This window comes from Streptomyces sp. NPDC048106 (assembly GCF_040706415.1).
In the GTDB taxonomy this organism is placed as follows: domain Bacteria; phylum Actinomycetota; class Actinomycetes; order Streptomycetales; family Streptomycetaceae; genus Streptomyces.
In genome coordinates this window covers 1-44,845 of sequence record NZ_JBEZND010000058.1, presented here as the reverse complement: position 1 = coordinate 44,845, position 44,845 = coordinate 1, and the positions used below count along the sequence as shown (strand labels likewise).

Genomic DNA, 44,845 nt, shown 5'->3' with positions numbered 1-44,845 from the left:
GGCATCTCCCGCCTGCACAACCTCGTCCTTGCCGGGTGACGCAGAAACCACCAGGTCACCCGGCACATCAAAGATCATTTACGGGACAGCCCTTAAGTTGGGGGGACTCTCGACTGGCCCTGCTGGACTAAGGGCAGGATCTGATGGCCTCGCAGATGCGGGAGGACAGGACGTGGCGGCTCCGACGGGACCTACGGTCAGGCGTGTCCAACTCGGTAAGGATCTGGAGCGGCTGCGTGAACAGGCCGGCTTCAGCAGCACCGCCAAGGCGGTCAAGCACATGCCCGGCATCAGCGACACGCAGTTGTACCGGGTCGAGCGAGGAACCTCGGCTTTCCGGCGCGCCACCGACCTCGAAGCGGTGCTGAAGGTCTACGGCGTCGAGAACCAGGACGACATCGACTTCCTTGTCGGCATCCACAAGGACAGTCTCAACAGGGGGTGGTGGTCTACCTACTCTCGCGTCATGCCGTCCGGGATGGCGATGTACATCGGCTTGGAGGACGGCGCCAAGGCGATAAAGGCATGGCAGCCCGATGTCGTATTCGGCCTCTTCCAGACCGAGGCGTACGCGCGAGCTGTCTTCGAGTCCAGCAAGCTGGTGGAGGAACGTACGACCGACTTCGTGGAGAAGGGCATCCGTCTCCGCATGGAGCGACAGGAGATCCTGACCAGGGAGAACCCGGTGGAGATCCGGGCCATCCTTGACGAGGCGGCTCTGCGTCGGAAGACGGGCAGCCAGAAGATCATGCGGGAGCAGATTGAGCGGCTGCTCGACCTCGCGGCGATGGACAACGTGACCATCCAGATCCTGCCGCTCGACACTGCAACCTACCGTGCCAACTTCGACTTCACCCTGATGGAGTTCGATGGCGGCATCCCCAACTTCGTCCAGATGGACACGTTCGACGGCGCGTCTACCATCAGCGACAAAGACACTGAAGTCTGGCTGTTCACCCGAAGGTTCGATGCCCTGCGGGACGGCTCCCTGCCGGTCGGACAGACGCCGAAGATTCTGCACCAACTATCCCGAGAGATTTGAGACATGGCCCTCACTGCCTTGGACCTTGCCCCCGAGGGGGACTACTCCGTGTCCTCGTACAGCGGCAACGGCAACAACTGCGTCAAGGTCGCTAACCCCTCCCCCAGTCGCTCGTACGTCGCCGTCTGTGACTCCAAGCACGACAACGGCCCGGCGTTCGCCGTGAGCCCGGAGACGTGGGCTCAGTTCGTCGCCTTCGCTTCGTGATCCAACCCACTGATGTCTTAGGCCACGCACACAGCCACGTGCGTGGCCTCAGACATGAGCGATCTCTGCCGCAGGACCAACCCCGGCCAGCGCTTGCACATCCTGCAATCGGTGGACACGCGGCGCCCACGAGGTCCTACGGTGGGTGGGCAAACGTGTAGCGTCGCTCGCGCGGGAGATGCCGGATGAACGCGGGTCGTCTCTGGATGTCGGAACTTGCCCGCGGCTTAGTGGAGAAGCGGGATCCTGGCGGGCTCATCCGTCTCGGTCGTACGGGGACTTGGCTGGCGGCTGGAGGATCTCGGAGGCCGGCTCAGGTGCTCAGCCGCTACGGTCTCCCGGCTGGAGAGGGCCGGCCGGAAGGCCGACCTCGATCTGCTTAAGGCCGCCGCCGAAGCCGTCGGTATGCCGACACCCTTGCTAGTTGCGTCTCTCGGGTTAACCAGCGCCCCAGCCGTTAGAGTCGTGCCGGATGGGCCATGCTGTGCCGAGGAGGACCCGATGCGTCGCCGCACGCTGCTCGCCGCCGCCGGTCTGGCGGCCCCCGTTTCGCTCCTGGCCGGGGTGAGCAACGCGCTCGCCAGCATGCCGGACCCCACAGGGTCCCCGGTTCCGCTGGACTCTCGCCTTGCCGCTGCCCGCAAACTGTTCGACGCTGGCCAGAACTCCAGGCTGCTGAAGAACCTTCCCGGCCTCATCGCCGATGCGGACCATGCTGCCCGGGGGCACGAGGAGGTCGCGCTCGCTCGCCTGTCGACCGCATACAGCCTGGCTAGCACAGTTTTGACGAAGGTCGGCCACTACGACGGCTCCCGGCTCGCCGCGGACCGGGCCATGCTCTACGCGGAATGGTCCGGATCCCCACTCGCGGCCGCGGCCGCGGCCCGGGAACTGAGTATCGTGCTCCGGCACCAGGACCAGCCGGCTGCCGCCGAGCGTCACATCCTCGACGCGGTCGCCAAGGTCGAGAACACCGGGCTGCGGACCGACGCGCAGGCATCGGCGTACGCACAGATGCTCTGCACCACCTCCTACACCGCAGCCCGCGCCAACGACCGCGATCAAGCACTCACGATGATCCGGGAGGCCGCTCGTGCGGCCCGCGATCTTCCGGCCGAACCACCCGAGGGGCGACTGTTCCCTGTCACTCCGGCCGCTGTCGGTCTGTACACCGTGGGCGTCCACTGGGCCCTTGGGGATGCCGGTGCCGCGATCGATGCCGGCCGGGGGCTACGCGAGGGCCAATTCGCAACACCCGAGCGCAAGGGCCGCATGCACACCGACCTCGGGCGAGCGTGGTGGCAGTGGGGTAAAGCGGAGCAGACCGCCAGCGAGTTGCTGGCAGCCGTACGAGTTTCCCCCAGCGAGGTCCGCGACCGGCCCGCGATCTGGGGGATCGTCGAAGAACTGCGGTCCCGGCACCCGAAGGTGCCGGGCGTACGCGAGCTCGTAGCTGCCGCGGGTGTGACGGCCTGATCTCCCGGATACGCCTGGGCTCGTGGGACGCTTGGTCTCGGCGTGCTGGTTGCCCTGATGGAGTCGTCGTGGTGGTGCGACAATCAAGCAGTTTTGGCGCCCCGGTAGCCTCTTGGTGGGGCCGCTGACCATCAAGTGCCGGGACATCCAGTCACGTTGAGCCTCATGGGAGGCCAGCTATCGGCTCCTGCTGGAGCTTCAGCGGGTAATGCGCCTGTCATCAGGGGATGGCGGCCCAGGTGAGGTGACGGTGTGTCCGCCCGATGCCGCATTTCCGGGCAAGTTCGATCAGGTTCTGCCGCATCTCGACGAGCGTCGCCGTCGGCTCTACCTGGCCAGCGAGGTGGCGGCCATCGGCCACGGTGGGATAACGCTGATGGCTGCGGCTTCCGGAGCCAATACCGCCACCGTCACTGGGGACGTCACCGAACTGGCCGGAGACCCCGGTGCTGGCCAGGAGGGTCTGGGCTCCGAGAGCCGGTCCGGTGACCCACTGAACGCCCCCGCGTCGGCGGGGAGGACTGGTCGTACATGAGGCGCGATCGACCACGCTTCGGAACACCCCCGCGTCGGCGGGGAGGACTCGAGGCCGGTGGCGCCCTCGATCTCGGTGCGCGGAACACCCCCGCGTCGGCGGGGAGGACTTCCGGACGCGGGGTGGCCGATGACGGACACGCGGAACACCCCCGCGTCGGCGGGGAGGACCGCTCACCGGAGACGAGGACGTAGTCGACGTCCGGAACACCCCCGCGTCGGCGGGGAGGACCCGCTACCCGCAGGCTCTCGTGTGCACGACGTCGGAACACCCCCGCGTCGGCGGGGAGGACATCGGCGCCTTCGGTGCGGCCATCGCCGCCCTCGGAACACCCCCGCGTCGGCGGGGAGGACTGGTAGTGGCGGCACAGGTCCGTCAGCGTCCGCGGAACACCCCCGCGTCGGCGGGGAGGACCCGGTGGCCTCCAGCCAGGGGCGGTCCCAGTGCGGAACACCCCCGCGTCGGCGGGAAGGACTTCCCCGTCGGCGGCACGACCTCCTGGTGGAACGGAACACCCCCGCGTCGGCGGGGAGGACGGGCGCGCCTTCTGATGAAGAAGAGGGCCGTGCGGAACACCCCCGCGTCGGCGGGAAGGACGTCGGTCCGCCGAACCGCGCCGGCACCGTCGAGGGAACACCCCCGCGTCGGCGGGGAGGACCAGGAGCCCAAGTCCGTCCCTCAAAGGGGTCTCGGAACACCCCCGCGTCGGCGGGGAGGACGGGGCCGAACCCGAGGGGGTGGTGGGCGAAGACGGAACACCCCCGCGTCGGCGGGGAGGACGGGGTCGGGTTCGACCAGCAGCAGGCCGAGGGCGGAACACCCCCGCGTCGGCGGGGAGGACGTTGCGGTCCTCCCCGAGCTCCTCGGCCGCGGCGGAACACCCCCGCGTCGGCGGGGAGGACTCCCGGGCCGCTGCCTCGCGGCTCGTCTCTCGCGGAACACCCCCGCGTCGGCGGGGAGGACACTTCCTGACCTGCACATCAGGAAGGGCTTTGCACTTCTTTTGCCTTTGGTGCGGCCCTCATCCGTATCAGGGTAAGCCCGTCAAAGTCCTCGGGTGCGCGGCGCCGTGTTCCGGCGGTACGGATCGAGTAGCCTTGCTCGGTTGGTGCGGGGTGGACGAGGACGGCGGCTCCGTCACCCACGGTTTCGGTGACGGCTTGCCAAAGTTGGTCACGGACGCGGGCGGAGACGCTGCCGACGAAGATGCCGGTGACGACTTCGCTGGTCCAGCGGCTGAGGGCGCCACGGAGATGGTCGGGAACGGCGGTGGTGGCGATGACGACCATGGAGGGCATCAGCTGTTTCCTCCGGCGTAGTTGACGCCTGCCGGGAGAATGCCGGCCTTGGGGTCCCAGAGGTGGACCATCTGGACGTCGTGTTTCTCCTGCGGCCCGTCGTCGTCTGCGTGGACGTCGATGTTGTTTGCGTCGCGTGGTGTCAGAAGAGTTTGGACGTCACGGACGATACGGGGCAGGAGTTTCAGGAGACGGAGGTCTTCGCGGAAACGGCGGCGTGCGTCCTGTTCGGGGTTGTCGGAGTTATGGAGGGCGAAGGCCAGCGGCAGGGTCGTCTCCGCCTTGTAGAGATCGGCGACGTCGTAGACGAATGCGTGCTGGGTACCGGCGTGGACGAAGCCGAGAGCCGGGGAGAGGCCGAGCGCGAGAAGGGCCGCGTGGACGATGCCGTAGAGGCAGGTGTTGGCGGCTGACAGGGCCAGGTTGACCGGATCCTGGGCGTCCGTCCCATTGGTCAGGGCGGTAGTTGCGGCGGAAGCGGCCGATGCCGTGCTGTTGGGCGAGGATCTTGTAGAAGGCTTTCATGCGCTGGCCTTCGAGGCCGCGCAGTTGCTCGAGGGTGACGGTGTCGGGGAGGTCGGCGTCCTTGAAGCGCATGCCGTACATGCGTACGGCAACGTCAAGGCGTCGTTCCGGGTCGGACCAGTGGGTGACCTGCTGTTCGAGCCAGTGGGTGGTGAGGGAGTCGGGGAGGATGCCTGCGTAGGCCCGGACTCCTCCTGCGCCAACGCTTACGACGCTGGTGCCGTGGCGGGCCAGTGTGTTCAGGGCGGGGGTGGTGATGGAGACGCCTGGGCCAAGGAGGAGACAGGTCAGGGCCGCGGTGGGGATGTAGACAAGGTCGGTGCGCTCGGCGTCAACCTGGATCTGGGCGCAAACGCCGGTGTCGTCCTGCACGACGCGCACCATGTCGAGGTAGAGGAACGACAGGGAGTCGGCGACCCTCGGCAGCATGGCAAGGGTTGGGGAGGCGAGGCGCCGCCGGGCGTCGCCGCCCCTTCTCGGCGTCCTCATGCTGCCGTCGCGGGGGCAAGGCTGAGCAGTCCGGCGCCATAGGGCTTGCCGCGCCCGATTCCGGCCAGGACGGCCTCGCGGAGGGCGTCGGGGTCCGTTACGGTCGCGGTGCCGTCGTAGCGGACGAGGCTGTGCCGGATGCCCTGTTCCCCCCGCTTGTGGGGGCGTGCTGCCGCGAGGTTGGTAGGAGTGAGAACGTGGAGTTGCAGTCCGGCGTCGGCTGCTCTGCGGAGCCACCACCGGTCGGCGTCGGGTCCGGACAGCGGCACGATGCGACCGCGTTGCCCCTTGGCATCGAGTGGCAGGCGCGCTCGTTTGGCAGGGTTGAGGACGATGCGGTAACGCACTCCGAGCCCTTTGCGCAGGGCGGTGAACATCGGGCCGAGGTCCTTGACGTCCGCGTGGCCGTACCCGGCCGGAAGCCGGGCAGGGTCGAGGCCGGCGGCCTGGACGAGGAGCGTGCTGGCGGTGTCGCTCTCGTCCACTCGGTAGAGCAGCCCGGCCTGGTGCCGTGGGGAGTCCCCGAGGCCGTCGGGGACCATCCGCATGACCGTCTTGTGCATCTGGATGGCGTCGCGCAGGTCTCGCTGCACCTCGCGGCTGTAGGGGTTGAGGCGAATTCGGGCGATCACCGGGTGGTCGTTCATACGCGTTCCTCGGCGTAGGCGATCAGGCGCTCCAGCAGTCCTTGCTGAGGTCCTGCCAGGTTTCGGTTGACCGGTTCGACGGTGCGGTAGAGGCTGCGGCCGACGTGGGTACGTCCCTGCTGGGCGAAGCTCACGGGTACGTCATTGACTTCGACGGTGTCGGCCGACGACGCGCTGCCGCCGTTCGTCGGCTTCTCGCGGAGGAACTCGACGGGGATCGTGTCCTCCTCCGTCTCGCCGTGGGGTGCGGTGCGGCTGAGTGGAACCCTGGTCAGGAGCTCCGTCTCGGGGTCGGCGACATGGCCGCGCAGGAGGAACGGCTCGTCCGGCGGGCAGGAGCGGCGGCCGAGGTACGGGGCCCAGTGCGGGCGCCGAAGCGCTTGGGCGAGCTGTTCCGTCAGGTCGTCCGGGGCGCTCACGGCGACGACGAACACCGCATCGGAGAGGTAGTGCCGGCGGGTGATGACGGCCGCGCCTTTGTTGCCGCCTCCGCTGGTGGCGGCCGTGCGGGCTTTGGGGAAGCCGCCGCCCACGGTGTGGTAGTCCGGTAGCAGGACGCCAGGTCGGTCCACCCGTACGGTCAGTCGCACCTTCTCGTACCGTTTGAGGCCTGCGGTCTCCTCGCGGCCGATGCCCTCGGACGCGGCAAACATGCCGATGAGTGCCGAGCGGGTGGGGAAGGCGGCGGTGTCCCGCACGGCGGTGAACGCGGAGCGCTCGCCCCAGGACTGCAAGGGGCCGGCCAGCCGCAGGAGCAGTCCGCTCACTGCTGCTCCCCCGTGTCCGCGGTGGTGCTGTCAGCGCTGCGCAGAGCGGCGTCCACGGCCGCTTCGACGAGTTGGTGGTAGGAGTCGTGGGCGGCGCCGAGGCCGCTGAGCCTCTCCTCCGGGTCGATGACCGTGTGCCCGTGGAAGGGCCGGTGGCGGTCGCCGGTCAGCCGGTTGATGTTGCGGGCGTACCCGTCGAGCGCCGTGCGGGAGGGCTTGGAGAAGCCGCCCTGGCGGTCGGCGGCCACGGGGGTCTCGAACGCGGCGGCCAGGGACAGCGGCCGGTGCTCACGCACGGCCAGGTAGGCCAGGTCCGGGAGCGTGTGCGGGGCGGTGCTGTTCTTCTTCGCCTGGGGCAGCGACAACAGGAAGTGCTCGGCGAAAGAGGCGAGCACCGTGCGGGCCGCCTTGGTGTCGCCCTCGAGATTCTTCAGCAGATCGGTGACGTTGACGGTGCCGTACCGGTAGAAGACTCCGGCGCTGAACTCGGCGGTGTCGAGGTGGCCGCTGCCCGTCTCGGCCTCACCCAGCCAGTCGTCGACCGCGGTGAAGTAGTCGCGCTGCGGCTCGGCGGCGTGGGTCGTGAAGGCGTGGGCGACCTGGGCCGCGCCGTCCACGTTCGCGTCAGGGAGCTCCGCGAGCATGCGGCCCAGCAGGCTGATGGAGGCGGTGCGCCGCTTGAGGATCGCTTCGACGACGCTGGGCGGCAGAAGCTGGCCCGGGTTCTTCTTGCCGTGGGCTTTCTCGAGGGCCTCGCGGTGCTCGGTGCACACGGTGGCGAGCTCGTCGATGGCGGCTTCGGGCAGAAACAGCAGCACCGACGTGTGACCGGCCTTCTCCGTGCCGATGCCCTTCTTGCCGGCGCTCGCGGCGACCTGGGCGCCGGCGAACGCGGCCAGCTCGGGCGGCCAGCCCGCCCGCTCGAGGGCCTGGCGCACCTTCACCGGCACCATGCGGGTCCGGGCGGCCTTCTCGCCGAGATCCTGCTCGACGCCGTGCCGAATCACCCGCTTCCAGGACTGGCTGGAGACCCGGATCCGCAGTGCGTTGCCGTAGCGCACCTGCTTCGGGGACCCAAGATCGTCACGGTTCAAGTTGGCGGCGGGTACCGACTGCAGGGCGCTCAGGTCCAGGTAGAGAGTCATCGCTCGTTCTCCTCGGGAAGGTCGGGGCCGGCATCGTTGTCGTCGCCAGTGGCGGTGCGGAAGTAGCTGTCGAGCCAGCGCGTGGCGGTGCGGTCCCGGTCGTAGGCCCACCGGGACAGGTCCTTCAGAAGGACCGCCCAGTCGACCGTGATGCCGCCACGGGTGAGCTGGACAATGAGGGCGGGAAGGCCCCGGTGGACAGCATCGCTGCTCTGCCGGGACATCAAATGGAGTGCGCTTTCGGCGGTGTTCGGCTTGAGAATGCCTTTGGTGACGGCGTGGCCGAGGGACGTTCCGAGGTTGGGGCGCTGGTGCCAGACGATGCCGGCGGCGGCCGTCTCGGGCTCGCCCTGGCGAGCGCTCCGGGGCCGTGCGGCGATCAGCGAAGCGACACCGTAGTAGGCCCGCCGGACGTCGCCGTAGCCCTGATCGTCATGGTCACGGAGCCAGGGCACCAGGTATCGGTGCATGTAGTTGCAACGCTCCACCGGCAGGCCCAGGCCCCGGCGCAGCTCGGCGCGTGTTCGGTTGTCCTGGCACAGGCGGTGCACCTCGGCGACGAACCTGTCGTACTTGGTAGGCGGCGCGACAGCCGCCACGGAGTCGGTCATGAGACATCCCTGGTACGGGGGACGGGTGAGATCGCCGACATGATCGGCGTGACGAAGAGGGTGCGGAGCCGGGGTCAGCCCGACTTGGGACCCAGGAGGGCGAGAATCATGGAGCGGGCCCGGTGACGGGCACGTGCCACGCGGATGTCGGCTCGGTTGGCCTGTCCGATCGCCTCGTCCAGCGCGACGAGCGCAGCGTGGACGAACGGCTTGACGGGCTGTTCCGTCCGCCCACCCGGCTCCGTCAGCTTCCAGAAGTCCGCCTCGGCCTTGGGCCAGAAGCGGGTCAGCGCAGCAGATGCCCAAGGGCCGGGCTTGCGGCGGTCCAGCTTGATCTTCCCCTTCGGGGACAGGTCGACGTTCGAGTCCGTGGCGGCCTTCCAGGCGACCCTGGCCGCGAAGTCGAGCCGCTCCCCGACCTGCTCCGCGGACGCGTGGCAGCGCTTGACGTGGTGCGCCATCTCCGCGTCGTTGTCTTCGAGCCAGGTGAGAACCTGCGGAGTCGTCGACCGGAACCAGACGCTGTCCTTCTGCTGGCCATCCTGGTCGAAGCCGTAGGCGCGCACCCGCAGGGCCGGAAGCAGGGAAGGAGGCAGACCCTCCAGAGCGGGCGGCCGCTGGGTGTCCTGCCTGCTGTCCTTCAGCAACAGAGAGTCCAGGTCCCGCCACAGCGCCCGCGCTCCGTCGGCCTCGCGGGCCTGGAACTCCCCGTCCTGGCGACGGTCAAGGATCTGGTACGGGTCGCGCACCTCGGGAGCAGGCTCGTGGGTCGACCAGGTGATGTAGGCGTCGGTCACCTGACGGCCGTCCTGTGACGGCACGAGCAGCACGGCGTGCCGGAACCGTCCGGTCAGCATCCGGCCCGGCCAGGTCATGGGCGCGACGGGCTTCAGAGGATCGGCGAGGTGCTCCTCCTCCCATGGGCAGGTGTCATCGGCGTCCCAGTCGACCTCCGCCTTCGGGCTGGGCACAGCCAGCACCAGGCTGGTGAACAGGTCCGGTCCCCATGGGAAGTAGGAGACCGACTTCCGCAGGGGTGCCGCGTCACCGCTGCCTGTCCGGTCATCGGTGACGCGGCGTGGCGTGCACTGGCCGGAAGGACCGAAGTACAGCTGGGCGATCAGATGCCAGGCGGCCTCCGCGGCCGAAATCGGGACGGGTGCGGTATCGGTGAAGTGACCGAACAGGACGGCGCCGTTGATCCCCGTCGGCCGACCCATCACCAGCTTGTTCACACCCGACGTGTTCGGCTCGCCCTTGGCGTCCACGCACTCGGTCCGCAGCCGCGGGTCCTGCAGGAACGGCCGGTGGTCATCGAACAGGTCGAATCTGCCGTCCGGAACCCGCCTGTCAAAGTACGCGTCCACGTCCTCCGGACGGAACTGGCCTGCCTTCAGCACCCGCTGACGCAGGTGCAGCCACTCCTCGATGTCTTCGGCGATGTCCGGATTGTCAAGACGATCATCGCCGTAACCAGCGATCCTGGCCGCGATCGCGGCCAGGATGCGCATCAGACCCGCTGCCGCCGGCGGCACCGGCAGCTCCAGGTCATCGATCTCATGGGCCTGCTTGAACAACTCCCGCAGTCCCAGGCGCACTGACCCCCCAGTCAGCAGACGCACCGGAATCCACGGCTCGTCCCGCAGGTCGAACCCCCTCGTCAAGGACAGCCCCCTTCACGGTCATGGTCACCACGACCCAGGCACGGCACAGCTCCCCCAAGCCCTGGCGGCGTGGCGTTCGCATTGAAGCAGCTCGCACTGACACAGGAGCTGTGTTCAGCGCCTGCTGCACCAGTAGAGCACCTGCCGGCGTCGCGGCGCAGCAGTTTGAGAAGGTCGAAGGACAGGGGTAGCGGGGGGAAGGGCGCTGCACGGAGACATGCCCCAGGTCGGGTTCAAGTTCCTTGAATTAAAGGCAAGTTCATCCTGATGCGGAGGCAGGTCGTGCAGCGAGCAGCGCCGGGGACGTGGGAGCCACTGGCACCCTGGCTGCTGGTGATAGCCGTCGTCGTGCTCGCCATCGGCGGCCCGGCTGCCGCAGGGTCGTGCACTCTCCTGCTGGCAGGGCGGCCCAGGCTTAGCGTGGTCACGCGCGGTAGCCTGTCCGCGGATGTTGGCCAGAGGCCGCAGGACTCATTCCCCGCCGACGTGGGGGTGTTCCAGTCGAGGGACAGGGGCGGGCACATGGCCCTGAGTCTTCCCCGCCGAAGTGGGGGCGCCGCCGTCGGCCTCTGGCCTCATGCGCGTACCAGACCGAGGTCAACGTCCAGACACAGCGACTTATCGCCGATCTTCACTGCCTGGGCGATCCCCCGCAGGATCGGCAGGCGCAGGATCCGGAGATCCCCCAGCATGGGATGGTCCTTCCAGGACTCAGGAGGGCTGATGCGGTCCGGATCCGCGTCGCGGAACCAGTCGGCGCGTACGGGGATGGTGCGGCGCATCACCTCACGCACCGCCTCAGCCGACATCTGGCCGTTCTGGGACGCTTCCGGCAACGACTGAGTACCCGGGATGTCGAGGGTGATCCGGCCGTCGTCCTGGGCATACGCGCACAGCAGCCGCACCGAATCGGCTCCGAGACGGGTGGACAGTTCCCACTCGTCCTCCTCGCCCTCCAGGTGGTGAAGGTCGTGCAGGCGGGCAACCTGACGGGCGCGAGGAATGGCCTTCAGACCGGCCATGCTCCGTTCGGCGGTGTCCTTGCCGTTGTGTTCCGTCCAGGCTTTCGCCTCACGGCTTCCGGGATCGTTCCACTCGAAGTCCTCGCCATCGCCGTGGACGGCCTCCACCAGATGCTGCACGTCGCCCGGAATCGCGACGACGCCGCTCTCGATTCCTGAGAGCTTCCGGGATGTCCTGCCAAGCAGGTGCTGGGAGTACACCTCACCCCACTGGTCCGGCATGCGGCCGCCATCGGATCGAGCACGACAAGACGGGGCTCGACCGCCCACGCCGGGCGGCTACGGTTTCCGGCGTACCCGTGCCTCTTCCAGTGGTTCTCGTGCCTCCAGCAGCGGCCCGCCCGTTGCAGCAGAAGCGAGAGAGGAGCGAGGTCGCTGATGACGATGTCGGCGTCCAGGTCAAGGGACTGCTCGACGACCTGGGTGGCGACGACGATCCGCCGCAACGGGCGCGGACCGTTCCTGCCCAGGCCCTCGGTAACCCCGCGAGTGCGTTCCTCGCGCACGTCCCCCGGAAAGCGGGCATGCAGAAGCTGCACATCACCGCCGGCTTCGTGGGAACGCCTGTCGAAGACCGCACGGAGTTCGCGGTACGTCTCCTGCGCGTCGCCGACCGTGTTGCACACCACCAGGGCGACGCCGCCCTCGCCCTGAGCCAGAGGTTGCAGGAGCCGCTGGATCACTGCCATGCGGTTGCGGTCTCCGCCTTTCGTGCCCGCCCCGTGCACGACCCGTTCGACAGTGACGCGGAGCCGCATGCTCCGGGCCTGCGCCTGCTCCAACTGGCGGGACGGCGACATCTGGGTGCACCGGCCCGTCTCGCCGTCCACGTACAGCCACCCCGGATACGGTGCCGGGAACGTCTGACCCCGCAGCGACCGAGCGAGGTGCCCTGCACCCTGGAGATACTCCTTGACCAGGCGATCACTCACCGAAGCCGGCAGCGTCGCCGACAGCAGGACGGCCGGCACCCCGTACGCGCCAAGCCAGTTCAGCAGGCGCCCCAAGAGCACCTGCATGTACGGGTCGTAGGCGTGGGCCTCATCCACGACGATCGCCTTGCCCGACAAGGCCAGCAGCCGCAGAGCGTTGTGCCGGACCGGCAGCACCCCCATCAGCGCCTGGTCGATCGTGCCGACAGCGAACTGCGCCAGCAGCGGTCGTTTCGGGCCCCGCAACCACCGCTGCGGCCGCAGGTCCGCCTCCCGGCGGTTGCGTCCGGCCGTGGCCTCATCGCCGTCACAGGTCACCACCGTCTCACCGGCCAGGCCGTCGTCGGCGTATGCGCTGTTGAGCCAGGCCATGCTGTGCACCAGGGTCAGTCCCGCGTCCTGGCCCGACTGATTGAGCAGCGTCTGGGCAACCCGACCGTGCATCTGGTCGCTGGTCGCCATCGTCGGCAGCAAGAACGTGTAGCCCCGCGTCCCAAAGATCTTCGACAGAACCCGTTCCGCCTCCAGCGCTGTTTCGCTCTTGCCGTCCCCGGGCGCCGCAGTCACCAGCAGGATTCCACCGCGTTTCCCCAACCCGGCGAAGGCCGGAAGTTCCTCCATCACCGATCTCTGCAGCGGGTTCGGTTCGTCGGTGATGCCGTACGCCTCGGCGAAGGGCAGGCGCCGCAATTCGACGGGAGCCAGCCCTGCGTCCTTCAACAGCTGCGGGGCATCCGCCTGAGACCGCCGAAAATGAGCCGTCAATGACGGCTCAAGACTCCTCTGACGGCGCCGGAGATATCCCTCCTGGCTCACCAACCAGTCCGCGAGAATCACCACCCCGGTCACCAGCACTGCGGCCGGCGCCCTGAACGATTCCGGCGCGGTCGGAGCCCTCAGCTCCTCATGAACCACTGCGGCATGAGCAACTCGCTGGCGCGCCCACGCGTCACCCCTGAGGAAGGCCGGCCCGACTCCTACGTCCAAGCGGTGAAATCGCCCATGATGGCCACCGATGGTCTCCGCCACGCGCCGACTGGCCGCCAGTTCGTCGTCGTCCTCGAAGCCCAACGCCTCCAGCACCTCAGCCGCGGCCGCCATGCCGGCAACGTCATGACCAACCCAGTCCACGCTCATCTTTTCGCGGCCCGTGCTGAACTCCGCGCTGAGGTGTCGGGCGCCGTGTCGTGAACAGAACTGGAAACCTGACGCCTTGCCGATGTCATGCAACCCGGCGCACAGTCCTACGAGCTCCCGAGCCCGTTCTGGCTCCTCCGCCAGGCCCATGCCTTCGGCGATACGCGCCCGCTGGTTCTCCGACAGGAAGACATCCCAAAGACACAGCGCCATAGCTGCCGCATCAAGGAGATGCCGCACCAACGGATACGGCGGTAGTTGAGGGTCCAGCCCTCGCGACTTCCCCCACAGCGACTCGTCCAACACATCTTGCCGGGGTAACAAGACAGTCCCCTCTCGCCTGGAACCTGGCCCCCAGAGCCTCCCCACAGAGCGGAGTCGACTCGCACTCCCGGCATCCAAGCATCCACCACTGACACTCCGGCAGGCCAACCTCAACGGAGGCACCTCGGCCACGACCGACGCTGCCGCTCCCCGAGGAGACTGTCGCATACCTCGCCACGACAAACAGCATCTTCCAGACGGTCCCGGCTACAGTGAGGCCATGCAGTCCGCCAAGTTCCTCTCCGTTCCAACAACGGCAAAGGACAAGCAAAGCCACTCTTAGGATGCAGGTCAGGAAGAGTCCTCCCCGCCGACGCGGGGGTGTTCCGCCTCCGATGGTGAACAGCAGAATCGAGCGCGTGTCCTCCCCGCCGACGCGGGGGTGTTCCGCGCGGCGTCACCGTACGGTCCATCTATCACCGGTCCTCCCCGCCGACGCGGGGTGTTCCGTCCGCACCCTCAAGGCCTTCGAACGTGCCCTGGTCCTCCCCGCCGACGCGGGGTGTTCCGGGCCTCACCGTGCCCGATCGCACGGTCACCGTGTCCTCCCCGCCGACGCGGGAGTGTTCCGATCAACTCCATTGATGACAGGCTGGGTCTGAAGTCCTCCCCGCCGCGTGCGCGGGCAGCGCCTCGGGGCGCTCCAGGCCGTCCTCCCCGCCGACCGCACGGGATGAACGTGCAGGTCCTCGCCGATCCCGCCGGACGACTGATCTAGGCCTCGGACGCGCTACCCGGAGCCGTGCATGATCTGACCGCGGCCCGGACCCACGGCGTTCCAGCCGTTCTGACCGCCGACGACATCAAGTGCTGGGCCGACAAGGCATATCAAGGCGCAGGACCTGCCGTCCGCGTCCCGATCCGCGGCAAGCACCTACGCGGCTGGCGCCGACGTCACACCGCGATCACGCCAAGATCCGCAGCCTCGGTGAACGCGCCATTGACACCCTCAAATGCTGGCGGCCCCTGCGGAAGCTCCGCTGCAGCACCACCCGGATCACCGCCGTCGTCCGTGCCGTCGTCGCCCTCGAACTCGCCACCTGATCAAGATGGAAAAGGCTCACGGTGTTCGTGGACGAAGTTCTCCCCGTCGGCGCGGGGGTGGTTCCGAACTGCATCGCAGCTTTCGACGCCTTGTAGAGACGTCCTTCCCACCGAGATCGTGCGGCTGCAGCGCGAGCACCTCAGTCGCCTGCGCTCTGCTCGTGATCACCGAGCTGATTCCGTCGGTCGGCGCACTTCTTCTCGCTCGGACTGGAGTAGGAAGGTGCTGCGCCACTGCATGGCCAGCCCCTCACCGCGCCCCAGCTGGTACTTCTCTCGTCCTCGGTCAAGGTAAGCGGCGCCCTGCTCCTCATTGGCCGGACTTTCATCCCCGTCCACCACCATCTGTATGGTGCTAAAGCCCGCGCTGAATACATCGAGGAGTACGAACTCGAATCGATGCTCAGCACGTACTCGCCGTAAGTCCGGACTTGACAGTCAGCCCGGCCTGCCGAATCCTGCGCATTCTATCCGCGATCTTGCATGAGGGTCCACCGACGGCGTCGGTGGACCCTCATGCAAGATCGCGGATAACAGCAAGTATCTGAGAAATCAGAAATGTCCTCCAACACAGGTCAGAAGACCTTTCCGGGTCAATGCCGCAGGTAGGGGCAGACGAGTCGGGCTGTACGCCGGGTTCTGTTCTGCATGCGACACGGAACGCAGCACGGCTGAGGTGAAACGCGGACCATCTCGCTCCTCCCTCCATCAGGCGGCCAAATGCAAGCCAGCTTTAGTCACCGGAAGGCGTCGCACGGAGCACACCTCGGGATACGTGAACGAGACATCGAGCCCCGACCTGGTGGCCAAGCGCTGCTCTCGCAGAACCAGTTCCATCTGCGCGGGTCCGCCAGCTGACTCCTCCTCGTGAGAGATCGACTCCAATGATTCGTAGAACTGCCAGGACGATGACTGAAACGAAAGCTCACCAAGCTCTGGAGCTACCGCCAGGCGGAAAACGAGCTCAACATAAGGCGTTGATCCCGCCCCAGATCGCGCGGCCACCTTTCGTTCGAAGGAATCACCGGGGTGCCCACAGAACTTTCCTTCGTCTGGCATCGTGGGAAGGGACTTCGAGCCGTCGCAGGCGTGCGCGAGGTCCCATTCGTTTTCCAGAACCAGCCGGCGCCTAACGTGGGCCACGCCGGCGACAATCACCGCGATTCCTTTTGCGTGGAGCTTCCGAGAATAAAGGCCACCCACGGAAGCCGCACACATCGCTTCTCCTTGATACAGCTCGGCGACGCGCTCCGCGACTTCCCTGCTCTTAGTTGTCAGAAGCCAGGACTGAAGTCCTGTCCGCCGTCCGGCCCTCCACTCTTCCGCAGTGATCTGACCGACGAGATCTTCACGCCCGCGTATCTGGGCCATGCCAGTTCTCCTGCCCTCGATATTTTGAAGTTCTCAGAATCCACAGGTTCTGGAGTTTGGCTGCGCCGGTGTTCTCGTGTAGGGCTGAAGCCTCACACCCAGCGTCGAATCAGATGCGATGAGGCGGCGCCAGCCCGCCAAACGTCATGCGACAGCCGCCGGATCCCGTTCGGGTCCATGCAGGACGCCTGCCACCCAACGCACTGGCGCCGCATTCGGGTAGAGAATTACCCTCACACCGAAGTCCATGAGGATTTCCTTACGCGCCTGGACATCCAACGCTTTGTCCCAGCGATCCTGCACGGTCTCTCCCGTCGGCCGCCGGACCATACCCGCCGGACGTTCCGGTTCCAATTCGAGTTTGGCCAGCTCTTGTCCCATCGCCGCATACTTCTCCCTGAACCACGCGGCGTCATCTGGCGCGTCATAGAGTCCAGCCTCACGGTCAGCACGCAGGCGCTCCCGGCTGGCTCGGAGTTCGGCCATGCGTTCCGCCACGCCGTTCCCCTCGTCGTAGACCGTCTCGAAGATCATTCCGTCGCCGAACCTCTGCAGGAACCACTCCCCGACATGCGCGTCCAGCAGCTGCGCTCGTATCAGCGGCGCAGGTCGACAGTCCTGTGCGCTCGCCCATCCCTTGTTCCGGGCAGTGCACACATACCGAGGCGGCTCGTCACGGGAGGTCTGCGTGTACAACCGGTTGTGGCACTGGCCGCACTGCGACAGCTCCGTGAGCAAGTAATCTCGGTTGGTACGACGGCCGATCCAGGGCGTCCGCCGGGGAGCCAGTGCCTTCTTCAACGCCTCATGAGTCGGGCGGTCCCACAAGCCCTCGCAGAGTCGCACAGGGTTTCCGTCTCGGTCGATCACCGGCTTGCTCTGGTGCATCAAGTAGCCCAAGGCCGCCTCGGACAGAAGGATGTTCTTCAGACTTGTCGGCTGCCAAGGGCGGCCACTTGCCCGCTTCCCGTACATGACAGCCAAGTGGTCAGCGGGCGAGAGCTCTCCGGTCCGATTCAGGCGGGCCGCCTCGCTACTGATTGTGACGCTCTCTGGATCCGCCAGAATGCGACGGGCGACCGTGCGAATGACAGTCGAGGCATGGGGATGCAGGACGACGTGGTCGATCTTGCCGCCCATCACGGTCCGCACGTACTGGAATCCGTAGGAAGGTTTCCCTTTCGGACGCCCCGCTGCCCGCGTCTTCTCCGTAGCGTTGCGGTTTCGGCGCTGGATGGCCCGCAGTTCCATCTGCGCGCCCCAGGCCTCCATGGTGAAGCGGTTCTCATCGGCCTGGTCATCCAGATCCCACGGGCCGTCATGGCCGTAGGTGACGAGTAGCTTCCCCTCGTCACGCATCTTGTAGCCCGTGTTCAGGCAGTCCACCACGTTGCGGCCGAGCCGGTCCACCGCTGCGGCCACCAACCCGTCGTACGGGCCCCTCTCATCGCGAAGCCACGGGCCCAGTTTCGGCCGGGTCATCGGGTCGGTGGCGCCCGACACCTCCCAGTCGTCGGCCCAGCCGATGATGTGGCCCCGACAGACGCGGCGGCTGTCAGCACGTCCTCGCGCTGCCGCTCCGGAGACGACGTGGCGAGCTTCATCCGCGACAGCCGCCGCACGCCGAGCAGGCACTTCCCGCATCCGTCGTAGGGGCGTTCGATCATGTTCAGGTCCGTACCGCGCAAGATTTCTCCGTTTCGAACACGCAAGGTACGGAGATTTGGCGGCCACACCCAGGATGATCTTGCTCAGCCCAGGAAGCTCAGTCGAACCTGACGGTTGACATTAGAGATGTTGGTGTCGACGAAGGGCACGTAGACGGGCGGCTTGCCGGAAAGCTGGTCGCGCTCGTCCTGGTTGAACCGTTCCTCCAGGGCGCGGACCTCGTGGGGCGGGACGCGGCGCAGGCCGGTCTCGTAGCCGCTGATGGTGGGGACCTGGGCGTAGACGGCCTTGATGCGGCGGTCGGTGGCCGCGAGGACCAGGGTGTGGCCCCCCGCGTAGCTGGAGCCCCAGATGCCGATGCGCTGTTCGTCGACCTCCTCGCGGGTGCCGAGGTAGGTGATGGCCCAGCGCCAGTCGGCTATCTGCTGGTAGGGGTCGATGTCCTGGCGGGGGGTGCCTTCGCTGTCGCCGAAGTTGCGGTGGTCGTGCAGTAGGACGGCGTAGCCGGCTTCGCTGAAGCGGCGGGCGATGTGTTCGATGCCGTGGTAGCGGGTGCCGCCGAAGCCGTGGGCCATGGTGATGGCGGGCAGCGGCCGCTCGGCGTCGTCGGGCAGGAACAGCCAGGCCGCCAGTTCGATGCCGTCGGGCAGGGGGATGCGGACGTCGATGCGCTCGGTCATGGTGATCACCTTTCATGCGGCTGGGTATGCAGCCGCCGTCGTGTCGAGGCAGGAAGTGAGGCGGCTACGGTGGCGCGGGGTTCGCAGAGCGGACGCGGCAGCACGGCAGCGTGAGAGGAGAGGCTCCCGCGGTGATGTATCCACGGGGCGGGGGCGAAGGCTCGCGGATCAGACCTGGTGGGGAGGGATGGTGGCCATCACTTCGCCCAGTTCCCGTTCGGTCGTGCCGCGGGTCTGCAGGCCCTGCTTGAGCAGCCAGGCCGTGCGGGGGGCGACCGAGCCTTCGCGCACCGGGTGCTGGAGGACGACGGCCGCGGCCCGGATCTCCTCGTCGGAGGGTGCGCTGATGCGGGTGACGGCCGTCTTGGTGACCGCGAGGGCGTCCCTCATCATCCCCCGGGCCGGCCTGCGGGCCACCGCGATCGGGTACGTCGCGGCCGTCACCATGCTCGCGCTGATCTCCATACCCTTCGGCGTCTCCGCGCTACGCCGGACGAAGACAACGGCCGCCCCCGCACCGGCGACCCGTCCCCTTGCCGAAGCAGCCGACACCGGGCTCTGACCGTCCCCGGCACACGCAGCCGCCCGCCCACCACGGACCGGCCGTCCGACGCACCCCAGCCGGCGGCCCAGTTCTTCCCCGACAGCCGCCAACGCCACGCTCCGGAGATCCGTGCCTTCAGCGCATGGGCTCCGCACCATCCAGGCATGTGACGCATGACTGCGCCGAGGCGACGGCTTGTCGGTACCTCCCTCGCACCACGACCCAGCGGAGTCGATGTCATGCCGGACCAACTGCCCCCCTCACCCCGGACACTCGGGACCACCACCCGCGGCACGAGCCGTGCTGACCAACCCCCGTCTCAACCGAGGCACCGCCTTCACACAGGCGCAGCGGCGCGAACTGGATCTGGTGGGGCTGATACCGCCCCAGGTGCTGACGCTGGATCAGCAGGCTGCCCGCGCCTACCGGCAGTACAGCGCGCAGCCGACGGACCTGGCCAAGAACGTCTATCTGACCGCGCTGCACGACCGCAACGAGGTGCTGTTCTACCGGCTGATCGGCGACCATCTGGCGGAGGTGCTGCCGATCGTCTACACCCCCACCGTGGGCACCGCCATCGAGCGCTACAGCTTCGAGTACCGCCGCCCGCGCGGTATCTACCTCTCCGCCGACGCGCCGCAGGACATTGAGCGCTCCCTGCGCGCCTCGGGACTCGGCCCCGACGACGTCGACCTGATCGTGGCCACCGACGGAGAAGCTGTCCTCGGGATCGGGGACTGGGGGGTGGGCGGCATCGACATCGCGGTCGGCAAGCTCGCCGTCTACATGGCCGCCGCCGGCATCGATCCGCACCCCACGCTCGCCGTGATGCTGGACGCGGGCACCAACCGTCCCGAGTTGCTGGACAACCCGCTCTACCTCGGCACCCACCACGAACGCGTCGACCAGGACACCTACGACTCCTTCATCGACACCTACGTCACCACGGCCACCGCCCTCTTCCCGAAGGCGCTCCTGCACTGGGAGGACTTCGGTCCGGCCAACGCCCGCCGCATCCTTGAGCGTTACCGGCAGAAGGCGTTCACCTTCAACGACGACATCCAGGGCACCGGCGCCGTCAACCTCGCCGCCGTCCTGGCGGGCGGCCGGGCCGCAAACCTGCCGCTGACGGAGCACCGCATCGTCATCTTCGGCGCCGGCAGTGCGGGCATCGGCATCGCCGACCAGCTCCGACAAGCCCTCATCGCCCAGGGCCTGGACGCCGGCCAGGCCACCTCCCGCATCTGGGCCGTCGACCGGAACGGCCTGCTCACCGAGGGCCAGCAGGGCATGCGCGACTTCCAGCTGCGCTACGCCCGCCGCGCGGCCGAGACCGACGGCTGGCGGCAGGACGCCGAGACCGGCGGCATCCCGCTGGACGAGGTCGTCTCCCAAGTGCGGCCCACCATCCTGATCGGCACCTCCGGTCAGGGCGGCGCCTTCACCGAGACCATCGTCCGCACGATGGCCGCACACGCCGAACGGCCGATCATCCTGCCCATGTCCAACCCCACCCGCCTGGCCGAGGCCGTGCCCTCCGATCTCCTCGCGTGGCCCAAAGGACGGGCCCTGATCGCCACCGGCAGCCCCTTCGGCCCGGTCGAACACGAGGGCATCACCTATCAGATCGGGCAGGCCGACAACGCGCTGGTCTTCCCCGGCCTGGGCCTCGGCGCCCTGGTCGCCGCAGCCGACCGAGTCACCGACACCATGCTCACTGATCGGAGACATCACCCTGGGCCACCTGCCGCCACTCGCGGCCGCTGGAGCTACCGGGGCCCGGCCCCTCCAGCGCGGTGATGCTGAAGGAACCCGGCCCCCTCCCCCGGCAGGGGTATGGGGGCCGCTCCGGTCCGGGCCGGGAACCGGCTGGGGAGGAGGACCCGTAACGGTGGTCGTGCCCCCATCCGGAGCAGGCGGGCAGGCCGCCGCTGCCGCGCGGGCCTAGCGTGACGAGGGGCAGCGATGTGATGGGAGTGGCTGGGGATGCGGGTCGTCGTCGATCTCAACCGTTGCCAGGGTTATGCCCAGTGTGTGTTTCTCGCCCCCGATGTGTTCGAGCTGCATGGCGAGGAAGCGCTGCTCTACAACCCGGCCGTGCCCGAGGATCAGATCGAGTCCGTCCGGCAAGCCGCGGCGGCGTGTCCGGTGCAGGCCATCCTCGTGGGAGAGGAGGCGAGTGCCAGTGTCCGGTGAGCTGCGCGAGGGGCGGATCGTGATCGTCGGCGCGTCGCTGGCCGGGCTGCGGGCCGCTGAGACCCTGCGGGAGGAGGGGTTCACCGGTTCGCTGACCGTGGTCGGGGACGAGCCGCATCCGCCGTACGACCGCCCTCCGCTGTCCAAGCAGGTGCTGCTGGGCAAGGCGGCGGCGACCGCCGTGGGGCTGCCGATGCGCCGGGACCCGGAGGCGGAGTGGCGGCTCGGGGTGCGTGCCACCGGTCTCGACGAGGTGGGGAAGCGGGTGCTGCTGGCCGACGGCGAGGCACTTGCGTACGACCGGCTGTTGATCGCCACCGGTACCCGGGCCCGGCCGTGGCCGGACGCGGATCAGGCCGCGCTGGACGGGGTGTTCACCGTGCGGACCGTCGATGACGCCGGCCGGCTGGCCGAGCGCCTGGACGCCGGGCCGCGCCGGGTGCTGGTGATCGGCGGTGGTTTCACCGGCTCGGAGATCGCTTCCGCCTGCCGCGAACGCGGCATCGAGGTGACGCTCGCGGAGCGCGGCGCCGCACCCCTGGTGGGCGCGCTCGGCGGGACACTGGGCATGCTCGCCGACAGACTGCAGCGCCACCATGGTGTTGACCTGCGGTGCGGAGTGACGGTCACCGCGCTTCGGGGTGACGCCGACGGGCGGTTCATCGGCGCGGAACTGTCCGACGGCAGCCATGTCGAGGCCGATATTGCCGTGGTCGCCCTCGGCGCGGTGCGCAACACCGAGTGGCTGGCTGACTCCGGTCTTGCCGCGGGTCCGCGCGGAGTCGCCTGCGATGCCGGGTGCCGCGCCTTCGACATGTACGGCATCGTCACCGACGACATCTTCGTAGCCGGCGACGTGTCCCGCTTCCCGCATCCGCTGTACGAGTACCAGTTGATGTCGCTGGAGCACTGGGGCAACGCGGTGGCACAGGCGGAGGTGGCGGCCCACAACATGGTGAACCCGGGGCCGCGCCGGCGTCCCCACCTGGCTGTTCCGGCCTTCTGGTCGAGCCAGTTCGGGCTCAACATCAAGTCCGTCGGCGTCCCCACCTTCTCCGACCACGTCGTCCTCGCCCAGGGCTCACTGGAGCAAGGCCGCCTGGTGGCGGTCTACGGCTACCGGGGCAGGATCACGGCTGCGGTCACCATCAACATGGGCAAGTGGCTGGAGTACTACCAGCACCTGATCGAAACGGCTGCTCCGTTCCCGCCCGCGCCCGACGCGGCCGACCGCTCGGCTGCCGCAGCCTTCCCGGTCCACTCCGACGTGCCGGACCCGAAAGTGCTCTCCCACGGTCCCACCGTCTCCCTCACCGGCCACCTGCCCGATCGCCGGCTGACCAGGGTCTGGCCCACCGGCTGACCCAAGTCCCACCCCGCCGATCAGGAGTCTCAATGATTGAGTCAAGCCGCCTGCGTGACCGGCGGGGCGGAGGTGAACGTCCTCCCGTCACGCAGCAGTGCCCAAAGCGCGCTCGCCCGCCGGCGGGCCAGTGCGATGACGGCCTGGACGTGTTTGCAGCCCTCGCCCCGTTTCTTCAGGTAGAAGTCCCGGTTGGGCCCTTCGCGGATGATGCTGGTCTGCGCGGACATGTAGAACACGCGTCGCAGGCGGCGGCTGTAGCGCTTGGGCCGGTGCAAGTTGCCGGTGCGGCGTCCGGAGTCGCGGGGGACGGGCACGAGCCCGGCCGCCGAGGCCGGATAGCCGGCGTCGGCGTAGGCCGCGAGGTCTCCGGCGGCGACGACGAACTCGGCCCCGAGTATCGGGCCCATGCCGGGCATGGACTCGATGATCTCCGCCTGCGGGTGGCTGCGGAAGGTCTCGCCGATCTGCTTGTCGATCCGTTTCAGCCGGTCGTCCAGCGCCGGGATCTGCGCGGCCAGGTCGGCCACGATCTGGGCGGCGACGTCCTCGCCGGGCAGCGCGGTCTGCTGAGCCTGAGCGGCTTCCAGCGCGGTCGCGGCCACCGCGTCGGCGCCGCGGACACCGCGATTGGCCGGCCAGGCCGTCAGCCTCGCCCGGCCGCGGCGGCGGATCGCCGCCGGGAGCTGGTAACCGGTCAGCAGTGTCAGCGCGCCCTTGTGGTTGCTGTAGTCGAAGGCCCGCTCCAGCGCGGGGAAGACGCCGGTCAGGACGTCACGCAGCCGGTTGATCATCCGCACCCGGTCGGCCATCAGATCGGACCGGTGCGCGGTCAGCAGCGCAAGATCCGCCGCGAGCTGGGCGGGAACGTCGATCGTCGCGAAGTCCCGGCGGTGGCGGGAGGTCTCCGCGATCACGTAGGCGTCGCGGGCGTCGGTCTTCGCCTCGCCCCGGTAGGCGCCGGACATGCGGTTGACCGTTCGTCCGGGCACGTAGACCGCTTGCTGGCCGTGGGCCGCGAGCAGGGCCAGCAGCAGCGCCGAGGACGTGCCGGAGATGTCCACCGCCCAATGGGCCTTGTCCGCCAGGTCGAGGAGCTCGCCGAGCGCAGTCAGGATCACCGCCTCGTCGTTCTCGATCTTCTTCGACCACAGCGTTGCGCCGGTCTCATCGACCGCCGCCGCCCAGTGGTGCCCCTTGCCCGCGTCGATACCGACCCAGACCTCGGCCTTCCGACCGCTCACGCGTCCCTCCCCGGTCCGTACAGCGTTGCTGTCGGCCCGAGGAACACCCCGCTGTCATCTCCGTAAAAAGCGACCGAAGCGCACATCTCAATCAGCAGCCAGGGCGCCCCGGAGAGCCGGACGGCCACTCCTGGCAAGCCACTGAAGGCAAGACCTCATAAGCCACAACCGGCCCTCCCGGGCCGATCAACACCTTACGGAGCCCTCATGACCCCGGACACCCTGCTGGCACGGATCACCGACTACGCCAGCCGCCCCGACCCCTACCCCCTCTACGCGGAACTGCGCGAGGCGGGCGGCGTGGTGCGCCAGACCGATGGCAGCTACCTGGTCGGCACGTACCACGAGATCAACGCCCTGCTTCACGACCCACGCATCAGCTCGGACCAACGCAACCTCAGCGAGCCCTACCGAGGTCTGGCCGAGGAAGAGCAGCAGCCGGCGGCCTTCATCAGCCTCGACGACCCCGAACACCATCGAGTGCGGTCGATCGTGACGCGCCCCTTCGGGCCGCCGCACAGTCCGGGCCGGATCCACGCCATGCGCGGCGAGATCGCCCGAATCACCGAGGAACTGATCGACGCCTTCGGTGACCGCAAGCGGATCGACCTGGTCGACGACTTCGCCTACCCGCTCCCCGTCGCGGTCATCTGCCGTCTGCTCGGCGTACCGCGCGAGGACGAGCCGCTCTTCCGCGCCTGGTCCACCACGATGATCGAGGCAGCCGACGTGCGGCCCGGCGAAGACCACACCGAGGTCCGCCGGGCGGCTACGAGGGCCCGCGAGGATATGGGGGACTACCTGGTAGGCCTCGCCGAGCAGCGCCGCGGCAAGCCGACCGACGACATGCTCTCCGCGTTCATCAACGAGCCCGACCCGGCCCACCGCCTCACACGCGAAGAGCTGGCGAACAACGGGGCGATCCTGCTGCTCGCCGGGCACGAGACGACCGTCAACCTGATCACCAACGGGATGCTCACCCTGCTGCGCCACCCCGACCAACTGGAGCGGCTGCGCCGCGAACCCGCGCTGATGCCGAAGGTGGTCGAGGAACTGCTGCGCTACGAACCCCCCGTCCACCTCGTGCCGACCCGCACGCCCCTGGTCGACGTGAAGGTCGCGGGCGCCACCGTCCCCAAAGGCGTGCGGCTGGTGCTGGTGTTGGCCTCCGGCAGCCGTGACCCCGTGCGCTTCCGCGAGCCCGACCGGTTCGATCCGACGCGGGAGGACAACGCGCACCTCGGCTTCGGTGGCGGCGTCCACATCTGCTACGGCGCCGCTCTGGCCCGGATGGAGGCGCAGATCGCGCTCGACGCGCTCACCCAGCGCCTCGGCAGTGCCCGCCTGGTCGAGGACCCGCCGCAGTACCGGGCCAGTGCCACCCTCCGGGGCCCCCGGCACCTACCCGTCGACCTCTGAACCGGCCACCGGGAGGGTAACTCGCGCGCCGGGCTCCTTCGAGCCGTACGCTGCTCCGGCTGAAGGAGTTGTTGTTCCCGTCGATCGTGGACGGCGCCGTGCCATATGCGGAGCCTTACCCGACTGCCGCTGGAGTTGCCTGCCAGTCCTCACGGCCCCGGAGCCGGCCAGCGGCCGTGAGCGCGGCCGGACCACTGCCGCCTGAGGCGGTGGCCCCAGCTCTGGGTCACGGGGCACCTCGTGTCCCGCTCATCACGCGTACATCTAGCGTACCAATCGCGTACGAAAGACGCGTACGTCCTCGGCCAGGCAGCCGCGTAGTGGCGGCGATCGCGTCCTGGACCACACGACCCGCGGGTGCGTGTACCACCTGAAAGGCCCCACGCCATGGCGTACGCAAGCACCGGCGTCCAAGCCGTCCACCCCAACCAGTAGCCGTCAGCCGCCCGGCGGCAGCCCCCACGATCGTCGCGCTGGCCCGGGTCTGGCCGATCGCGACCTGGCAGCCTCGAAGGCCCGGTGCCGCTCTCGCCGGGAGCAGCACCGCTCGCACAGGGCGGGCGGGGCGTAGGGCAGGTGCCCTGCGGCCTCGCTGGCCGTGCCAGCGGGCACGGATGCACCGACCAGCCAACCTTGTTGACCGCTTTTGACCCCTGCATCTGGCACGGCTGTGGCACGGCGACCTCTTCGTCCCCAAACTGCTGAGACCTCAGTCCGGCAGGCAGGAGCGGAATCGGTGGAGCAGTTCAAGCGCGGCAAGGCTCTCTGCGTCGAAGGTCTGGCCTTGTTGTTCGACAGGAAGACCCGGCCCCCAGATACGGGCACCGTGACAGCGGAAGCAGAAGGCGATCTCGAAGAGCTGATCGGTGGAGCTGTGCGCCCGGATTCCCCAGCCTGGGAGGAAGCAGCGGTACAGCTCACTTCCTGGCAGGTCGGCGATCAGGGACAGGGCCTGCTGGGCTTGGTCTCCCTCCCAGATCGCGGCAGTGTCGCCGGCCAGGTCCTCCGAACTGAGATGCCTGACAGGGTCGGTGATGCGGACGACCTCGATGAGCTCGGTCTTCCCCTGGGTGAGCGGTAGCAGCATGCCCCCAGACTCTCCGATCGTGACGTCACTGACCAGGGACAGCCGCAGCGGGTACGGCGATGGCGGCGCCAGCGTTGGATGTCAGCGGAACAGCCCGGGCATCGGGCAGGCCTGCAACGGCTCCTCCGGCCGGTCGGCCCAGCGCCACCAGACGTGCCGAGTGGTACACCTCCACAGCGCCCGGCAGGCCCGCCGTTCATCGCCCTCCCGTTTGACGAGGATGAAGCCGCCGAACTTTATGGGCTGGCTGCACTCGGGACAGGCCGAGGCGTCTGGCATGTAGCGCACCCTAACGGAGCGACCGCTTCGTCCAACGCAACTTGGAAGAAGCCCTGACCTTGGGCTGGTCTGCCACTCACCTGCGCTGATCGTCCGCAACCGTCCGCGCTCGTCCGCCGATGTTCGTCGGCGTTGTCACACAGTTAGACACTCACCCCGCGAGTCCGGCCTACTTCTTGCGGTGCTTGCTCGCCTTCTTCTTCAGCTCGGCCTGGCCGCGCTTCGTCCAGTCACCTTGGTGTCGGTAGCAACGCGACGTGCCTTTCATCGTCTTGTTGCGGCAGCTGCCTCGGTCAGTCGGCCAGCCGCACTTTCCCCTGCTTCCACTCACCCATGGTCCCTCCCCCTCCCCTTGGCCCGCCTGGCATCCAGGCATCCAGGCATCCAGGCATCCAGCCTGAGTCACCTTGCCTACACAGGGCAGGGTGCATAGCCGGCGGCATGGAGTGAACCGGGCGTACGCAGGTGGGTACGTCGAGAAATGGAGCCTGGGAGGTGGGGCAGGTCACGCTGTCACCCGATCATGCAGCAGTCCCAGGCGACCCCCGTTCGGTGAACGGAGCCTACCGAAGGCCAACGTTGCCTGATGGGGCACTAGAGAGCACCCCGCGGCGTCCGCGCATGCCGATGCCACCGCCGGGCGGGCCGGCGGTGGCGTCGCGGTCAGACGGTGCCCGTCCGCCCCGGAGACGGCCGGCGACGGCCATCGCTTTTCAGGGGCGCTCGCGAGCGGCCGGTTCCGTGTCAGACCGCGGACCAGCCGTCGTCGACGGGCAGGATCGCGCCGTTGATGTTGCTCGCGGCCGGCGAGGCGAGGAACAGGATCGCCGCGGCCTGTTCCTCCGGGCGGGACACCCGGCCGAGGTTGGTGAAGTAGGGGCCGAGCTCCGCCGGGCCGTGCGCGGTCGGGTCGGCGTCCACCGTGATGGCGGTCGCGGTGCCGCCCGGGCAGATGGCGTTGGCGCGGATGCCGTTCTTGCGGTACATCACCGCCAGCGACTTCGTCAGCCCGACCACGCCGTGCTTGGACGCCGTGTACGCGGCGCCCGCCGCACTGCCGCGCAGGGAGGCCTCGGACGCGGTGTTCACGATGACGCCACGGCCCGCGGCCAGCATGTGCGGCAGCACCGCGCGGGCGAGGAGAAACGGTGCGGTCAGGTTGACCCTGATGACCCGCTCCCACTCGGCGTCGCTCACGTCGGCCAGGGCCGACATGCTGTCCATGATCCCGGCGTTGTTCACCAGGACATCCACGCCGCCGAACCGCTCGACAGCCGTCGCCGTGACCTGGTCCACGACGGTCTGCTCGCTCAGATCGCCCGTCACGGCCACCGCGACGCCGCCGGCCGCCTCGATCTCCTTGACGACCGTGCCGGCCCCCTCTGCGTTCAGGTCCGCCACCACCACGCGGTCGCCCTGACCCGCGAAGGCCAGCGCGGCCGCACGGCCTATGCCCGATCCCGCTCCGGTGACGATCACGCTGCGCCCGTTCACACCGTCGGTCATGAAGTACTCCATCCAAATTAATGTCTCTGAGTGACACAAAGTCTTGGTGGAGAATACCCACAACATCGATCAGCGGCACGGGAGGGGCGGATGAACACAGCCGGCGGACGGACGGGGCGACCGCCGCTGACCGAGGAACGCAAGGCCGCCATCAGGCTGGAGATCGCGCGTGCCGCGGTCGAACTGTTCATCGCCCAGGGCGTCGCCGCGACCACGGGGGAACAGATCGGGCACGCGGTCGGCATTTCGGCGCGGACCGTCTGGCGCTACTTCCCCACCAAGGAGAGCTGCGTACGGCCGCTGTTCTCGACCGGCATCGACGCGATCGCCGACGCGCTGCGGCAATGGCGTCCTCACCGACCGCTTCAGGAAGCCTTCGACCGCCTGTGGACCACCGACGCGCTCCTGCCCGGACCGGACATCGGCGCCCTGCTGCGGCTGACCCGGACCGAACCGGGCCTGCGCGCGGTCTGGTTGCAGACCCATGACGAGGCGGAACCCGCCTTCGCACGTGCCCTCGCCGAGCGCGCCGGGCTGCCTGACGACGACGCACGCCCGGCCATCTGGGCCGCCATGCTCAACGCCGCCTTGCGCGCGGCGGTCGAGCACCACGCCTACCGCACGGACGAGTCGGCCACCGACCCCGGGGCCGTCCGGGCCGATCTCGTGGCAGCCCTGCGTACCGCCGTGGCCCTCACGGCGGCCGGCCTCGCCTGAGCGGTGCCCTCCGTCGGCCGGCCGACGCCGTGAGGGGCACCGCCGCCGGACTCGCGGACCGACCGTCTCACTTGTGGGCGGCTTCCGGATTTGAGGGCGGCGGCCGGACTTGACGGTGGCGGCCGGACTCATGGGCGGCTGCCGACGCCGGGGCGGCTGACCGCACCGCAGGCCCGCGCCACGATCCGTCGCCGGCCGGCAGCCCCGGTCAGCAGCGGCCTTTCAGTCGAGCCAGCGGGCCTCGTCCCCGGCACGGACCCGGCCGGGCGCCTCGACCGCCGCGTACACACCGAAAGTGTTGCCGAGCTCGCGGGCGACCCAGCGCAGCACACCGCGGTCGTGCGGGACGCTCGGTGTCTCCTTGGTGATCACCACACAGCGGTCGCACCCTTCGGTGAAGCGCAGCCTCAGCTCGCCGATAGCCATCCGGCGGCCGATCCAGCCGTGCTCGGGGAACCCGTCCGACCCGTCGCCAGGGACGTCGTCGAGCACGATGCCGGGCCGGAACCGGCTGACGTCCATCGCGCTGTCCGGCACCGCCGCGGCGAGGCTGCGCAGAGCCGTCGACGTCAGTATGTGGAGCGCGGCGTGCGGCTGGTGCGCGCGGTGTTCGACGAGTGTGACCTCGGCCTGTACGGCGGCGCTGAGCCGAGCGGCGGCGTCAGACGCGTCGGAGCGGAACCGCCGACCGTCCGGCAGCACCAGCTCGGCCACGCCGGGCCCGACGCGGGCCGCCCGCACCCGCATGAGTGCCGGAACAGCGCCGGCCCAGGTGACCTCTCCCCGTTCGTCGTGGACCGCGATGTCCCGGTCGCCCTCGATCCCCAGCACACCGACCCGGGCGGCGGTCAGCCGCTCACCGCCCACGGACTTCACCGGATAACGCCACAACTGGCCGACCCGCATGCGTTCCCCCTCGGTCCGAGCGGTCCCGGCGGGCCGGCGACCGCGGCCGACGGGCACCGCGGTCAAGCACGGCAGGGATGATCATATCGAGGCGGAGGGGGTGCCCGCCGCCTATTCTCCGACGTGGACGACGTGACGGGTGGCTGCGGCGTCGAACGGGGCGGTTCCGGGTGAGCGCGCGGCACGGTCATCGCCGGGGCGTGACCGCGACCCGCCGCGGAGAACTCACCAGGCTCGAACGGCGCGAGGACCCCGCCCTGCCGTCGCGGAGCCGCGACGACGGCCCACCCCACCGGCGCATCGGAGCGACGACGCGTGGTGCGGGACATTAGCTCAACAGCGTCCGCCCCTGGTGACCTGGCAAATCACGGGTGACGCCGAAGGGCTGCACACCCGCACACTGTGGTCCCGCCCCCGGCACACCCCCTGGGCACAGCTCACCGCTTCCAGCTACACCGCCCGCGGCGAACTCGGTGCCCGAGGTCCGCGGACGTCGACGATCCTTTCGAGGACGTGGTCCTCGACGAGTGAACCCGCTGGCGTGATCGCCGGGCTGGCTCAGCCGCGGCAGATGAGCTCCGCTCCGGGGTGGGCGGTCAGCCGGGCCAGGGCGGGGCTGGGTCTTGCAGGATCCGGGCTGGTCCATTTCCCGATGTCAGACCACCCGCTGGGCGCCCGCGGCTCGGACGGTCTCGTTCACGAGGCCGGCAGCGCTTGGTACCAGGCTCCGAAGTCAGCCGCCGCGTCTGGGGGGAGCACGGCGATCGGACTGAACGCCGGCTTTGTCGTGAGCAGTGCGATGGAGCCGGCGTCCTGGTCGGCGAGCAGTTCCTGCGCAGCCGAGCTCCGGACCAGTCGACCGGTCCAGCACAGGAGGACGATGGTGCCTTCGCCGTCGCCGGATTCGACGACATCGGTCCGGCCTTGGAAGAACGGCCCGAGATCACGGCACAGGAACACAGTCCGTACGGACCCGCAGACGAGTTCAACTGCCGGCAGCAGGCGCCGCTTGCGGAACCCACCAGGCACTCTTACTGGTGCCGCGGTGAACCCGTCGTGCCGCCACCGCGCGTCCGGCACATCAGATGGCGCCTCAGATCGCGTGCCGCTCACCATGACGCCAGTATAAGGAGGGTCGGGTGCCGACGCGGTGACTGCCGCTCCATCTCCGGTCCCCGATCTCTGTCTTGAACTCCGGGGGAATGAGCGGCGAGGGCGCGGCCTCTTCTTCCCCATGCTCTCCATGATGGACATCATCCTTGCGGGGCCGATGCCCCTGATCAGGAGTGTCCGTCACAGCGGATCGAGCCCTGCCTGCTCCCGGCAGGCGTCGCCTTGCTGGTCGGCTCGGGGATGTGCATCCTGATCGGCGGCCACACCGAGACGAGCGAAGCCATCATGACCGCCTTCCTCGACTGGCTCCCGATCTGCGGCTCTCAGGCTCTTTCGGTGCTCTCCCGACGTCGCGGTCAGCTCCATGGCACCGCTTGCCCACCCGTTCGTCCTCGCCACCTGAGAACCCGGCGAACCTTCCCGGTCACGGCACCAGCACGACGGTCCGTTCCCTACCCGTTTCCCAGAGCACCTCGCCCTCCGACGGCGGCCGTTCGACGGCGCACGACTGTAGCGGCGTGATCGTCGTCGGCAGGGTACGGATCTTCGAGATGTCAGTTGTCGAGGTACCTCTTGAAGGTCTGTTCGCGCCGCTTCTGCTGGGCCTTGGTGATCGGGAGCGGTTCGCCCCGTTCGACAGTCCGGCGCAGCCGGACGGTCTGCGCGAGCAAGAGGGCGCCCGTCGCAAAGAACCCTGCACGCGCGCCTGCCGGGGGTGTGGTGCTGGCCCCGACGACGGTCGCCGTCGCCTCGGCCTTGAACTCCTGCGCAGCCCCAGTTCCCATGAGTGAAGCGACGCGGGAAACCGCAGGTATGGCCCGGTTCGACCGGACTCCGCAAATCGGGCACACGGCGCCGTCTGCGACGCATTGCGCATCAACCCGAACCATCTCGACGTCCACGTCCACCGACAGCTGGTCATTTTCGGGCGACTTCGCGTACGGCTCGAAGAGGGCTGGCTATCACTCAGAGTGGCCGTGTCACAGAAGTTGAGCCAGAGTCACGACTCGTGAACAAAGCCATCGGCGCCGGTACAGGGCGAACGGCGAAGGATCAGTGGCCAGTTCCTTGAAGACCTTGGCAGGGTCGGCGATCAGTCTGCGCTCCTCCAGGTCCAACGGGCCGCTGACGCCGCTCGGTTCGGCCGCGAGGGGGCCATCGGGCTCGTCGCTTCTCCTGGCGGATGGGGGCCGTCGTCTCCAGGATCACGAGCCCCATCCCGGTGCTCACCAGAACGGTCCGCGACACCCGGCGGCCTGGAGTAGCGACCAGCGGGCCTGCTCCTCGGGAAGCCCAGCGCGTCGGCCGGCCTTCTCCGCCATCAGATGCGGGTGCACGCCGCCCGGGAGAACGCGAAGCGGCGCGGAGGCCCGGGGGCCGCCGCGCCGCAGCGTGGTACTCAGCGAGTGGTGCTCAGGGAACGCGGATCAGGAGGTGACCGCGCAGGACACGGTTGGCCATGTCCAGGTGCCGTTTGTCATGATCGTCATACCCCAGTTGTTGCCGCTCCCGTTGGGGGTGGCCTCGAGGACCTGACTGCTCGGGTAGCTGGCGTTGACGTTCCACGTGGAGCTGATCTTCTCCGGCGACGGGACGTTGACCGTCACCTTCCAGTTGTTGGAGCCGGTGACCGAGACGTTCAGGTTGTAGCGGTCACTCCACTGCTGGCCGGCCGACAGCGTCGCGGTGCAGCTCCCGCCGCTGCCGCCGCCGCTGGGAGGCGGGGTCGTGCTGCCGCCGCCGCCGCTGCTGCCGCCACTGGTGACGGTGATGTTGGAGCTGCCGCTGCTCTGGTAGCCCTCGGTGGCCAGGATCTCGTAGTTCGGGGTGCCGAGGTTCAGGCCCAGGTTCTTCCAGGCGTTGAAGATGTTCGACACGGTGATGGTGCCACCGGTGCGCTTCGCCTGACGGACCGCCCAGTACTGGTCGAACGTTTGGGTGCCCTCGATGGACGGCGCGTTGACGCGGGTCGTCTTGTACAGGTCGTACGTGCTGCCGTCGCTGCTGACCGAGCCCAGCTTGGTCGCGCCCGAACTCGGGTTGTAGCTGCCGTAGTTGTCGACGATGTACCACTCGATCAGCGGGTTGGTGGTCCAGCCGTACAGCGACAGGTAGCAGTTGCCGTTGCAGTTCCACGTGCCCGAGTACGAAACGGTGTTGTTGTTGCCCGGGTTCCAGCCGGTGCCGGCGACCACGTTCTGCGAGCCCGTGTTCCAGGTCAGGCTGTAGTTGCTGCCCGAGCCCAGGGTCATGGTGGCGCCGCTGGACTGCTCCCAGAACGAGTAGAAGTAGCCGTTGTTGGTACCGGTGCTGTTCGAGGTGATCGTCGTGGCGGCCTGGGCCGAGCCGGGCGACGCGAAGGCGGCCAGGGCCGCCGCCGCCGTGAGGACGAGCCCGAGGATGGCGGCCACGAGGCCGCGTCTGCGGCCCATCTCGTGGGTCAGCGTACTCATTAGGGGTGTTTCCTCCTTGTGCGGGTGTGGAGGGCCTGCGGTGCGCCAGGCCCGGGTCACCACCGGCCGAGGACGGCCAGTGGCGACATGGGCATGACATGCCCGGTCGCCGAGAGAGCCGCGACCGGAAGCCGGGCCGGTGTGCGGCCCGGACCGCCGGCGACGGGCACCGGCGATGGCGAACAGTCTGGACGGCGCCCGACGAGTGTCAACAGTTTCGGTAGAAGTTTCGAAATCTTTCTGTCCGGTAAAATTCACCCGTCAGAGCGTTTCCAATGGTCAGAAGCTAGTTCCAGTGATTCCCCCGCCGAAATCTTCCGAGCCTGGTCCAAGAGTCACGCGCCCTACAGACCAGAGCGCGGTCCTGCGCTCGAAAGTTTCGGACCACAGTGCAGCTCGCGGATCAACGCCCCGCAGCCGAGGACGAGAAGTCGCAGCAGCGCCGTACCCAGGCCGACAAATGGGCGCTCAACCACGCGGCCGCCAAGCAGCACCTCATGCGCGCGGTCCCGCGCGAGGTGAAGGCCTCGGGCCGCATCACCGAGCCCGTCCGGGACTGGCTCGCCGGCGAGGACAGTGAACCGGACGCCCTCCCCGGCTCGGTCACCGACGCCCGCGACCGCCGCGACCGGGCGCTGCTCGGCATGGTCTTCCCCAAGGGGCTGGGGCACGGCCGCGAGGTGGCCCGGGTCCTCGGTGAGCCCGAGCGGTCTACGACAGCCGAGAGGAGAACGTCACCCTCCGGCTGCGCACACTTCTGGCCACCATCACCGAGGGTTACCGGACCGGCGGAGATGGAGTCCCCCGAGGGTGTCCGGATCGGACCCGGCTCCTACAAGCGCTTCTTGCAGGTTCCCTCGGCAGCCGACCTCGCCGCAGCGAAGTGAACATCTCAGGCCCCTGAGTGGTCGGCTCCGGAAGTCCTTAAGGGTTGGTCACGCTGCCAGCGCGGCGGAGGATTCTTCCTGGTGATCGGCGGTGTGCCGGTCGAGCCTGGCCAGCAGATCGTCCAGGTCGGTGGTGGTGAACCTCCACTGGAATGGCTGTGCCGCGGCGCTGTAGCGGTGTTCGAATGCTCGGAGCCGGTCTCGGAACTCGTCGAGGTCTCTTCTTGAGCCGGTGGCGCTCGGCAGCGGTCAGTTCCATGGGCACGGCGGAGCACACAGGCATGGAAGGAGGGCGGTCCATCTATGCGCGGTGGAGAACGAAGTGGCGGGGCCGGCTTCCCGCACGGGCGGTCGGCTCGCCAGGGCCACGGCTTGAGCATCGGGCCCGGTGAACCGTCCAGGTCAGAGCCGAATTACTCGTCAGGCGTTGGCGTGAACGCCGATACCGCCGGAGACGGTGAGGTTGTCGCCGGTGATGTAGCCGGCGGCGTCCGAGGCGAGGAAGGCCACGGCTTCGGCGATGTCGGCGGGAGCGCCGACGCGGCCGAGCGGGACGTCCCGGACCCAGGAGTCGATCATTTCCTGGGAGACACCCAACTTGCTGTAGACAGGGGTGTTGATGATTCCCGGGCTGACCGCGTTGACGCGGATGCGGCGGGGAGCGAGTTCGAGCGCGAGGGACCGCATGAGGGGCAGCAGAGCGCCCTTGGCCGCTGTCATCGCGGCCCCGAGCCCTTCGGCGGCGCCCACGGTGAACACGACCGAGGCGCCCTCGTTGAGGAGCGGCAGCGCCTTTTGCAGGGTGAAGAAGTTTCCCTTGACGTTGATGTCGAACAGGGCGTCGAAAGCGTCTTCGTCGGTTGACTCGATCGGGCCGGGGTGGGAGATGCCCGCGTTGAGGAAGAGCAGGTCGAGGGAGCCGAGTTGCCGGCGCGCCTGGTCCATCGCCTGGTCGATGTCCGGCAGGGACCGTGCGTCGGCCCGGACAGCCGTGACGTCTTCGGGAAGTCCGGCGACGGCGACATTGCCGAGGCCGGTGACCATGACGCGGTAGCCGCGGGAGTGGAGCAGTTCGGCGGTCGCCTTGCCGATGCCGCTGGTTCCACCGGTGATCAAAGCTGTGGGTGCAGACATGATGCGCTCCTTTGCGTGGCACTGGCAGCGTATGACAGTTTGGCAGCGACTGCCAACCGTGCTCTGACTGTCGATCTGGCAGCGCTCGGCTAATCTGGTGACATGAAGCAGGAAGCCAAGTCAGCGACGGGCGCACCGACCACGCTGTGGGACCGGACACGGCAGCTGGCTTCCCAGGAGATCCTCGAGACGGCGCTGCGCCTGTTCACCGAGCAGGGCTACGCCGAGACGACCATCGCCCAGATCGCCCGGGAGGCCGGCGTCTCCCAGCGCACCCTCTTCCGCTACTTCGGCACCAAGGAGGACCTTCTCGGCGGCGGCCAGGACCGGTTCGGACAGGTCCTGTTGGACACGATCAGCGAACAGCCCGCCGATGCCGGTGCCTGGGAGGTCCTGCGTGCAGGGGTTGCTGCCGTACTGGCCTTGCACGACAGCCGAGAACAGGCCCTGGAGCGGTTCCGCCTCCTGCACAACACCGCCTCGCTGCGTGCCGGTTGGCTCGAAAAGCGACTGCGGTTCCAGGAGAACCTGCTGCCGCTCATCGAGACCCGTATGGACGCAGCTACCGGCAACAAGGACGCGAAGGCCCGCGCGGTGATCGCGACGGCGTTCGCGTGCCTGGATGCCGCATCGATGACGTGGGTCGACAACGACGGCAAGGGCGAAATCATGGACCTGTACGACGAGTGCATGGCTACGGTGCGCGGCTGACCCGCAGCGGCGAACCAGCCCGGAAACCGTGGACGGAATTCTTGACCATGCGTCGTCCGACATGGTGTTTCTTTCCCAACGCCCTGATAATGGGTGCGGAGCCCGCGTAGGCCTTGAGGGAACGAGCGACTGCGATCCTCTCCGAGTTCGGAGAGGATGCGTGCGCCGAGCTGCGCGGCCGGTGCCGCGGAAGGACAGCAGGATCTTCGTAGCGCGGTCGCGCCTGCTTACGAAAGAAGCGCACCTCGCCGCGGCCTGTGACCGCACGGCCTCCCTCTCCCCGGACTGTCGCTGGGTCGATCCTCCGCCGCCCGGAAACCCTGGGCGAGACCGAAAGCTCCAGCTCAAGCCGCCCGGGCCCATTGCCCCGTACTGGACGCCTCACCCGGCACATGCTCCTTCGCGACCGTGATCACAAAGTGCCAGGGCGAGCGTCTACCGGACTGGCTCGACGCCGTCCGGTAAGACGAGCTGCCCAGCCTCCACGCCCTCGCCGCGGGCATAGACCGCGACCGCGCCACCGTCATCGCCGACTCTCACCCTGCTCTGAAGATCGGGCGCGGTCGAAGGACACGTCACCCCGATCAAGATGCCCAAGCGCCAGATGTTTGGCCGCGCCGGATTTCAACTGCTGCGCAAGCGGGTTCTCCTCGCACCGTACCGGCCAGTGCCAGGATCGGCACGGACATACGATCGGGGCCGTGACGATCACATACGAGTGGCGGGGTGACTTCGACAACGCCTCCCTCAACGAGCTACACGCCGACGGCTTCGGCCACCCTGTCGCGCAGACCGACTGGCGAGAACGACTGCAGCGCCACAGCCTCGGCTGGGTCTGCGCATGGGAAGACGGCTCTCTGATCGGCTTCGTCAACGTTGTCTGGGACGGCGGAGCTCATGCCTTCATCCTCGATACAGTGGTCGCGCAGCATTGCCGGTCGAGAGGAGTCGGCGCCGCGCTCGTCGCAACTGCCGTCGAAGAAGCCCGTGTCGCGAAGTGCGAGTGGCTTCACGTCGACTTCGAGGAGCACCTGCGTCCGTTCTATTTCAATGGCTGTGGCTTCAAGGAAACGGCTGCCGGACTGATTGCCCTATAGCGCGGTGGGTCAAGCCTTGGTCTGGTACACGGAATCTCAGAAGCCACGCGCGAGCTGGTCACAGCGGATGGGGTTCCCGGCTGCCCTCGCTAGGAATTGTCTTCAAATGTCCCGCCCACATCAGGAGCGATGCGAGGGTGACGGCTGCTTGGTGGGACTGGACGGTCTTGTCGTAGCGGGTGGCGATCCCTCGCCACTGTTTCAAGCGGTTGAAGCAGCGCTCGACCACGTTGCGCCGCCTGCAGAGGTACTTGTCGAAGGCCGGCGGGCGCCCGCCGTGATGGCCGCGCCGGAGCCGGTTGCGCCGATGACGTGCTCGGGCCGGATGCGGGGCCCTCCCGGCCCGAGGCAAGGCACCCGCATCGCGTCCATCACGGCGGTGAACCGGTGGGTAATAGTCAAGATCCACAGCTCACAACGAGCCCCCTCCCCTCACCTGGCCGTCGGCACCACTTTCTCGGTGGTGAGGACCTGCCGGGAGGCATGGATGAACTGGTTGCCGTCGTAGAAGGCCTCGGTGACGGCGGGACGACTGAGGAAGCGTGTCAGGCTGGCGGTCAGCCCGTAGGCGCCGACGTTGGGGACGCACAGCAGGTCGCCCTCACGCGGTTGCTGCAGTGACGCTCGTACCGAGAGGCGGTCGAGGGGGGTGCACAGGGGGCCGACCACGTCGGCGGTGACCGGTTCGCGGTCGTCGTCGGCGGAGAGGTTCAAGAACCCGGTGGCCGGGCGGAGAACTCGGCCGAGGCCGCTCATGCCGCCCAGCACGTTGATGCCGGCGTCCAGCACGACGACCACGCCCCCCGGGCGACGCTTGACATCGAGCACCGTGGTGAGCAGGTGACCGGCCGAGGCGGCGAGCCGCCGGCCTGACTCGAAGAACACCTGAGGGCTCGCGCCCGCGTTCCAGGTGGACAGGAGCTTCTCCAGTTCCGGGCGCAGGTCGGCCAGTTCGGCGCCCGTACCAGCCGTTGCATAGGGCCAGGGGAAGCCACCGCCCAGGTCGACGACGTCGAGTGGGACACCCGTCGCCCGGCTGACCTCCTCCACGGTGTCCTTGGCCGTGGCAAAGGCCTCCACCAGAGCTGCCCTGTCCGGCAGTTGGGACCCGAGGTAGACATGAAAGCCGCGCAGGTCGAGGTTGTCCGGCACGTCTGCGCACGCGTGGAGCGCGTCCTCGGGTGTGAACCCGAACTGCCGGCCGTCCCCCATGGACAGGGCCGCCTGGCTCCCGGTGGGTGGCTGCAGCCTGAGTAGCACCTGTGCCCGAGTGCGCCTCGCGGCAGCCGCCCGGCCGAGGCGCCTGAGTTCGGTGGCCGACTCGCAGGAGAACGAGACGGCGCCGTGTGCCAGCGCCTCCGTCAGTTCCGCGAGCGACTTGCCGGGGCCTGTGTACAGAATCTCCTGCGGACGGTGTCCGGCTTCGAGGGCCACGCTCAGCTCCTCGGGCGAGGAGACCTCGGCACGGCACCCGGCCTCTCGCAGTGCGGTCACGACCGACGGGTGGGGATTCGCCTTCAGCGAGTAGTAGAGCCCTGCGGAGTCGGGCAGTTGCGACCGCAGATCCTTTGCAGAACGCCGCAGTTCGGCCAGGTCGTACACATAGACGGGAGTGCCGAAGCGTTCAGCGGCCTCGCGGAGAACGTCGTTGATCACGTCGCGGCGTCCGTTCCTCGTTGGATATCTGCTGCGGAGCGGCCAACCCCGTGGGCGACGAGCCAGGTTAGGTCGTCCGTCGGCCAACTCGCTGTCCCCGGCGGATGCTTGCGACGGCCGAGACGTGCCCATACTGTACTCCCGTTCGTATGTGCGAGAAGGTTCTCCCGAGATCACCCCGTGAGCGGTTGCCTCAGGGCGTCGGCTGCAGGGCGATCAGGGCGAATCCTGAGAAGCGGGGGGGCTCTTGAGCGGCGCAGACGCAACTGATCCGGCCATTGCGGAACGGCTGCGGGACACCTTGAACAGTCACTTGCGGAACGTGCCGCCGGACGTCGAGTGGGCCACGGTGCGCCTGCCCGACATCGGGCTCGACTCGATGTCCGCGATCGAGCTGGTCCTCACCATCGAGGAGCGCTTCGGCGTGCAGTTCCCCGACGAACTCCTGGTGAGAGAGACCTTCGAGTCGTTGGCTTCTCTGGAGTCGGCGGTCCGCTCCATGCTCAGCAGCACTCCTGACGCCGCTCTCTGACCGCGCGCGTTCCGCGACCGTGCAGATCGCCGATCGCGCGATCCGTCATCTCGAAGCAACGGGGGATACACCGCCGATGGCCTCTGGCATACCCACATTCCAGGAATTCGTTCGTCCCGTGCTCATGCAGGACGAGGTATCGGACCACGAGTCGACGCCGCTGAGCCGGTTGGCCGCAGGCGACTACGCGATCCTGGCCTGGCTGGACCGGGTCGGCGACGGCCTGCCCGCCAGCGTAGAGGCGGATCTGGTGGCCAGCTGGGACAAACTCACGCTGCGCGACGTCTACCTGATGGTCCACCCCACGGCAGAGGGAGCCGACTCCTGATGACACCCACCACTGCCCTCGAACTCCCTTCCGTGAGCGCGCTGTTCCAGGCCGAGATCGAGCGCGGCATCGAGACGGGGGTGCAGCTCTCCGTCTCCTGCCGCGGGCAGGTGGTCGACCTCGCCGTCGGGGACAACGGGGACGGCCATCCCATGGTCCTGGACACCTTCGTCCCCTGGACGTGTTCCTCGAAGCCGCTCGGCGCGCTCGCCTTCGCCCAGGCCTGGGAGGCCGGAGCCGTGGACCTCGACACCCCGGTGTCGAAGGTGCTCCCGGAGTTCACCGGCGGCGGCAAGGAACGCGTCCGCGTACGGGACCTGCTCACCCACGCGGTGGGCGTCGCCGACCCGGTGATGGCCATCGACACCGGCGGCACCGACCTCGGCGACTTCGCGTGGTCGGACATCGACGCGCTGATCTGGGCGGTCATATGCGATGCCCCTGCCGGACCGCTGCCCGGCAGCACCATGGTCTACAACCCGGTGACCACCTGGTTCCTGCTGGACCGAGTGCTCAACACCCTCAACGGCGGCCAGTCCGGTGACAGTTACCGCGGCTTGCTCCAGCGGCTCGGGCTCACGGCCACCCTGGGCCTCGACCCGGATCTCCCCGAGCACCTTCGGGCCAAGGTGACCGCCCCTCCGGGCGAGGAGGAGGGCCTGCGCTACATGGAGCTGGCCAGTGCGCTCCCCCTTCCCGGGGTCGGCGTGTGGGGCCACATGCGGGACCTGCGCGTGGTCGGTGAGGTGCTGTTGTCGAAGGGGCTGCATCAGGGCGTCCCGCTGCTGCGGCCTTCGACGGTGGAGGCCCTGACGGCCACCCACTGGCCCGGCTCCCCGGACCGGTCCATCTGCGACACCGACTTCCCCTACGGCCTCGGGATCATGACGCAGCCCGCCATCTTCGGGCGCCGGACTTCGGCCCGGACCTTCGGCCACGCCGGCGGAAACACCTCCGTGCTGCTGGTGGATCCGCTGTTCGACCTGGTCGTGGCGGTGTACTGGAACGGCCGGCTCGACGACGTCAAGACCTTCGCCCGCCGCTACGCGCTCGTCCGGGCCCTCTACGACGATCTGGGCCTCCCCCGCCTGCCGCGCGCGGGCCGGAGCGCCGCGACCGCCGGCACGGAAACGGAGTAGGAACGACGATGGGCAACTCCCGTACCCGGGCCATGGTCGACCGACTTCCCGGGCCCACCCTGTGGGATCACCGCCGCTACATCAAGGCCATGTTGGGCAAGCCTTATGACGCGTTGGTCGAACTGCACCGCAGCTACGGGCCCGTCTGCAAGTTCGGCGTCGGCGGTCAGCAGTACGTGCTGCTGTTCGGCGCCGAGGCGAACCAGTTGCTGCTGACGGACTCCCCGCGCAATCCCAAGTTCCTCTCCCGTGACGTGCTGACCCTGCTGATCCCGGTGGTCGGCGCCAACGCGATGGTCGTCAGCGACGGGGAGGACCACCGCCGGCGCAGGGCGCTGGTCCGTCCCGCCTTCACCCGCAAGCGCATCGAGGGCTACGTCCCCACGATGGTGGAGGAGATCCACCTCATGATCGGCGGGTGGGGCTCCGGCCGCACCGTGGACGCCTTCGCGGACGTACGCTCGTGCATCCGGCGCATCGCGATCCGCTCGCTCTTCGGGGATCGGCTGAAGGAGCACACCGATGAGATCGGCCACGAACTGCAGACCGCGCTGAACTACATCAACCGGTCGCCGTTCCTGCGCTTCGACCACGATCTGCCGGGCACCGCCTACCGCCGGGCCATGGCGGCACGCGAGCGCGTCGACCGGTACGTACGGGCCGAAATCGCCAAACGGCGGGCCGAGCCCAACGACCAGGGCGACGTCCTGGACGCCCTCCTCGAGTCGTACTTCGAGGGTGACCAGCTCGCCGACCTTGAGGTGCGCGACCAGGTCATCAGCCTTATCGCCTCGGGCTACGACTCCAGCAGTTCGGCGGCGGGCTGGGCGGTGTACGCCCTGCTCAAGCACCCCGAGGTGCTGCGCCGGGTCCGGGAGGAGGTGGAGCGGGTCGCGGGCGACGAGCCGCTGACGGCCGAACTGATCCGTGGCATGCGCTACGTCGGCTGGACGGTCTCGGAGACCCTGCGCCTGTACACGCCGGGTGTGCTGACCGGCCGGACGACGGTCGAGGACTTCGAGTTCGCGGGGCACCTGATACCCGCCGGGGCGAAGGTGCTCTACTCGCAGTACGTCACCCATCGCATGCCCGAACTGTGGCCCGATCCACTGGAGTTCCGTCCGGAGCGGTGGGACGAGGACGCCCCCGACCATCACGACCCGGTGCCCTACAGCTTCGTCCCGTTCGGCGGGGGCTACCGCAAGTGCATCGGATACGCCTTCGCCGAGCTGGAAATGAAGGTGCTGATCACGGAGTTGGCGCGGCGCGTCGACTTCGACCTGGCGACCGACTTCGTCCCGCCCACGGGAGTCGCCACGATGTGGCCGGACGGCGGCGTACCGGTGGCGGTGCGCGAGGTCAGGCCCCAGGTCGCGGTGCACGGTTGACATGGACCGAGCCGAGCGAAGGGGATCTCTCGTGCCGTCGTGGCCGCTGTCGCTGAATTTCATCGTGCCCCCGCACTCCGCGCAGTTCGGTTTCGGCGGCATCCTCGAACCCGAGGTATACCTGGAGCGGCTCGGGCTCTTCATGGGCGCCGCCGAGGAGATCGGGCTGACCGGGGCGTTCGTCTATGACTTCCCGGTCGCTCTGGACCCCTGGCTCGCCGCCTTCGACGTACTGGCGGGATCGCGCGCGCTCGAACCGATCGTCGCTGTCCGCCCCCATCAGGAGAGCCCGGAGTCGGTGGCGCGCCGGGTCGCCGACCTCGGGTACCGGTTCCGGCGGCCGACGCACGTCAACGTCGTGGCGGGCGCCACACGTTCCTCGCGCGCCGACGATCGAGGGGACAAGGTCACCGCGCGTGCCGAACTCGGCCGTTTCGCCAACCAGTTGAAGGCCGAGCTGGAACGGCGCAGCGACCCTGCCGTGGGGCGGTCGCTGATCCTGACACCGGCATCCTCCACCCCCGGCCTGGTGCCGGCTGACGGGGTGCTGATGATGGCCAGGCCGCGTCCCCTCCTCGCCGAGGGCATCGAACGGGCCCGCAAGGAACAGCAGGTGGAGCGGATTTCCATGCTGGTCGGGTTCGTGGTGCGGGACACCGAGGAAGAGGCCTGGGAGGCCGCCGCGCGGCTGAGCGTGCCGGACCGGCGCCAGCAGGTCGCCGGGCGCATGTTCATGGCTCAGGTCGTCTCCAGCGAGCATGCCGTCAGTTACGGGCTCGCCGAGAAGAGCGAGCTGCACGACGAACGCCTGTGGTACGGGGCGCCGGCCCGGGGCATCGATGCTCCGAAGTTGGTCGGCTCCGTGGCACAGGTGGCGGCATGGCTCGCCTCGTGCCGGGAGCTGGGGGTCACCGACCTGATCGTCGACCTGCCCAACGATGCGGCCGAGTACGCCTTCACGGGGCGTGTCCTGCGGGCGTGCGGTCTGGCCGCAGGTGTACCGAACGGGCCGGAGGCGGACGCCCCGCGCGGAAACTGAGCGGGCGACGACGGGGGGAAGGGAAGACATGCCGGGAGCACGCCGGAGCGCGGCGGCCTCCCCTCCTGAACGGCTCCGCGTCTTGGTGGGGCCGGGACATGAGGGTGCTCAGCGCGAACGGGCAGCGCGGGATCGCCAGATGCTGGAAGCCGCGATGTCGGCAGGTCGTCAACTGGCGCCGGGAGCACCCGCGGACGGCCAGGAGGAGGCGGCGCGCTGGCTGCGGCGGGAGGCCGCCGGCTGGCTGGCCGCCCTGCGGGCCGCCGCGGCGGCGGACGCTCATCCACGGGTCATGGAGGCGGCGGAGTCGCTGCGTTGGGCCGCCGGCTGGTGGTCCGACGAGGGCCTGTGGGACGAGGTCTTCGACTTGGGTCGGCAGGCCGCACGGCGACTTGAGGACCTGAGGGCGGAGGCGGCCTTCCTCAACGACGCCGCACGGCACCACCTCGTCGACCCGAGGCGCCACCAGCAGGCCCGGGTCTGCGCGGCAGCGGCGGTCGTCTGCGCGGACCGGGTCGGCGACGCGGAGCAGGCCGCCTGGGGGCGGCTGCACGCAGCCATGGCCGTGTCCCTCACCGACCGCGACCTGGCCGTCGCCCAGGCCCACCGCGCCGCGGCGCGGTTCGAGAGCCTGGGGCACCCGGAGGGAACGCTGCGCGCGCTGGCGGTCGCCGCGCGCACGCTGAGCAGCGCCGGTCGTCACGAAGAAGCCCGCACGTACCTGCGGCGGCTGCGGGTCCTGTGTTCGGGCCCCCTCGCCGACGGTCGACTGCGCCGCTTGGTCGCCTCGACGCTCGCCTGGACCTGTCTGCTGGACGGGGAGGCACTGGCTGTCGACGGGCGGTGGGAGGACGCCGAGTACGTCTATCGCCAGGGGCTCGCGGACCTGGGGCCGACAGCGACCGCAGGGGCCGAGGTACTGCTGTGTCTGGGACTCGCCGGTGTCCTGCGGCGCCGCCCCGAGGGTGCGTCCCAAGGGGCGGCGCTGTTGCGCCGGGCGCTCGACACGGCCCGACAGGCGCAGGACGTTCAGTGCATGACGCGCGTGTTGCGTGCCCTGGACGACTGGGCCGTCACCGCGCGTTGAAGTACTTCGCCTCCGGATGGTGGATGACGATCGCGTCCGTGGACTGTTCGGGGTGGAGCTGGAACTCCTCCGACAGGTGGACGCCGATCCGCTCGGGCTGGAGGAGTTCGGCTATCTTGGCGCGGTCCTCCAGGTCGGGGCAGGCACCGTAGCCGAGGGAGAAGCGGGCGCCCCGGTACTTCAGGGCGAACATGTCCTCGACATCGGCCGGGTCCTCGCCGCCGAAGCCGAGTTCGGAACGCACCCTGGCGTGCCAGTACTCGGCGAGCGCCTCGGCCAACTGGACGGACAGGCCGTGGAGTTCGAGGTAGTCGCGGTAGGCGTTGGCCTCGAAGAGCTTCGCCGTCTCCTCGCCGATGCGGGAGCCGACGGTGACGACCTGGAAGCCGACGACGTCGGTCTCGCCGGACTCCTCCGGGCGGAAGAAGTCGGCCAG

Annotated in this window: 41 protein-coding genes, 5 pseudogenes and 1 CRISPR repeat array; of the genes and pseudogenes, 20 read left to right on the top strand and 26 right to left on the bottom strand. The window is 68.7% G+C overall.

Annotated elements, in window-relative coordinates; genetic code table 11:
* Positions 1-172: 172 nt before the first annotated feature.
* From AB0927_RS37450 to AB0927_RS37435, 4 genes and pseudogenes are all read left to right on the top strand, one after another.
* Entirely contained in the window at positions 173-1,042 is an 870-nt protein-coding gene (locus AB0927_RS37450) for a helix-turn-helix transcriptional regulator (protein ID WP_366672304.1), read from the top strand.
* Positions 1,043-1,045: 3 nt separating this feature from the next.
* Entirely contained in the window at positions 1,046-1,249 is a 204-nt protein-coding gene (locus AB0927_RS37445) for a DUF397 domain-containing protein (RefSeq protein ID WP_366672303.1), read from the top strand.
* A gap of 291 nt (positions 1,250-1,540) precedes the next feature.
* A complete protein-coding gene (locus AB0927_RS37440) occupies positions 1,541-2,725 on the top strand; it encodes a helix-turn-helix transcriptional regulator (protein ID WP_366672306.1) in 1,185 nt (394 codons plus the stop codon).
* Positions 2,726-2,969: 244 nt separating this feature from the next.
* Positions 2,970-3,161: pseudogene (locus AB0927_RS37435) on the top strand (hypothetical protein); the annotation flags it as partial.
* A 57-nt stretch (positions 3,162-3,218) separates the two neighbouring features.
* A CRISPR array of direct repeats spans positions 3,219-4,223; the repeat unit is 29 nt; unit sequence CGGAACACCCCCGCGTCGGCGGGGAGGAC.
* 17 nt (positions 4,224-4,240) lie between these two features.
* Here the strand turns inward: AB0927_RS37435 and cas2e are convergent.
* From cas2e to cas3, 9 genes and pseudogenes are all read right to left on the bottom strand, one after another.
* Positions 4,241-4,558: a type I-E CRISPR-associated endoribonuclease Cas2e gene (cas2e, locus tag AB0927_RS37430; RefSeq protein ID WP_366672302.1), complete on the bottom strand. Its 318-nt coding sequence runs from the start codon at positions 4,556-4,558 to the stop codon at positions 4,241-4,243.
* A pseudogene (gene cas1e / locus AB0927_RS37425) lies at positions 4,558-5,512 on the bottom strand (type I-E CRISPR-associated endonuclease Cas1e). Before cas1e ends, cas2e begins: the two are co-directional and overlap by 1 nt.
* Before the next feature lie 56 nt (positions 5,513-5,568).
* Complete coding sequence (cas6e, locus tag AB0927_RS37420; protein ID WP_366672301.1) at positions 5,569-6,219, bottom strand: type I-E CRISPR-associated protein Cas6/Cse3/CasE; 651 nt, start codon at positions 6,217-6,219, stop codon at positions 5,569-5,571.
* Positions 6,216-6,986 (bottom strand): type I-E CRISPR-associated protein Cas5/CasD, encoded by a 771-nt coding sequence (cas5e, locus tag AB0927_RS37415; RefSeq protein WP_366672300.1) that lies wholly within the window; start codon positions 6,984-6,986, stop codon positions 6,216-6,218. Before cas5e ends, cas6e begins: the two co-directional genes overlap by 4 nt.
* Positions 6,983-8,131 (bottom strand): type I-E CRISPR-associated protein Cas7/Cse4/CasC, encoded by a 1,149-nt coding sequence (gene cas7e / locus AB0927_RS37410; RefSeq protein WP_366672298.1) that lies wholly within the window; start codon positions 8,129-8,131, stop codon positions 6,983-6,985. Before cas7e ends, cas5e begins: the two co-directional genes overlap by 4 nt.
* Complete coding sequence (gene casB / locus AB0927_RS37405) at positions 8,128-8,742, bottom strand: type I-E CRISPR-associated protein Cse2/CasB (RefSeq protein WP_366672297.1); 615 nt, start codon at positions 8,740-8,742, stop codon at positions 8,128-8,130. Before casB ends, cas7e begins: the two co-directional genes overlap by 4 nt.
* A gap of 74 nt (positions 8,743-8,816) precedes the next feature.
* Complete coding sequence (casA, locus tag AB0927_RS37400) at positions 8,817-10,406, bottom strand: type I-E CRISPR-associated protein Cse1/CasA (protein ID WP_366672296.1); 1,590 nt, start codon at positions 10,404-10,406, stop codon at positions 8,817-8,819.
* Between the two features lie 575 nt (positions 10,407-10,981).
* On the bottom strand, positions 10,982-11,428 hold the full coding sequence (locus AB0927_RS37395) for a hypothetical protein (RefSeq protein ID WP_366672295.1): 447 nt from the start codon (positions 11,426-11,428) through the stop codon (positions 10,982-10,984).
* Positions 11,416-13,989, bottom strand: a complete 2,574-nt coding sequence (gene cas3 / locus AB0927_RS37390) for a CRISPR-associated helicase Cas3' (protein WP_366672294.1) — start codon at positions 13,987-13,989, stop codon at positions 11,416-11,418. The genes AB0927_RS37395 and cas3 overlap by 13 nt, the downstream gene beginning before the upstream one ends.
* A gap of 493 nt (positions 13,990-14,482) precedes the next feature.
* On the opposite strand from cas3, the pseudogene AB0927_RS37385 reads away from it, so the two are divergent.
* A pseudogene (locus AB0927_RS37385) lies at positions 14,483-14,865 on the top strand (transposase family protein); the annotation flags it as partial.
* 708 nt (positions 14,866-15,573) lie between these two features.
* Here AB0927_RS37385 and AB0927_RS37380 read toward each other — a convergent pair.
* The 4 genes from AB0927_RS37380 to AB0927_RS37365 form a co-directional block, all read right to left on the bottom strand.
* Positions 15,574-16,236, bottom strand: a complete 663-nt coding sequence (locus AB0927_RS37380; protein ID WP_366672293.1) for a hypothetical protein — start codon at positions 16,234-16,236, stop codon at positions 15,574-15,576.
* Positions 16,237-16,380: 144 nt separating this feature from the next.
* Positions 16,381-17,880, bottom strand: coding sequence for a recombinase family protein (locus tag AB0927_RS37375; protein ID WP_366672292.1), 1,500 nt, complete (start codon positions 17,878-17,880; stop codon positions 16,381-16,383).
* A 107-nt stretch (positions 17,881-17,987) separates the two neighbouring features.
* Positions 17,988-18,584: an alpha/beta fold hydrolase gene (locus AB0927_RS37370; protein WP_366672291.1), complete on the bottom strand. Its 597-nt coding sequence runs from the start codon at positions 18,582-18,584 to the stop codon at positions 17,988-17,990.
* Between the two features lie 168 nt (positions 18,585-18,752).
* Positions 18,753-19,049 (bottom strand): hypothetical protein, encoded by a 297-nt coding sequence (locus tag AB0927_RS37365; protein WP_366672290.1) that lies wholly within the window; start codon positions 19,047-19,049, stop codon positions 18,753-18,755.
* A 379-nt stretch (positions 19,050-19,428) separates the two neighbouring features.
* Here AB0927_RS37365 and AB0927_RS37360 point away from each other — a divergent pair, with 379 nt between their 5' ends.
* The 3 genes from AB0927_RS37360 to AB0927_RS37350 all read left to right on the top strand — a co-directional run bounded on the left by AB0927_RS37360 (position 19,429) and on the right by AB0927_RS37350 (position 22,687).
* Positions 19,429-20,928 carry an NAD-dependent malic enzyme gene (locus AB0927_RS37360; RefSeq protein ID WP_366672289.1) on the top strand — a complete coding sequence of 500 codons (1,500 nt, stop codon included), beginning with the start codon at positions 19,429-19,431 and terminating at the stop codon, positions 20,926-20,928.
* A gap of 186 nt (positions 20,929-21,114) precedes the next feature.
* Complete coding sequence (locus AB0927_RS37355) at positions 21,115-21,324, top strand: ferredoxin (protein WP_366672288.1); 210 nt, start codon at positions 21,115-21,117, stop codon at positions 21,322-21,324.
* Complete coding sequence (locus tag AB0927_RS37350) at positions 21,314-22,687, top strand: FAD-dependent oxidoreductase (protein ID WP_366672287.1); 1,374 nt, start codon at positions 21,314-21,316, stop codon at positions 22,685-22,687. Before AB0927_RS37355 ends, AB0927_RS37350 begins: the two co-directional genes overlap by 11 nt.
* Positions 22,688-22,728: 41 nt before the next feature.
* Here the strand turns inward: AB0927_RS37350 and AB0927_RS37345 are convergent, their stop codons facing one another.
* Complete coding sequence (locus tag AB0927_RS37345) at positions 22,729-23,931, bottom strand: IS110 family transposase (protein ID WP_366672286.1); 1,203 nt, start codon at positions 23,929-23,931, stop codon at positions 22,729-22,731.
* Positions 23,932-24,138: 207 nt separating this feature from the next.
* Here AB0927_RS37345 and AB0927_RS37340 point away from each other — a divergent pair, with 207 nt between their 5' ends.
* Complete coding sequence (locus AB0927_RS37340; RefSeq protein WP_366672285.1) at positions 24,139-25,350, top strand: cytochrome P450; 1,212 nt, start codon at positions 24,139-24,141, stop codon at positions 25,348-25,350.
* A gap of 709 nt (positions 25,351-26,059) precedes the next feature.
* On the opposite strand, the gene AB0927_RS37335 is transcribed toward AB0927_RS37340, so the two are convergent.
* The 3 genes from AB0927_RS37335 to AB0927_RS37325 form a co-directional block, all read right to left on the bottom strand.
* Positions 26,060-26,437, bottom strand: a complete 378-nt coding sequence (locus AB0927_RS37335; protein ID WP_366672284.1) for a hypothetical protein — start codon at positions 26,435-26,437, stop codon at positions 26,060-26,062.
* An 81-nt stretch (positions 26,438-26,518) separates the two neighbouring features.
* On the bottom strand, positions 26,519-26,716 hold the full coding sequence (locus AB0927_RS37330) for a dehydrogenase (protein ID WP_366672283.1): 198 nt from the start codon (positions 26,714-26,716) through the stop codon (positions 26,519-26,521).
* Positions 26,717-27,460: 744 nt separating this feature from the next.
* Complete coding sequence (locus tag AB0927_RS37325; protein ID WP_366672282.1) at positions 27,461-28,222, bottom strand: SDR family NAD(P)-dependent oxidoreductase; 762 nt, start codon at positions 28,220-28,222, stop codon at positions 27,461-27,463.
* 90 nt (positions 28,223-28,312) lie between these two features.
* Between AB0927_RS37325 and AB0927_RS37320 the strand changes: the two genes are divergently transcribed.
* Positions 28,313-28,939, top strand: a complete 627-nt coding sequence (locus tag AB0927_RS37320; RefSeq protein ID WP_366672281.1) for a helix-turn-helix domain-containing protein — start codon at positions 28,313-28,315, stop codon at positions 28,937-28,939.
* Between the two features lie 222 nt (positions 28,940-29,161).
* Here the strand turns inward: AB0927_RS37320 and AB0927_RS37315 are convergent, their stop codons facing one another.
* The 4 genes from AB0927_RS37315 to AB0927_RS37300 form a co-directional block, all read right to left on the bottom strand.
* Positions 29,162-29,845 carry an MOSC N-terminal beta barrel domain-containing protein gene (locus AB0927_RS37315; protein WP_366672280.1) on the bottom strand — a complete coding sequence of 228 codons (684 nt, stop codon included), beginning with the start codon at positions 29,843-29,845 and terminating at the stop codon, positions 29,162-29,164.
* Positions 29,846-30,541: 696 nt separating this feature from the next.
* Entirely contained in the window at positions 30,542-30,961 is a 420-nt protein-coding gene (locus tag AB0927_RS37310) for a hypothetical protein (protein ID WP_366672279.1), read from the bottom strand.
* Positions 30,962-31,512: 551 nt separating this feature from the next.
* A complete protein-coding gene (locus AB0927_RS37305) occupies positions 31,513-31,743 on the bottom strand; it encodes a hypothetical protein (protein WP_366672278.1) in 231 nt (76 codons plus the stop codon).
* 642 nt (positions 31,744-32,385) lie between these two features.
* A complete protein-coding gene (locus AB0927_RS37300) occupies positions 32,386-33,390 on the bottom strand; it encodes a glycoside hydrolase family 11 protein (protein ID WP_366672305.1) in 1,005 nt (334 codons plus the stop codon).
* 410 nt (positions 33,391-33,800) lie between these two features.
* On the opposite strand from AB0927_RS37300, the gene AB0927_RS37295 reads away from it, so the two are divergent.
* Together AB0927_RS37295 and AB0927_RS37290 are read left to right on the top strand one after the other, a co-directional pair.
* Positions 33,801-34,298, top strand: a complete 498-nt coding sequence (locus tag AB0927_RS37295) for a hypothetical protein (RefSeq protein WP_366672277.1) — start codon at positions 33,801-33,803, stop codon at positions 34,296-34,298.
* An 81-nt stretch (positions 34,299-34,379) separates the two neighbouring features.
* Positions 34,380-34,526 carry a hypothetical protein gene (locus AB0927_RS37290; RefSeq protein WP_366672276.1) on the top strand — a complete coding sequence of 49 codons (147 nt, stop codon included), beginning with the start codon at positions 34,380-34,382 and terminating at the stop codon, positions 34,524-34,526.
* A 192-nt stretch (positions 34,527-34,718) separates the two neighbouring features.
* On the opposite strand, the gene AB0927_RS37285 is transcribed toward AB0927_RS37290, so the two are convergent.
* A complete protein-coding gene (locus tag AB0927_RS37285; protein WP_366672275.1) occupies positions 34,719-35,432 on the bottom strand; it encodes an SDR family oxidoreductase in 714 nt (237 codons plus the stop codon).
* Positions 35,433-35,534: 102 nt separating this feature from the next.
* Between AB0927_RS37285 and AB0927_RS37280 the strand changes: the two genes are divergently transcribed.
* Entirely contained in the window at positions 35,535-36,143 is a 609-nt protein-coding gene (locus tag AB0927_RS37280) for a helix-turn-helix domain-containing protein (protein ID WP_366672274.1), read from the top strand.
* Between the two features lie 34 nt (positions 36,144-36,177).
* Here AB0927_RS37280 and AB0927_RS37275 read toward each other — a convergent pair.
* A pseudogene (locus AB0927_RS37275) lies at positions 36,178-36,353 on the bottom strand (transposase); the annotation flags it as partial.
* A 491-nt stretch (positions 36,354-36,844) separates the two neighbouring features.
* Between AB0927_RS37275 and AB0927_RS37270 the strand changes: the two are divergent.
* Positions 36,845-37,240 (top strand): GNAT family N-acetyltransferase, encoded by a 396-nt coding sequence (locus tag AB0927_RS37270; protein WP_366672273.1) that lies wholly within the window; start codon positions 36,845-36,847, stop codon positions 37,238-37,240.
* A gap of 58 nt (positions 37,241-37,298) precedes the next feature.
* Here the strand turns inward: AB0927_RS37270 and AB0927_RS37265 are convergent.
* Together AB0927_RS37265 and AB0927_RS37260 are read right to left on the bottom strand one after the other, a co-directional pair.
* A pseudogene (locus tag AB0927_RS37265) lies at positions 37,299-37,529 on the bottom strand (transposase); the annotation flags it as partial.
* A gap of 143 nt (positions 37,530-37,672) precedes the next feature.
* Positions 37,673-38,896 carry an alanine racemase gene (locus AB0927_RS37260; RefSeq protein ID WP_366672272.1) on the bottom strand — a complete coding sequence of 408 codons (1,224 nt, stop codon included), beginning with the start codon at positions 38,894-38,896 and terminating at the stop codon, positions 37,673-37,675.
* A 247-nt stretch (positions 38,897-39,143) separates the two neighbouring features.
* Between AB0927_RS37260 and AB0927_RS37255 the strand changes: the two genes are divergently transcribed.
* The 6 genes from AB0927_RS37255 (at position 39,144) to AB0927_RS37230 (ending at position 44,409) form a co-directional block, all read left to right on the top strand.
* Entirely contained in the window at positions 39,144-39,428 is a 285-nt protein-coding gene (locus AB0927_RS37255; RefSeq protein WP_366672271.1) for a phosphopantetheine-binding protein, read from the top strand.
* Positions 39,429-39,447: 19 nt separating this feature from the next.
* Positions 39,448-39,756 carry a hypothetical protein gene (locus AB0927_RS37250; protein ID WP_366672270.1) on the top strand — a complete coding sequence of 103 codons (309 nt, stop codon included), beginning with the start codon at positions 39,448-39,450 and terminating at the stop codon, positions 39,754-39,756.
* Positions 39,756-40,895 carry a serine hydrolase domain-containing protein gene (locus AB0927_RS37245; protein WP_366672269.1) on the top strand — a complete coding sequence of 380 codons (1,140 nt, stop codon included), beginning with the start codon at positions 39,756-39,758 and terminating at the stop codon, positions 40,893-40,895. Before AB0927_RS37250 ends, AB0927_RS37245 begins: the two co-directional genes overlap by 1 nt.
* Positions 40,896-40,903: 8 nt before the next feature.
* Positions 40,904-42,283 (top strand): cytochrome P450, encoded by a 1,380-nt coding sequence (locus AB0927_RS37240; protein ID WP_366672268.1) that lies wholly within the window; start codon positions 40,904-40,906, stop codon positions 42,281-42,283.
* Positions 42,284-42,314: 31 nt separating this feature from the next.
* Complete coding sequence (locus AB0927_RS37235; RefSeq protein ID WP_366672267.1) at positions 42,315-43,322, top strand: LLM class flavin-dependent oxidoreductase; 1,008 nt, start codon at positions 42,315-42,317, stop codon at positions 43,320-43,322.
* Positions 43,323-43,461: 139 nt separating this feature from the next.
* On the top strand, positions 43,462-44,409 hold the full coding sequence (locus AB0927_RS37230) for a hypothetical protein (protein ID WP_366672266.1): 948 nt from the start codon (positions 43,462-43,464) through the stop codon (positions 44,407-44,409).
* Here AB0927_RS37230 and AB0927_RS37225 read toward each other — a convergent pair.
* A partial coding sequence (locus AB0927_RS37225) for a vitamin B12 dependent-methionine synthase activation domain-containing protein (protein ID WP_366672265.1) occupies positions 44,396-44,845 on the bottom strand: 450 nt, incomplete at its 5' end. The genes AB0927_RS37230 and AB0927_RS37225 overlap by 14 nt on opposite strands.

Bases quoted from the DNA above. Each gene is read 5' to 3' on its own strand.
- casB (WP_366672297.1), bottom strand. From the start codon at position 8,742: ATGACCGACTCCGTGGCGGCTGTCGCGCCGCCTACCAAGTACGACAGG.
- AB0927_RS37355 (WP_366672288.1), top strand. From the start codon at position 21,115: ATGCGGGTCGTCGTCGATCTCAACCGTTGCCAGGGTTATGCCCAGTGT.
- cas2e (WP_366672302.1), bottom strand. From the start codon at position 4,558: ATGCCCTCCATGGTCGTCATCGCCACCACCGCCGTTCCCGACCATCTC.
- AB0927_RS37305 (WP_366672278.1), bottom strand. From the start codon at position 31,743: ATGGGAACTGGGGCTGCGCAGGAGTTCAAGGCCGAGGCGACGGCGACC.
- AB0927_RS37375 (WP_366672292.1), bottom strand. From the start codon at position 17,880: ATGCGGGAAGTGCCTGCTCGGCGTGCGGCGGCTGTCGCGGATGAAGCT.
- AB0927_RS37310 (WP_366672279.1), bottom strand. From the start codon at position 30,961: ATGGTGAGCGGCACGCGATCTGAGGCGCCATCTGATGTGCCGGACGCG.
- AB0927_RS37365 (WP_366672290.1), bottom strand. From the start codon at position 19,049: ATGGAGATCAGCGCGAGCATGGTGACGGCCGCGACGTACCCGATCGCG.
- AB0927_RS37330 (WP_366672283.1), bottom strand. From the start codon at position 26,716: ATGCCAGACGCCTCGGCCTGTCCCGAGTGCAGCCAGCCCATAAAGTTC.
- AB0927_RS37395 (WP_366672295.1), bottom strand. From the start codon at position 11,428: ATGGCCGGTCTGAAGGCCATTCCTCGCGCCCGTCAGGTTGCCCGCCTG.
- AB0927_RS37230 (WP_366672266.1), top strand. From the start codon at position 43,462: ATGCTGGAAGCCGCGATGTCGGCAGGTCGTCAACTGGCGCCGGGAGCA.
- AB0927_RS37280 (WP_366672274.1), top strand. From the start codon at position 35,535: ATGAAGCAGGAAGCCAAGTCAGCGACGGGCGCACCGACCACGCTGTGG.
- AB0927_RS37325 (WP_366672282.1), bottom strand. From the start codon at position 28,222: ATGACCGACGGTGTGAACGGGCGCAGCGTGATCGTCACCGGAGCGGGA.
- AB0927_RS37335 (WP_366672284.1), bottom strand. From the start codon at position 26,437: ATGCTGCTACCGCTCACCCAGGGGAAGACCGAGCTCATCGAGGTCGTC.
- AB0927_RS37340 (WP_366672285.1), top strand. From the start codon at position 24,139: ATGACCCCGGACACCCTGCTGGCACGGATCACCGACTACGCCAGCCGC.
- cas3 (WP_366672294.1), bottom strand. From the start codon at position 13,989: ATGCGACAGTCTCCTCGGGGAGCGGCAGCGTCGGTCGTGGCCGAGGTG.
- AB0927_RS37320 (WP_366672281.1), top strand. From the start codon at position 28,313: ATGAACACAGCCGGCGGACGGACGGGGCGACCGCCGCTGACCGAGGAA.
- AB0927_RS37240 (WP_366672268.1), top strand. From the start codon at position 40,904: ATGGGCAACTCCCGTACCCGGGCCATGGTCGACCGACTTCCCGGGCCC.
- AB0927_RS37380 (WP_366672293.1), bottom strand. From the start codon at position 16,236: ATGGCCCAGATACGCGGGCGTGAAGATCTCGTCGGTCAGATCACTGCG.
- AB0927_RS37370 (WP_366672291.1), bottom strand. From the start codon at position 18,584: ATGACCGAGCGCATCGACGTCCGCATCCCCCTGCCCGACGGCATCGAA.
- cas6e (WP_366672301.1), bottom strand. From the start codon at position 6,219: ATGAACGACCACCCGGTGATCGCCCGAATTCGCCTCAACCCCTACAGC.
- cas7e (WP_366672298.1), bottom strand. From the start codon at position 8,131: ATGACTCTCTACCTGGACCTGAGCGCCCTGCAGTCGGTACCCGCCGCC.
- AB0927_RS37285 (WP_366672275.1), bottom strand. From the start codon at position 35,432: ATGTCTGCACCCACAGCTTTGATCACCGGTGGAACCAGCGGCATCGGC.
- AB0927_RS37245 (WP_366672269.1), top strand. From the start codon at position 39,756: ATGACACCCACCACTGCCCTCGAACTCCCTTCCGTGAGCGCGCTGTTC.
- AB0927_RS37315 (WP_366672280.1), bottom strand. From the start codon at position 29,845: ATGCGGGTCGGCCAGTTGTGGCGTTATCCGGTGAAGTCCGTGGGCGGT.
- AB0927_RS37445 (WP_366672303.1), top strand. From the start codon at position 1,046: ATGGCCCTCACTGCCTTGGACCTTGCCCCCGAGGGGGACTACTCCGTG.
- AB0927_RS37300 (WP_366672305.1), bottom strand. From the start codon at position 33,390: ATGGGCCGCAGACGCGGCCTCGTGGCCGCCATCCTCGGGCTCGTCCTC.